Below are 57,671 nucleotides of genomic sequence, written 5' to 3'. Positions count from 1 at the left end.
CGAAGGCGTCAAAAGACGTAATGGAAACGATGCAGCATCTTAATGAAAACGACAATGCCACGATATTGATGGTCACGCATGACCCCGTTGCCGCAAGTTATTGCCGGCGCGTCATTTTTATTAAAGACGGAACATTATTCAACGAAATCCACCGCGGCGCCAACCGCCAAATATTTTATGAAGAGATACTGAATGTGCTGTCCATGCTGGGAGGAAACGCCAATGACCTTTCTTCAGTTCGCTTATAAAAACGTCGTCCGGAATAAAAGAGCCTATCTTGCCTTCTTTTTAAGCAGCGCGTTTTCAGTGATGGTTTTTTTCACATTTGCGATGCTTTTGTTCCACCCCGCTTTAGAGAAAGGCTACTTAAACACCATTGCAAAGCGGGGATTATCGGTGGCTGAATGGATGATTTTCGCCTTTTCCATTCTGTTTGTGCTTTATTCCGTCAACGCCTTTCTCAAGTCGAGAAGCAGGGAATTCGGGATCCTCACCATCCAGGGAATCGCTCCGGGTCAATTGAGGAAGCTGATTACCGCAGAAAACATCATCATCGGCGTGCTCTCGATCGTTACAGGGATCATCGGCGGTCTGGTTTTTGCAAAAACATTTTTTACGATCGGCGCTTATATTCTGGAAATGGACGCTTTGCCATTGTATCTGCCTTGGAAAGCGCTGGCTCTCACAGCCGCCTGCTTTCTCATGCTGTTTATTTTGCTGTCGCAATTTACGGTTTTGTTTATTAAATCAAAAACCGTTACCAAGCTGATCAAAGGCACAGGGAAAATAAAACCTGAGCCAAAACCGTCTGTTATCTTTTCGGTCATCGGCATCGGCTGCCTCGGCTCAGGCTACTGGCTCGTATTGTTCGCCGACATCCATTTTCCCCAAGCCGTCACGATCTTAATTCTGACGATCATCGGGACTTATTTCTTCTTTCGCCAAAGCAGCATTTGGCTGTTGCGGCTCTTAAAAAAACGGAAGTCATTTTATTTGCGCGGAAAAAACGTGCTTTGGGTATCCGATCTTGTCTATCGGCTGAACGATAATGCCCGTCTGTTCTTTCTCGTTTGCATCATTTCAGCCGTCGCCTTTACCGCCACTGGCACATTGGTGATTTCCAAGACTTCTATCGGGAAATTGGATTCTCGATATGAGATAGAGTACTTATTATACAGCGGGAACCAAAAGGAACAGACACACGTTAAGCTGATCGAACAAAAGTTGAAGGACGGACATTTTTCATATGAAAAGGAAGTGACAAAAGGAATTTATATGAGCTATAGCCAGGGACCCTGGGTGCTCCTGACCTCTGAAGGCGAATTCCAAAAGCACTTTAAGTCAGATTCCGGCGAACTGAAAGACGGCGAGGCGATGTATTATCCGAACGCCATCGAGGCGAAAGAAAAGCCGGAAATTCCCAAGACCTTGAACATGTTAAACAAAGATTCGAAGCCGGCAAATGAACATCTAAAAGTGAAAGGTATTAAAAAACCGCTCATTTTGTTAAACAGCGTCGTTGTCGTAAACGGCAAAACCTTCGAAAAGCTGAAAAAACAAGGCGAATTCGTCACATTGTATGGCTATAACTACAACCGCTGGAAAGAGAGCCTTGATATGATCCAATCACTGGAAAAAGATCTTAGAGAAAAAGCTCCCAATATCCGATTTCAATTTGACGCAAAGGCCAGTACTTATTTTGAAACTGTTCAGCTTCCAAGCCTGAGTCTGTTTATCGGCCTTTTTATTGCGGTTCTCTTTTTTACGGCATCCGGAAGTTTTCTCTACTTCCGCCTGTTTACCGATCTTGAAGAAGATCAGCAGCGCTATCGGTCGCTTGCAAAAATCGGCCTGAGCGAAAAGGAAATGTCGCAGAGCGTGACGATTCAATTGGCCATCCTGTTCTTCTTTCCGTTCGCTCTTGCAGCAGTTCATACGTATTTTGCGATGAAGACGCTCGAGGCGCAGATTCTTGGTCATTTTGCAGCTCCGGTGTTGATGACGATAGGCGGATTTCTGACCTTCCAACTATTATTCTTTATGATCATTCGAAAAAGCTATTTGAAAAAATTAAAAGGATTTTTAAGGTGATAAAACATGAAAAAAACAATTTCTCTGATTACAGCCGGTTTGGCTGTTGTATGCATTGGTGCATTTCTATTAATTCATCATGAGGTGACAGACAGGTTCAATCCACTTGTGAAGAAAGAAAGCGTGTATGTCCAAATCAACAAAGACGGAAAGCACTTGAGTCCGGGCCGCTATGAGTACACGCTGGAAGGATATAATGACACTGGGAAGGAAAAAGAAATTACATTCTCCTCCAGCGCCTCCCTTCGAAAAAACGCCTACCTAAAGGTACACGCGAAGGGAAAATACGTTGAGACATGGGAAGAAGTACAGCCCGGCGATATGCCGAGTGCAGTTCGGACCAAATTGATCAGGCAGTAAAAAAACGGCGTCTAGCCGTTTTTTGTGTTACTATAATTTTACAGATTTCCGAAACTTTTTGGCCCGTTGTTCGTAGTAAAACAGAAGTCATATTGGTTAGGAGGTTTTCATATGATTGTTGGAATGATCGGTTTTATCCTGGTGGGATTCTTCCTCTACGCCGCCATGGCGCCGTCCGACGGAAACAACAGCGGCAGCAGCTCTTCAACTTTCTTTGTCGGGGGTCCTGATTCATCCGGCGACAGCGGAAGTGATTTCGGTGGCGGCGGAGATTGTGGCGGCGGCGGTGATGGCGGCGGCTGTTAAGACCCGCGGGCTGCCTTTCCCTATCTTCTGCTCGGACCCTTAGGCTGTATGCAGTTCTTGCTGCAGTCAGCCGGGTATGTTCCAGCCATCTCACTTCATCATTCATTCACCATCTAACTCCAAATACGCCATCATCAATCCAGTTGTTTAACCAGACTTCCGATTGGGAATGATGTAAAGACAGCAGATTCCCGCTCTTCAAACGATTTAAAAGTCACAATTAATCGATTCTGTTACAAAATATATAAAACTTTGCACCTACTTGTTCGATATTAAAAGAAGACATTCACAATAAGGAGGGTTTTTTCCAGATGATTTTTTTACTGGTTTTATTGGCTCTGTTTATTTTGTATTCATTCTTTTTTGACAAGAGCAACAAAAGATCTTATACAAAAGCGGCACCGAAAAGCAGAATATTGATCCGCCAGGCAGCTGCGCCGACCGGATTTTTGAGGGTCATCGAAACCGCACCCGGGCAGCCGGTAAACCGCCGAACCTCTGAAGGTATGCGTCCAAATCTGCGGCTTGTCATGAGCCCGACGGACCAAAATGAAAAAAAATAAAGAAAGCGGCATCATGATAAATGCCGTCTTTCCTATTGTATGCTGTGTTCCACCATTCTTCCAAAGGCGTCCGGCGACATTCCCGGCGAGATGCGGACCCTGTGCAGCGCATACATCCCCTGATCCCTAGCAGCCGCCCCCGGCTCTGTCGTCACCGCCATTTGATACCCCGCCTTCTCAGCCTGTTTGAGCGTTTCGGCATTATAGCGTCCAACTGGATAACTCAGCATGGTTGTGTTCTGCTGAAGCATGCCGTCAAACAATGTTTTGGAACGAGTCATTTCACTCAGCTGCTGCTCTGGAGCAAGTCCGTTCAATTCGACATGATTGATCGTATGGCTTTCGATGGCAATACCGTGTTCGGCCATTTCTTTCATTTGGCTTTCGGTTAAATGATTTTTTCTGCCGACCGATTTACCGATCATGAAAATTGTCGCCTTCATCTCATAATCTTTCAAAATCGGGTACGCTTTTTCAAAGTTATCTGTATAACCATCATCAAACGTAATCAGCACGCATTTTTCACTCGGCATTTTGTCTTGCGTTAAGACAATATAGGCTTCTTCAGGTGTCAGTGTGTAATAGCCGTTATCCTTCAGCCATTTCATATGTCCGCGGAACTCCGCCTCCGGTACGCGCAGGCTGTTTCCTGTGGAAATGCTGTGATACATGAGAATCGGAATGCGGGCGGGGCCTTTCACTTTGATCCACTTGGAGGATGGATCATGCTCCGCCTGCTGTTTTGATTGTTTTGCCGCTTTTTGAGCCGTATTTGGTTCTGTTTTTTCCTCTCCTTTTGCTTCATGACTGGAACACCCGTACAGCATTCCCATCAACATAAGCAGCAAAATGAGCAGTTTCGTTTTTTTCACAAGTATTCCCGCTTTCTATCTATTGAATCCTTTTTAATATCGGTTTCGGAACGAGCATTTTTCACCGTTCCTGCTTTGATGATGAAAGCCAAGCTTTACGCAGTATGCTGATCCCTTCTTCAATTTCCGCTTCAGAAAGCCCCCCAAATCCCGCCATGACGATGGAAGAGCTGCTTTTATGTGGCTCAAGCCAGAAATCTGATACCGGATAAACTTTCACACCGAGTTTTTCCGCTTTATGTATGAAGTCTTGTGCATGTCGGTCTGTCTTCATCAAAATATGGAGCCCCGCTTTTTCGCCGATGATTTCCATGTCATTTCCGAAATGCGTTTTAATGGCCGATATTAATGTTTTGTGCTTTTCCTGATAAACTTTTTTCGAAATAACCTTCTTTCATAAATAAAAACATCGCTTTTTGAATGATGGGTGAAGCGGACTGGCTGTAGCGGCCAAGCTTTTCTTGAAATTCATCTGCCGGCAAACCGATGAGAATGAGGGCAATCATTGCGGCGCTTATGTGCTGATAAAAAACCTTTTACAGAGTTTCTCTAAAATATTCCTTTACTTCATTCTTTTGCACTCGAATATATTACCACCATTTGACTTCATTTTCTTTAAGAATGATAAAAAAATATATCTTTATTTCTGCTAAACGTAATAACCCTTCACATATATGCCACCTCAAGATTGAATCTTTTGTCGCAGACGTCCTCTGTCTCTTCGGAGACGGGAGCTGAATGTATCAACGGTTCACACAGGAAAAAAGGTCTCTGCTCCTAAATGTTTGATTTATTTTTGACGGATTGACAGCTTTTTTGTGTCGATTTTGATTCCAGTAAAAGGAGATTCGGGAATTACCGCATCAAAAAAAGCCTGCACAAGGCCATTAAACAGTGTCCAGACACGTCTTTAACCAAATGGACCCGCTCTAGATCATCATGTGAAAACAGCTAGGTCTTCCTGCACGGTTGTCTGAATTTTGATTTTTTTAGTATACTTAATTTAGTTAAATAACTCAGAGCAAAGGGATAACAAAAAGGATGGGGGAAAGAAAATGGAAGCAAAACCAAAGGTACAACATATACCGATTCAAACAACGAAAGAACCGGATGAAAATTTTTTTGCAAGAGCAATGAATGTTAAAATCGGCATCATTCCGCTGCCCGTATACTTGCTGCTCTTCGCTTTGATTGTGACGTTTGTCTATATGCACGATCTGAAAAGCGACATTTTAACTGCTATTGCGGTTACGGGCTTTTTCGGATTCACCTTCGCCCAAATCGGAAAGTCGCTGCCGCTTCTTCGTTCTGTCGGCGGTGCCGCTATACTTGCGACATTTATTCCTTCAGCTATCGTCTATTACCATCTCATTCCCGATGACATTATCAAATCAACAACTGAATTTACAGAAAACTCAAACTTTCTTTATTTGTTTATTTCAGCCATTGTAGTGGGAAGCATTTTAGGGATGAAAAGAGAAACGCTGGTCAGGGCGTTCATTAAAATTTTCATTCCGCTGATCGCAGGGACAATTGCCGCAGCGGCAGTCGGTCTGACAGTTGGTACAATGCTCGGCCTCGGATTTCAGCATACGCTGCTGTACATTGTGATTCCGATCATGGCCGGAGGGGTTGGCGAGGGAGCCATTCCGCTGTCCATCGGCTATTCGGAAATCATGCACATGTCACAAGGGGAAGCTTTTGCACTTGTCATTCCTTCCATTATGTTCGGAAGCTTAAGCGCTGTCATTTTGTCCGGGGTTTTAAATGTAATGGGGAAGAAAAAGCCTGAATGGACAGGCAACGGAAAAGTCGACCGTTTCGAAAGTGGGGACGCACTGCCGCTTGAAAGCCGCGACAAAGACAAAGAAAGCGTTTTTAACCTTTCCCACTTTGCATCGGGAGGCATTCTTGCCGTCTCATTATATTTGGTCGGTATGCTTTCACATGACTTGTTCGGATTTCCAGCACCCGTCATGATGCTTCTCTTGGCTGTTGCCGTGAAACTGTTTCGTTTGGCTCCGGCGAATTTGGAAAACGGCGCCTACGGCGTGTCACGTTTCTTTTCAACTGCTGTGACATATCCGCTGCTTTTTGCCATTGGCGTCTCCATGACACCGTGGGACAAGCTGATCGCTGCTTTTAATATTGCCAATATTATTACGATCGTATCTGTCGTGATCACGATGATAGCCGTCGGCTTTTTTACAGGAAAGTGGCTGAACATGTACCCGATCGAAACCGCGATTATCAATGCCTGCCATTCAGGTCAGGGCGGAACGGGGGACATCGCCATTCTCAGCGCCGCCGAGCGCCTCGAGCTCATGCCGTTTGCTCAGGTATCCACAAGAATCGGCGGAGCGATAACCGTTACACTGACATTGCTGCTGTTAGCCCAGTTTTATTGATGAATGAAAAAGCCTGCAGAGCAAACTGCAGGCTTCAGATTGTTGACAAAATCCCAAAACGGCTTTTTGTTTTGGGATTTTGTCATCTTTTCAGCGTGATTGAAAACCTTTGCAGTCTAGGAAGGCCGAGCATCGGAGCGGAGCGAATGTTGGAATTCGTGAGCACCGACGCGCAGGCCTGACAACGAATGCGAGGGTTTGTCGACACGCTGAAGCCTGCAGAGCAAACTGCAGGCTTTCTGTTTAGTATCTATCGTACTTTTTTCGGAACATAGTCGGGAAAGTCTGTCACAATCCCGTCCACGCCGGCCTTTAAAAGCGGAGGCACTTCATCGCGGGAGCGGACGGTCCATGGCGTAATTTTCATGCCGAACGCATGGATTCTCGGCACAAGTGTAGGATCAGCGGCAACATTTTTTAAGTTGGCGTTCACATATTTGGCATAGCCGGAAAATGCCTTGAGCTTTGCATCTGTTAAGTCCGCTGTTTTTGACGTTAAGACACCTGTCGGCATTGATGGGAGCAGCTGATGAATTTTGTATACAGAGTTGAAATCAAACGATTGTACAATGATTTTTCCGTTTTTAGGCTTATCCATTCTCCGCTCTTTCAGTGCCGCTGATACTTTTTCTTCGATTCCCGGATAGCGTGCAGGTTCTTTCAATTCGATCAGCATTCCGATCTTCCCTTTATACCGGTCAAGCACTTCTTCAAATGTCGGAATGCGTTCTCCGGCGAACTGCGGCCCGAAGTAGCTGCCAGCATCAAGCTTGCGCAGCTCGGCAAGCGTCAAGTCCTTTACGGCGACCGGCAGCACTGAGCCGATGTCTGTCGTACGGTTTACAGTTGTATCATGAATGACGACAAGCTCCCCGTCCTTGGACATTTGAACATCCAGCTCGATATAATCCGCTTTCATCTGATGCGCCTTTTCAAAGGCAGCCATCGTGTTTTCCGGCGCATATCCCGAAGCACCTCTGTGCGCAATGACAGCCACTTTTTTAGGCTTCGCCGCCGGCTCTTGCGCTCCCGCATCCGGTACAAACAGTGCTGACCCGATAGAAACCCCGATCAATGAAGATAACATCAATTTCTTTAATAAAGCTGACACATCATCCACTCCCCTTTTGCTCTTCTCTTGCCAAAGTATAGGTTCGCACTGTTAAGATTATGTTTCAGCAGTCTTTAATTTTCATAAATTTCCTGATAAACAAAAAAAGACCCCCTCAGCAAGAGATCTTTTTTTGGATATATCAGCGCTCACAGGCAATTTTGTCTTTATCGCGGTCCAGCTTTTTATTGGCGTCATAAAGCGCTTTTGAAACATACGGCTTGTACTTCGTTTTTCCGCCTTTGTTTTTAACCGACTTCGAACGTGCGACGCCGCCTTTATAGTCTTTGTTTAAAGCTTTGCAGTTTTTGTACGTTTTTACCTTCGTTTTTGCTTCTGCCACATCGCCGGCACCCCAGGAAAAACCGATGATAAGACCGGCAGACAAAAGACCCGCTGCTATTTTTTTCATCCCGTTTAACCCCTTTCGTCTATTTCTTATGTATCTTTTACCATGATAAAATATTTTTCTTATTCACTCAAGAAAAATATGACATTTTATTGAATAAAAAGTATGTATTGCACAAAGGACTTTTCACACAAAAAACCGGCCGCGTTATGCGCCGGCTTCATCAACATATTGATGTTCACAAGTCTTTTTCAAAACAGCGTGAATCTCATAGGCCAATTCCTTCGGATGGATGCACAGCATGTCTTCCAAAGGACTGTTCCAGTTCCCGTTCTTAATCAATTTCAGCGCATAATGGCCGGCCGGACTGCACTCGGGATACCACTCTATATCGAGGAGGAGGCATTCTTCCTCATGCCGCAGCTTCAAAAGATCCCGTTTGAAATCTGATCGCCAGGCCTTGCTGTCAGGCGCCAATTCATCGGGGTTTGTATCGGTCAATGAGTGATGCACAACCGTCCAGCCGGCCGGGATTCTAAGCCTCAGCAAATTGCGGGCGCCGCCAGAGGCGCGAATCCTATCTTCCAACCGTTCGACCAGCTGTTCATACGGCGTATCTGAATCTTCACTGACCAGCGTTTGATCAGCATTTAGCATCCTGATAACGTACTTCAGTTCTCCAGCATATTCAACTTGTACCATTTTACCGGAGGTTTCATTCTCCAAGGTGAAGAGCGTACGGCGGGGATCGCGAATCGGCTTTTGATATAAATGATTTTCTTTCACTGTCCAGCCGGCCGGCACCATTAAAGGATGCAATTTAAAAAAATACTGAGATTTGGTCAACGTTCTCACATCCTCTATCCTTGTTCTGTCCTCTTTCCTATCAATCTATGTGCCGGGCCGGCTTCTTAGAACAACGGCGGAACAGCCTCACAAAAAAACCGCCTGACGCTTCATAAAGCAGTCAGGCGGCTTTTCGTTTTTACTCGCCGGTTTTTTCTTTTCCGTAATGATACGTTGATGGATCAACAGGTTTGAAGTCTGAAATTTCGTGGAACCTTAACAGATCTTTATAGAGTACTTGGTCGGACAGATCCAGCTGTTCGGACACCTGTGATTTGAGGTTTTCCGTTTCCTGGTTGCCTTTGATCTCTTTTCCTGTCTTTGTATCGTATACGGTCGTATCAATCATCGTGTACTTCGGCGTTACATAGTTTCCATTTCTGAAAGCCACGGTTTCGTCGTGGTCTTTAGAAAAGAGGTCTGTACCAAAGTTGATGTATTTTTTGCTGTCAATACCTTGCAGGTGAAGAAGTGTCGGCATGACATCCATTTCACCGCCATACGTATGATTGACTCCGCCTTTTTTGCCCGGAACGCGGATCATAAGCGGTACGCGCTGATTCATCGCGTTTTGATACGGTGTAATCTCTTTTCCTAATACTTCTTTCATCGCACGGTTGTGGTTCTCTGAGATTCCGTTGTGGTCGCCATAGATGACGATGACGGAATCATCATATAATCCCGATTTTTTCAGCTCTTTAAAGAAATCTTCAAGCGCTTCGTCAAGATAACGCGCCGTCTGGAAATACCCGTCTACCGTTTTGTCTCCCGTCGTTCCCTTTTCAAGGGTGGCATCCTTTTCATCCAAAATGAACGGATAGTGGTTTGTCAGCGAGATTAAATGCGCATAGAACGGCTGTTTCAGCGATTTCAGCTTCGGAATTGATTCTTCAAAGAACGGCTTGTCTTTCAAGCCAAGGTTGACGAGATTCTCCTCTGACATGTCATATGTGCTGGCATCGAAGAATTTGTCATAGCCAATTTGTTTATACACCTGGTCGCGGTTCCAGAATGACTTGTAATCCCCGTGGAGCACGGCGCTTGTGTAGCCTTCTTTTTGGTTCAGAATCGCCGGCAGGGACTGGTACGTATTTTGCCCTTTTGTTACAAACGCGCTGCCTTCAGGCAGTCCGTAAAGGCTGTTGTCCATCATCAATTCGGCATCCGCGGTTTTACCTTGACCGGTCTGATGGAAAAAGTTATCGAAATACATCATGTCATTCTGGCCGTGCGCCAGCTTGTTCAAGAACGGCGTGACTTCTTTTCCGTTCAGCTTATAATCGATCAAAAACGTCTGGAAGCTTTCCAAATGAATCTTGATGATGTTCTTGCCTTTTGCTGCGCCGAAATACTCGTCATTCGGTTTTGCATAATGCGAATTTGTATAGTTGATGACGCTCGTCAGGTCGTCGCTGCTCGCATATGCCTTTTGGCTCGCGTTTTGGGCAGCCTGAACACCATCATAGATCATGTAATTGTAAGGCCCCAAATACTTGACGATATAATTTCGGTCAAATGTTCTTGTCAAAAGCTCCGGACGGTCTGTCTCAGCAACTGCAAGGTTGATGAAAAACAGCGCCACTCCGCCGATAACGACAGTTGCAGCCCATCTTTTTTTCAGTTGTGACGCCTTCAGTTCAGGCAGCTTCACACATAATGCAATCAGAATGATCAAATCGACGAAATAGATAACGTCATGAAATGCCATGATGTCAAAAACGCCATCCGACATGTTGCCGAGGTTTCCGGCTTGTTTTAAGTTTGCAAACGTCAAAAAGTCATCAAAGAAACGGTAAAACAGGATATTTGCATATAAAGCAAACGTCATCACAGCATCAATGATGATGATCCATATCGCCGACCGACGGCCTTTAGCAAACAAAGCCAAACCGAGTGCAGCAATCGTGAAGCTGAATGGGTTGATAAACAGCAGCATGTGCTGCGTAGACCCTTTCACACCCAAATTAAACTCTAAAAAGTAGGAAGCATAGGTTTTAGCCCATACAAAAACAACAGCTAACACAAAAAAGCTTAGCTTATGAGAGAATATTTTTTTCATGATAACCTCTACCTTTTTAAACTTTTTTCAGACCGCTTTCTGTTTCAGTCAATGAAGCGTGAGGAAACGATAATATATCATTCTACTAAAAGTCTCGGCGGTTATTCAAGCACGTCCACGATGAAAATCCCCCAGCTTCCCTCACTCAAACAGTCCACGTCTGCGTAAAAAAATTCCGCATTTAAGACTACGGCCTCTAATTAAGACGAATGAATTTCCCCAAAGGTTTCAGTTATTTTCATTCATCTCGAAAATTGCTCTTTCCCGGACGATTAAATATCTTTATGAAATTCATTTAAATAAGCTTTTCTTTGCGCTTCTGTGAACCGGCCGATCCAGTCCGCACGCGCTTCCTCCGTCATATAGGGCAGAATGTATAGCTCGACCGCTTGATAAAATGCCGGTTCAGGAAGAATGTTGTACGTCGGAATCCGCACCATGCCGTTCCCGCGCGTCTCTATCAGTATATCCATAAAGAAAATGCCTTTCGGGCTGAAGCGGTGCTGCGCCATTTTAATGCTTTTAATGTCCTTGAACAATACAGATTTCTTCCCTGAGAACAGCCGCCCGCCTTCTCCCTCGATCATGCTGAAGATGATGTTTCCTTTTTTCGTGAATGCCGGAAATATCATTAGAAAAGTAATCAAACCATAGATGATCCCGAAAAGTCCGACTCCCAGGTAAAGCAATGAATATTTCGATTCGAGTTTTATTGCTTCATAAAAGAGCCACAATCCGACCAATCCGAAACCTGCCGTCCCCGCAAAAGCCCATACTCTAAAGAACATTCGGCTTTTCACATCAATTGGTTTTTTTTCTTCCTGTTCCAAAAATAATAGACCTCCTTTACTTCAGCAAGCGGATTTCTATATTAATGAAATTCATGCCACAATCTACCTTACCACAGAAACCGGTTTCTGCATAAAACTTGCAGTGTGAATGATCACGTATTCGTCCAACCAGCAGACGATCTGTCCCTAATCACGACCCGATGAATACAAAAAGGCTCCCGGCCATCTGCCGGCAGCCTTCCCCTATTTTGAAATATCAACAAATCCCTCGCCGAATACATCCCTGACATCGTGGATGATGACAAATGCTTTTTTATCTGTGCTTCTTATAATTTTCTTGAGCATGGACAGCTCTTGTTTATTAATGACAATGTATAGAATTTCTTTGGAATCGCCCGTATAGTGTCCGCGTCCCGTTAATATCGTGACGCCGCGGTCCATCAAGGTATTGACCTGCGCGGCGATCTCGTTTTTATGCTCAGAAATGATCGTGATCGCTTTTTTCGTGTTGAGCCCTTCGATAATGAAATCCATGACCTTTGTGGCGATGTACAGCATGACAATCGTAAACATCAGCTTTTCAGCACCAATGATAAAGTAGGAACTGAACACGACAACTAAATCGATCATCAGCAAGGCATAGCTGATGTTCCAGTCGAAATATTTATTGGCGATTCTCGCGAGAATCGCAGACCCGGCAGTGGTTCCGCCGACACGGATGATCATGCCGATGCCGACGCCGGCAAATACCCCGGCAAAGATCGTGCTGATGATCACTTCATCAGCCGGTACCGTCCAATCTTCAGTAACATGCAGAAAAAATGAATTGGCCGCCACCGCAATGATGGTATAAATCGTCGTTTTTTTATCCAAAAAGCGATAGCCGATAATCAGAAGAATGCCGTTCAGCACAAAGTTTGTGATGCCCGGAGACCATTCAAAAACGTAGTATAAAATCAGCGTGATCCCCGTGACGCCGCCTTCTCCCAAGTCATTCGGGATGGCGAACAGATTCACGGCTAACGCAAAGAAAAATGCGCCTATAACAATCAGGATCATATCCATTGCTTTCTTTTTCATAAAACTGCATCCCCTTCCTTATTCGTAGTCGATTTCCTGTAAAAAGTAAAAAAGCCCCGGAGAGAAGCTCTTTGATTAAGAGCAAAAACTCCTGGGCTTTTATCCCACCGTGTCATAACGATATCTTCGCTATGTGTTTTCTCTCGGACCAGACCAGCGCGGAACCCACTGCGGAACCCTAGAAAACCACCTTTTCTCTGTTATCAATTTGTCATCTTCAAGCATTATAAGTGAAATTTTGGGGTCTATCAACCCCTTTAACAGACTGAAAGATTTGTTTTTTTGTAAAATAGCTTCCATCTGCCGACGATAAAACCGTCCTATAATAATAGATATACGTGTTTTGCCTGGGAGGCGCTCTTATGAACAAACAAAAACGGCAATGGCTCATCAAGCAAACCATTCTCGAACATCCGGTAGAAAATCAGGAACAGCTGGCATCCCTGCTGGAAAAACGGGGCATCGCCGTTTCGCAGTCTACCATTTCCCGCGATATTAAAGAAATGTATCTTGTGAAACAGCCCGGTGAAAACGGAAAGCTTGTCTACACGACAAATGCTTCCTTATCCATCAACCCTTCCAAAATATTAAAAGATAAAATCTCCGACGTTGTCCTGCATGTGCATCGGACGGACAACTTGATCATTATTAAAACAATGCCCGGCAACGCCCATGCCATCGGCGTCCTTCTTGATAAGCTGGGAAGCCCGGAAATGCTGGGCTGTATATGCGGGAACGATACATGCCTTGTGATTTCCCAATCGCCTGAGGCAGCCCAATCATTTTGTGATCACTTATGCTGATCCGGCCATCCGGATCAGCTTTTTTTCCCTCAAAAAAAATTTTTTCAAAAAATCCCCTTTAAAAATATACACGTTTTATACGTTCTATTCTCTGCTCCTGCAAGGACTCATTTTCGATTTATCATAATTATTCATTTTTGTTTTTGCTTCATCAAAAAACATGTGAAATATATCACGTTTTCGTTGTTATCGCTTTCACATCGCGCTTTTCCTTCCTGTTTTAAGCTGTACATGTAACAAAAAGAGCTTAGGAGGCGGGATGATCATGACAACACCGATACACGTTTACTCTGAAATCGGCCCTTTGAAAACCGTCATGCTGAAGCGGCCCGGTCGGGAACTGGAAAACCTCACACCCGAATATCTGGAAAGGCTTCTCTTTGACGATATTCCCTTTTTGCCAGCGGTGCAAAAAGAGCATGACCAATTTGCAGAAACGTTAAAGAAACAGGGAGTTGAAGTTCTTTATTTAGAAAAGCTGACGGCTGAAGCCCTGGATGACGCTTTCATCCGCGAGCGGTTTATCGATGAGCTGTTAACGGAAAGCAAAGCAGATATCAACGGCGCTTACGACAGACTGAAAGAGTTCTTGCTCACCTTTGACGCCGATTCGATGGTCGAACATGTGATGAGCGGCATTCGAAAAAATGAGCTGGAACGCGAAAAAAAATCGCATCTTCATGAGCTGATGGAAGACCATTATCCATTTTATCTCGATCCGATGCCAAACCTTTACTTCACAAGAGATCCGGCGGCCGCCATCGGCAGCGGACTGACCATCAACAAAATGAAAGAGCCTGCTCGCAGGAGAGAGTCGCTGTTTATGCGCTACATTATCAATCACCACCCGCGTTTTAAAGGGCATGAGATTCCGGTTTGGCTTGACCGTGATTTCAAATTCAATATCGAAGGCGGAGATGAGCTTGTCTTAAATGAAGATACCGTAGCGATCGGGGTATCAGAACGGACAACGGCTCAGGCGATCGAGCGTCTTGTCCGGAACTTATTTCAGCGGCAGAGCCGGATTCGCCGCGTACTGGCCGTCGAAATACCGAAGAGCAGAGCCTTTATGCATTTAGATACCGTCTTCACGATGGTTGACCGAGATCAATTCACGATCCATCCCGCCATCCAGGGGCCTGAAGGAGACATGCGGATCTTCGTTCTTGAGAGAGGGGAAACGGCAGACGACATTCGTACGACTGAAGAACACAATCTGCCGGAAGTGCTAAAAAGAACGCTCGGCCTTTCAGATGTCAACTTGATCTTCTGCGGCGGCGGAGACGAAATCGCTTCAGCCAGGGAGCAGTGGAATGACGGTTCCAATACACTCGCGATCGCTCCTGGTGTCGTCGTCACCTATGACCGGAATTACATTTCTAACGAATGTTTGAGAGAACAGGGCATTAAAGTTATCGAAATCCCGAGCGGGGAGCTTTCAAGAGGACGCGGCGGCCCGCGCTGCATGAGCATGCCGCTCTATCGCGAAGATGTGAAATAGCCAAACCTAAAGAAAAAGGAGAGAGATCCATGAACCAAACGATTGATTTAAAAGGCAGAAGCTACTTAGCTGAAAAAGATTTTTCCGAAGAAGAAATCCTCTATTTGCTCGATCTCGCCCAAAAATTAAAAGAAAAAAAAGCGCAAGGCATCAAGCATCGCTATTTGGAAGGTAAAAACATCGCTTTGCTGTTTGAAAAGCCTTCTACAAGAACGCGCTGCGCTTTCACGACAGCCTGTATCGACCTCGGTGCGCATCCCGAATATTTGGGCAAAGACGACATTCAGCTCGGCAAAAAAGAATCGATCGAAGACACAGCCAAAGTTCTCGGCCGCATGTTCGACGGAATTGAATTCCGCGGATTTGAACATGAAAAAGTGATTTCCCTGGCAGAGCACTCCGGTGTGCCGGTATGGAACGGGCTGACCGATTTATGGCATCCGACGCAGATGCTTGCGGACTTTATGACAGTGAAAGAACATACAGGACGCGTAAAAGGGATCAAACTCACCTATATCGGCGACGGCCGTAACAACGTCGCAAACAGCCTGCTCATCGGCGGCGCCAAAGTCGGCATGGACGTGAGAATCTGCTCGCCTCAAGAGCTGTTCCCTGATCAAGACATCGTTAAAATGGCGGAAGCGTTCGCCGAAGAATCCGGCGGAAAAATCACCGTCACAAGCGATACAGATGAAGCTGTGTCCGGAGCCGACGTTCTGTATACGGACGTCTGGGTATCCATGGGAGAAGAAGACAAGTTCGCTGAAAGGATCAAACTGCTCAAGCCTTATCAAGTGAATATGGATCTCGTCAAGAAAACAGGTAACGATAACGTCATCTTCCTGCACTGTCTGCCTGCCTTCCACGACCTTCATACAACTTACGGACAAAACGTTTACGATCAGCACGGCCTTAAAGAAATGGAAGTGACGGACGAAGTGTTCCGCAGCAAACACTCTAAAGTGTTCGATGAAGCTGAAAACCGCATGCACACAATTAAAGCTGTCATGGCAGCGACACTCGGCGATCTTGACTGACAGGAAAAGGGGCTCATTCCCTTTTCCATTCTAAACCGAATGAGGTGACAAAAATGGCGGAAGAAAAGAAACTTGGGCTGTTTGCACTTATCGCGCTTGTCATCGGATCGATGATCGGCGGGGGCGCCTTCAACCTTGCAAGCGACATGGCTTCAGGAGCGGGGGCGGGAGCCATTTTAATCGGCTGGATCATCACCGGAGTCGGCATGATTGCCTTGGCCTTCTCTTTCCAAAACTTGACCACGAAAAGGCCTGATTTAGACGGCGGTATTTTCACTTATGCGCGGGAAGGATTCGGCCATTTTATGGGATTTAACAGTGGCTGGGGGTACTGGTTCGCAGCCCTTCTCGGCAATGTCGCATACGGAACGCTGCTGTTCAGCGCAGTCGGATATTTCATCCCTGCGTTTGGAGACGGACAAAACGTCGCATCGATTATCGGTGCAAGCGTAATCCTCTGGTGCGTGCACTTTTTGATCCTGCGCGGCGTACAGTCCGCTGCCATGATCAACTTAATTACGACCATTTCAAAACTGGTACCGATTTTTGCTTTCATTATCGCCATTATCTTTGTGTTTCATCTTGATTTATTTACGAACGATTTCTGGGGAAAAGGGCTGTCGCTCGGTTCCATCGGGACACAGGTCAAGAGCACGATGCTGGTGACCGTCTGGGTGTTTACCGGAATTGAAGGGGCCGTCTTATTCTCAAGCCGTGCCAAAAAATCAAGCGATGTCGGCAAAGCGACTGTCATCGGCTTGATCAGTGTACTTGTGATTTACGTCATGATTACGATGCTGTCGCTCGGCGTCATGAATCAGCAAAACTTGGCCGGGCTTCCGAATCCTTCAATGGCCGCGATCATGGAGCATATCGTCGGCAAATGGGGAGCTGTGCTCATCAACTTGGGATTAATCATTTCCGTATTGGGCGCCTGGCTGGCCTGGACATTATTCGCGGGCGAACTCCCGCTGATCGCGGCGCGCGAAGGGGTCTTCCCGAAATGGTTCGGCAAAGAAAATAAAAACGGCGCGCCGACAAATGCGCTGACTTTGACAAACGCCATTATCCAGCTGTTTTTGCTGACGTTTCTCATTTCGGATGCGGCCTATCAATTTGCATTCTCCTTGGCTTCCTCGGCCATCTTGATCCCGTATCTGTTTTCCGGGCTTTATCAGCTTAAATACAGCTGGCTGCACAAAGAACCTAACCGGGGAAAGAACCTCATCATCGGGATCATCGCAAGCATTTACGGCGTCTGGCTCGTATATGCCGCAGGACTTGATTACCTGCTTTTGACCATGATTTTATACGCTCCCGGCATTCTCGTATTCCGGGCTGTCCGCAAAGGAAAAGAAGGCCCCGTCTTCAATAAGGCCGAGCTTTTGATTGCCGCCGCGATTCTTGTATTGGCTGTCATCGCCGTGATCAGGCTGGCTGCGGGAAGCATTTCAATTTAACAAAACAGAGGTGATGATCAAATGAAAAAAAGAAAAATTGTCGTCGCACTTGGCGGTAATGCCATCCAAACCGGAGATGCCAGTGCAGAAGCGCAAAAGCGCGCGCTTGAAGAAACCGCCATGTATTTGGCGGATATGATCGACAGCGGCGCCGAATTAATCGTCACGCACGGAAACGGCCCGCAGGTCGGAAACCTGATGATTCAGCAAAAAGAGGCGGATTCCCCGAAAACACCGGCCATGCCGCTTGAAACTTGTGTTTCCATGACCCAGGGAATGATCGGCTATTGGCTGCAAAATGCTCTTGACCGGGCGCTGCATGCGAAAGGGAAAGGCGGACATGCGGCAACCGTCATCACCCGCGTCGCCGTCCGAGGCGATGATGAAGCATTCCGCAACCCGACAAAACCGATCGGTCCGTTTTACAGCGAAGAAGAAGCGAAAGAACTGATGAACAGCCGCAACGGCGGCCTCGTTTTTAAAGAAGACGCCGGAAGAGGCTGGCGCCGGGTCGTACCGTCTCCGGCTCCGGTATCGATCCTTGAACACGATGTTATCAATGATCTTGTCGAACACGGACATATCGTCATTGCGGCCGGCGGCGGAGGCGTTCCCGTCATTGAAAACGGCGATGCCGTCTCCGGTATTGACGCCGTCATCGACAAAGACTTTGCCGCCTGCAAACTGGCGGAACTTGTGCAGGCTGACGAACTGGTCATTCTAACAGGTGTCGACTATGTTGCCGTCGATTATTTAAAGCCGACAGAACGCGCGCTGAAACGCGTCACCACCGAAGAACTGAAAGGTTATATAAAAGAAAAGCAATTTGCAGAAGGAAGCATGCTGCCAAAAGTCAAAGCAGCCATCCAATTTGCCGAAGCCAAAAAAGGCAATAAAACGGTCATCACATCCCTGAAATTAGCCAAAGACGCTCTCCAAGGAAATGCCGGCACGATTGTCGAACAAGCCTAAAAGCAAAAGGAAGGGCTCGGGGAGGGTTCTTCCTTTTGCCAATCGTCAAAAACAAGTAAAATTTAAACTATATAGCCGCAACATAAGAAAATCGATAAGGGTGGTCCATATGAAGAACAAAGACATCGTACATCAACTGAAAAAGTTTCCTCTTCTCGCTTCCCTGAATAAAAGAGATCTGGAAGATATGAAACAGTTTATCTATTGGCGCACTTACCATAAAGGCCAGATATTATTTATGGAAGACGACCCCCGGGAACGAATGTACCTTCTTCTCGACGGCTTTATCAAACTCGAAAAATCAAACGAAGCTGGATCCATGTTTTATACCGACTATGTACGTCCTCATACCCTCTTTCCATTTGGAGGCTTGTTTCGGGATGAGCATTATCACTATGCCGCCGAAGCCTTAACAGATATTGAACTCTACTATATACCCATGAACATCTTCGAAGATCTCGTCCGGGACAACAAAAACCTGCTTTACGATATTCTCAATCATTTATCAGACATTCTTGCCCTCCACGAGGAAAGGCTGAAGCGCATTACACTCTCCCATGCACACGACAGGGTCACACAAGCCATTTACTATTTAACCGAAAGCCTCGGTCAAAAAGAAAGCAATTCAACCGTCATCAACTGTCCGATCACCGCTGCTGAAATTGCCAAAATCTCAGGGACATCCCGCGAAACCGTCAGCGCCGTCCTGAAAAAGCTCCGCTGCGAAGGCGTGATCAGTCAAATGAACAAGCAGATTATGATCAACCGGCCGGAGTATTTTATGTAGATCATATATGAGAAATCATCCCGGCGACAAGCGGGATGATTCCCCCCGCCGCCTTTATTTATACCGGAATTCCTCTGTTTCAAACTGTCTGTTTTTGATGATATCCCGATAAAAGTAAGCCGATTTTTTCAGCGCCCTGCTGCGGTTGTCCTCCAATCGGATCTCAACAAGGCCGTAGCGGTTTTTAAAGGCGTTCATCGGAGAGACGTTGTCCGTGAACGCCCAAAGCATATAGCCTTTGCAGTTTGCACCGTCTGCGATCCCTTTCATTGCCTCTCGCAAATGGGCCGAAATAAAATCGATTCTGTAGTCATCCTGAATAACACCTTCTTCATTTTTAAAACGCTCCTCATGTTCGACGCCCATCCCGTTTTCCGCAATCAGCCATTCGATATTTCCGTACTCATGTTTGAGTCTCATCGCCATATCATAGACAATTTGGGGATAGATCTCCCATCCTCTGAATGGGTTCATTTTTCTGCCGGGCAGCTCAAAGTATTCATAGTAATAAGCGGGATGAAATGGCGTTGAGTCATTCCACTGTCTTGACGGAGCTTTTACACGGCGGGGGTAATAAAGGTTAATGCCGGCAAAATCTACCGTATGCTGTTTGATGATGTCAAGCTCCGCCTCATCATGGTCAAACAGAATATCGTGTTTAACCAAGAGCTCTATCAATTCATCGGGATAGGCGCCTTTGATGCTCGGATCCAAAAAAACCCTGTTAAAAAACAAATCATAGATGCGGGCCGCTTTTTGGTCATGAGGCGCGCTTGATCTCGCATAAGTAACCTCCGGATTCAAAATAACGCCGATTTTGGCGCCTTCCAAGCAATCGGACTTGCGGGCGTGAAAAAGCCTGACGCATTTCGCCGTCGCCAATGCCTTATTAAAATTCCATTGCATCCATTTTTTCGTGTTCTGCTCATATGGATATCGAATTGCATCAAGGAAAATCCGGGTTTGCGGGACAATCGGTTCATTAAAAGTAAACCAATATTTCACCCTGTCTCCATACCGTTCAAACACTTTTTCCGCGTATGCCGTAAATAAATCTATGACATGTTTAGACCCCCACCCTCCGTATTTCTCCATCAAAACTGCGGGAATCTCATAATGCTCAAGGCAAATCATCGGTTCCACACCTGATGCAATCAGCTCATTGATGACATCGTCGATATAGCCTGCGTACACTTCATCAACTTCTGCTGTTTCATAATCAATCAGAAAGCGGGACCAGTTAATCGATGTCCGGTAATGTGTCAAGCCGATCTCTTTCATATGATGAATATCCTCTTTATAGCGGTTATAAAAATCGGTTGCCACAGCCGGTCCGTATCCGTTATGCCATACATGCGGGTCATTCTTGTACCACATATCCAAATAAGAATCCTGTGTCGGCCGCTTCCCGGCCCACCCCTCTGTCTGCCACGCCGACGCTGCTGCGCCGAGAATAAAATCGGCGGGAATCTTCCACGTTTGTCTCGCCATTTCGTTCGCCCCTTTCAACGCCTTTACATGGAAACATTTTTTTCAGAATTGACCGTAAGGCTTCGATTCATCAACATCACAAACGGAAGATAAATAAGGGCAGAGACGATGATGCATACGATTTGTGTGACGACGGCGCCGAGGCTTCCTCCTGTCGACAGCCACGCGTTGATAATCGGCGGTGTCGTCCACGGCACCATGACAACGGCTTTTCCGGCAAAGCCCGCCGCTGTCGCGATGTAACCGATCGCCCCCGTCACAAGCGGCGTCACAATAAAAGGAATCGCCATTAACGGATTCAGCATGACGGGAACCCCGAAGATCACCGGTTCATTGATATTGAAGATGCCGGGACCAAACGAAATTTTTGTAATGCTGCGCAAATCCTCCCGTTTCCCCGCGATAAAAATCGCGATCAACAGGCCGATCGTGACGCCGGATCCGCCGATGCTCATGTACACATCCCAAAACGGCATCGTAATGATATTCGGAATCGATTCGCCGGCAGCGTATGCATTCATATTGACGGTAATCGAAGCGAGCAGCAAAGGCTCCCTGATCGGCTTCACCATCTGGTTTCCGTGTATGCCGATGACCCAGAAAAACTGTGCGACAAACACTAGCAGCAAAATCCCGGGAAGGCCTTGAATCGCACCCTCAAGCGGTTTTTGCACGACATTGTACACAGCTTCATGAAGGTATACGCCCGTCAGCCGATGAAAAGCAAATCCGAAGCTGGCGATGATCGTGACCGTAATAATCGAAGGAAATAAAGTGCCGAACGAGACAGAGACATTGGCCGGCACGCTGTCCGGCATTTTAATTTTGAGCCGGTCCATGCTCGAAAGCTTGCTGAAGATTTCAACAGACACAATCGAAATAAACATCCCCAAAAACAGCGACTTCGGATCCGTAAATTCCTTGGCCAGCACATTAACCACTTCCTGCATCGAACCGTTCACTTCCAACAGCACCGTCGATGGAATGACAGAGATATAGGACATCAGCGCCATCAAGCCGGGAAAAAATGATTCATGCCCATTCAGCTTCCCGAGCTCAATCCCGATCAAAAACACTGCGCCGATCGTAATAAAGTTCAGCGTCGCATAATTGATCGAGGCCATAATCGGCTCAAGCGCAGACAAGAACCGAAAAGGCTCGAAAACCGCAAGTCCCGTCTCGGGGCTCATCACCATATTCTGCATCAGAACCGCAAACGCCCCGGCAATGATGACCGGCATCAGCGTAACAAACGCCGACTTAATGACCATGATATATTTGAAGCTTGTAATTTTAAAAGCGACCCGCTCAAACATCTCGGTCACCTTCGCCATCCTGCTCATTTACTCTCCCCCTTTTTTTGGTGGTTTGCTTTTACTTTACAATGAAAACGCTTTCTTTTCGGTGCATATTTTTTCCTTTGGGAGAGGAAATTTTCAGGTTGGGAGGCCATCAAAGCAGACAACCCGCCGTTTCACTGAAACAGCGGGTCATATATTTTACTGTGGCAATTGCACTTTGATCGGCTTAAACGGTGTAGAATAAAATGCACTTAAATAACCAAACTCGACATCAAGCGAATATTGGTCAAGACTGAAGTTTTTCGCTCCAAATTCACCATCTAACGTAAAGTCTGAACGGAATCGAAGTTTTTCAGGATCTAGCACTTTTGTAAAATTACCTTTGACGCTGTGTCCCTCCGGCGCCTCGTCAAAGCCTTTATAAGCCGAATCAACCAGCGACATCGTTTCTAAAAAATTTTGCATGCTGTCCATATCGATCTTAGATTGATCGACATGTTTCAAATGATAGTCGACAGACAGTTTGCTGCCGTTTTGTTTCACCTGATCAACGGCAATCTGGAAATCATGACGGTCAGCGCTCAGCACGGCGGGCGTTTTTGTGAGTGGCAGCGTTTTTTCGGAATCGCCCATACTGCTGCTCGCCTCAATCTTGAGGTATTTTGTTCCTTTATTCACTTTTTCAAGGATCAGCCTTTCTTCGTGACGAACCTTGTTTCCTTTCTTTGTACTGTCTGTCGTCCGCTGCCCTCCGCTTATATGAGGGATTTCGTTTCCTTTATCATCTGTCACTTTTATAATTGATGTACGATCGTTTGGATGTTCCTCTGAATTGGATACTTCATAGTCGATGACAGTGGATTCTTTTCCGAGAATTACCGTTTTTACGGCGAGCTTATGGCCATCAGCCGATTGTGTATTGTTTTTGGTTACGTGGAGCGTTTTATACGGCAGTTTATCAACCGGAATGTCGAACTTCCATTTCCCTCTGATTCCGTTAATATCTGTGATCGTAACCGGGAGTGTCAGTTTATCGGGAATATGTTTGTCTGGATAGCCCATTTGAATGTAGCCAGTATAGCCATCCTCTGTTTTCTTTATGTCTCCTTGAGAAGCGATCGCCCATTTGCGCTCGCCATTAAATAATGTGAAATGAATCATTCGCGCTCCATCATCCAAATCTTTTCTTGTATCACTTTTCACCTTAAACGTCATACCGATGATTCCGCCGTCAAAATAAACGCTTGTCGCCGTCACGTCTATGTTGTTGCTGGACGCTTTCTCGTTCAGTTCAGTGACAAGCTGGCCCGCCACCAAGTTTTGACCGACATAGTCATGGAATTGTTGATACGCTTTCCCAAACAGCGGGACGTCAGCCAACACGCTTTGCATCGCTGGGGAAACGAAGCCGCTGCCGAGAAGGAGCACAGCGGCCGCGCCTGAAACAAAAACGGTTCGTTTCACGGCGTGCTTCGGCCGAAACCTTTTTTCCCGCTTGGCCCGATTGATGCCTTTATCGATTGATTCGCGGATTTCTTTTGTAGGAACATTGATCTTGTTTACTTCGTTTTTGAACCATTGTTTGTCCATGCGTCTTCTCCCCCAGTCAGTAGTTGTTTTAATTCAAACTTCGCTCTTTTCAAATAGGTCTTAACGGTTCCTTCAGGAGCATTCATCACCTCGGCGATATCATGTATCGGCAGGTCGTGATAATAAAATAGAATGATGGCGGTTTGATATTCTTTTCGCAACCGCTGAACGGCTTCAAGCATCTCCATTCTGTCGTCCGCATCCATCTCCTGCTCCTGGCTCTCATCCTGCAGCGGCCTGTCCATTAAAACCACTTTCTTTTTCTTGTCCAATAAGGCATATGCATGATGAATGAGGATTTTCGTCAGCCATGTCAAAAAGTATTCGGGATTCCTCAGCTGGGCAATCGATAAAAATGCCTTGTACGCCGTCTCCTGTACGATATCTAACGCGTCCTCCTTATTTCGCACATATATGTAAGCTGTTCTGTAAAGCTGATCGCTGTGCTTTTGAAACAGCATTTCAAAAGCTTTGGCATTGCCTGCGACAGCTTTCTTAACTAATCTGATTTGCTTCACTGTTGCGCCTCCTTCAAACATTAGAGAAGAGAATGGATGAGAAAAGTTTCAAAAGGACGGAATTTTTTCTCTGCATTAAAAAAATCCGCTATTTCATCGAAAATAGCGGATTCTATTTACTTCTTTGTCAGCGTCACTTTAGAAGTTCCGGTTTGGCCGTGCGGTTCCTGTTCATATTTAAGCTCTTCCCTCAGTTCATTCATACTTGATCGTTTGATTCGATAGACGGCTTCAAGCCGAACCAAATATTCGGCCCTTGTTTTGAAAGCATGAATGATTGAGATGATCCAAACGATAAGCAAGGCTTTCATAGCCAAATCGAAAAGGAACGTTCTGGCTGTAAAAGCAGCGAATAAAACAGCCGCTGCATATCCGATCCCGGCAAATAACCATTTTCTTTGTTTCGTTCGCGCTGCGATATAAATAAATGCAAACCAGCTTAAAAATCCAAAAGGAACCCATGTGAACACAAGCCAGAAAGAATGTGCAAACTCCCATTTTGTTCCTTCATTTGTATAACCTTTAGCCATTGTGATACTCCCTTACAATTGTGATGATCCTTTAGAACTATATTATACTAAATTTTCCTATACAGGAATAAAAGTTTTCGATTCGCCCGCCATGAATGATAAGATAAACATAAAACCAACAATTGGAGATGAAGGAAACATGAAGAACAAACTGATTGAACGTCTCATTTCTTATGCGAAAGTGGATACGCAGTCAAACGAAAACAGTCAGACGACGCCTTCCACTCCCGGGCAGCTGACGCTCGCCAATATGCTTGTTGAAGAGCTGAAAGAGATCGGCATGAAGGACGTCACAATCGATGAAAACGGCTATGTGATGGCGACGCTTCCTTCGAATACGGAAAAAGAGGTGCCGACGATCGGCTTCCTGGCTCATGTGGATACAGCAACAGATTTTACCGGAAAGAACGTCAATCCGCAGATTATCGAACAATACGACGGAAAGGACATTGTGCTGAATGAATCTCTCAATGTCGTCTTATCGCCCAAGGAATTTCCAGAGCTTGCAGATTATGCGGGACATACATTGATCACTACCGACGGAACGACTTTGCTCGGCGCCGATAATAAAGCGGGAATCTCTGAAATCATGACGGCAATCGAATATTTAATTGCGCACCCCGAAATCAAACACGGGAAGATCAGAGTCGCTTTTACGCCTGATGAAGAGATCGGCAGAGGGCCCCACAAGTTTGACGTAGAGGCGTTCAACGCCACATTCGCGTATACGGTTGACGGCGGACCGCTCGGCGAACTGCAGTACGAAAGCTTCAATGCTGCAGCCGCGAAAATCACTTGTAAAGGAACGAACGTCCACCCCGGCACAGCAAAAGGAAAAATGGTCAATGCCGCCAAAATCGCGATGCAGTTTCACGCCGGACTTCCGGAAAACGAAGCTCCTGAATTTACTGAAGGTTATGAAGGCTTCTACCATCTGCTTTCGATCAAGGGCGATGTCTCTGAAACCACTCTCTCCTATATCATCAGGGATTTTGACAGAGACCGATTTAACGAGAGAAAAGAAACCGTCCAAAAAATTGCAAACGACCTTAAAGCCAAATACGGCGAAAACAGCATCACAATGGACATGAATGATCAATATTACAACATGAGGGAAAAAATCGAACCGGTCAAAGAGATTGTCGACATTGCCTATGAAGCGATGAAAAATCTGGACATCGAGCCGGTTGTGAAACCGATCCGCGGCGGTACAGACGGCTCCCAGCTCTCATACATGGGGCTTCCTTGTCCGAACATTTTTACAGGCGGGGAAAACTTTCACGGAAAATACGAGTATATTTCCGCCGACAATATGGTAAAAGCCGCGAATGTCATCGTGGAAATTGTGAAGCTGTTTGAAGAAAGAGCGTAATATGAAAAAAAGCGGAAAGCGGCTGCAAGACACGACAGCCGCTTTTTTGTCAGATCAATCTTTATCTGCGCTTTGCCGATATAAGAACATGTTTCGGGTTAAAGCCGATTAACGTCTCACCGATGCAAAAAATTCTGCTCATTCGGCTTCATCGCCTTTCCAAATATCTTTCAACGTCCAGTAAGTGAACTCTTCGACCCGTACATTGCCTTTCTCAGAAAACAGCTCAATCCCGGCTCTTCCTTCTTTGGGATATATGCGGCTGGTCATTGTCGCTTCACCATGGTTTGCAAATACTTCAATAGACGATCTGTCAAGAAACAGATGCAAGGTGAGCTTCTCCTCCGCTTCAAGCCGTACATTTCTCACACCGTCCCGCGCTTTGCCGGACTTTGAACAGTCGAGCGTCAGCTTTTGATCAACCAAGCTGTACTGGATGATTGTCTCTTCCTGTTCAATCCCCCGAATCTTTAAGCCAACCGTTTCGGCACTGCAAATTGTCAAATCAAAAACGGCCACCACTTCAAGAAGCTTTTCGGCTGTCTTTATTAAATAGCTGCCGGAAATCGATTGATTGGCACATTCATGATGTTCCGATTCACGAAGTAATTGAGTCTCCTCAACCGGATTCATTAAAATTTTGTGATCATCCTTCAACGTCAATTCACGCGGCAAAGTTAAAGCCCCGCACCATCCGTCCGCTTTCGTCGGCATCTCTGACTCCCACATATCCATCCAGCCAATCGCAATTCTGCGCCCTTTGTCATCCAACAAAGTTTGCACGGCATAAAAGTCATGGCCATGGTCCAATTCCTTAAAGGAGCCATGTACAAACTCATTCGTGTCTTCATCATAATCTCCAATCAAATAGCCTGTTTGATACAGATTCTGATATGAATCACCATCCGCCTCTATACCCTGAGGGGAAATCAGCAAAATGTGTTTGCCGTCTAATTCAAAGAAATCCGGACATTCCCACATAAAGCCGAGATTCCCGTCGCTTTGGGCGAGGACGCCTGCATATTCCCAATCTACAAAGTTAGGCGAGCGATATAAAATGACCCGACCGACATTTTCTTTTGAGGCGTTTCCGATCACCATATACCAGGTCTCACCATGCCTCCATACTTTCGGATCGCGAAAGTGGCGGGAGCTGTCTTCCGGCGGCTCTGCGATGACAGGGTTTTCTTTCAGTTTTTCAAAGGTGATACCATCTTTGCTGACTGCTATATTCTGATTTTGATAGAAATCGTCTTTCTCTTCATCTATCATATTATGCCCTGTATAGATTAAAGCAAGGTCGCCGTTATATTCGACTGCGCTTCCTGAGAAGCAGCCGCTCTCATCAAATGCATCGCCAGGGGCTAAAGCGATCGGCAAGTGTTCCCAGTGAATAAGATCCCTGCTCTTCAAATGGCCCCAATGCATCGGCCCCCAATTCTCATCATACGGATGATGTTGATAAAAGACATGATACTCCCCTTTATATTGAATCAGTCCGTTTGGATCATTTATCCAGTTTGCCCGGGGCATCATGTGATAGCCCATTCGGTATCGGTGATTCACTTTTTTTCCGGCTTTCTTCAATGCTTCTTCTGCCTGGTGAATTCTATTCATCTGTGACACCCTTTCTATATATGCTTTCTTTGTAGACTTTGAGCAAATTCAACGTCTTTCTTTGAGTCTAGCAAGGTAAAAATCGAAATAATGGTGAAACAAAGGACCATTGCTCCCATGATGAGATAAGTTTGGCGAAATCCGATGCTGTCGTATAAGCCTCCCGCAAGCGGCGAAAAAATCGACGTGCCTACCTGGGATGCGAATTGAAAGCCGACAAGATAAAGTACGGATGAAAGACGATTATCAAAATTAGTCGCCAAATATTTAAACACCGCAATCAGCATAATCGGCAATTCTACAGCATGAATGAGTTTCATCGATGAAATTCCGACCGGTCCGCTGACAAGTCCGGAGCCGATAATGCGGAAAGCCATTAACAGCCCCGCTAAAATCAAACTTTTTTTAGGACCAAGCTTATTGACGATGAAAGGCGCAAGAAACATCATGCCCGCTTCAATGAATACTTGGAATGAGTTAAGGTATCCAAATATTTGGTTCCCCAGAGCCGGAGTCGGAAATAAGGAAGCGTAGTAAAGCGGGAACTGCTGGTCATAGACGCCGTATACGCAAGTTACGCCGATCACGTACAACATCAAAAACCAGAAATCTTTTAAGAGAAAAAGCCCTCCCACGTCTTTTAATCCGACCGAGTCTGCCCTTTCCTTTTCATCATCTGTCATCTCAATTTTTACGGAAACAATAATGGCTACCAATATGACTGCTGAAACGGAAGCAACCCAGAAGTTGATATTCGGGTCGATATTGAACAGCTGACCTGCAAAAAATGTCGCCGCAGCCCAGCCGAGGGATCCCCACATCCTTGTTCTTCCATATTCAAAGTGATATTTGCGGCTGACCTTTTCAATAAAGGTTTCAATCGCGCCGATTCCGGCGAGAAAAGCAGTTCCCAAATAAATTCCGCCGACGATAGCCCCGAGAAAGACATTGTATTGCAAAAGCGGTCCGTAGACGAAAATATAAAAGGGACCCGTAAATACGAGAAGCAAGCTGATCATAAATAATATGTTTTTCTTCAGACCGAGCTTATCAGAGATAAAACCGTACAAAGGCTGCATGCACAAAGTAAAGATAGCGTTTACAGAAAAGATAATGCCTGTCGCGGACCCGTTCAAATTGATTTCTTGCCCTAACCAAATCGCAAATAAAGAATAGCTGGAAGACCAAGTAAAAAAGAAAAAGAAAAAATAAGCGCTTAGTTTCCAATACAGACTGTTTGAGCTTTTCATTTTCATTTGCTCCTTTAACCCGATTTGGATACATCTATTTGATGCCTGTCCCTGAACCGCCGAGGCCATCTAAAATGTAGCGTTGGGCTACAATGTAGATCAGAATCAGCGGAATCGTGGAAATCGTCAGGACTGCCATTACCTGGTTCGTATAAACCGGCTCGGTGCTGTTGATGGCTGTAATCGCCACCTGGATCGGAAATTTCGACTTATCCGTCAAAACCATCAGCGGCCAAATATAGTCATTCCAGCTGCCGATAAAAGCCAATGTCCCCACAGTAGCAACAGCCGGTTTCGACATCGGCAGCATCACCCGCCAGAAAATCTGCCATGTATTGGCTCCGTCCAGCTTGGCCGACTCAATCATCTCCCCCGGGATCGCCATGAAAAAGTTTCGGAACAAATAAATATTGAAAGCCCCGGCAAGCGCCGGCAAAATCACGGCAAGGCGCGTATCAACAAGTCCGAGCTTATGAACAATTGTAAACTGCGAGATTAAAATCGTTTCCATCGGCACGATTAAAAGCGCCAGCAATATGGTAAACAGCACTTTTTTACCTGTGAATTGCAGCTTGGCGAATGCGAAGCCCGCCATTCCGTTGATAATGACCGCTCCCACCGCCACACACAAACCGTAAAACAGACTGTTACCGATATACATTAGTAAATCAAACCGTGACAGCACCTCCCTGTAGGATTGAAACCATTCCGACGGATGAAAAGACGGGAGAAACGCTTGAATGCTGCTGATATTGTTGTAAATATCGGCTTCCGGTTTCATCGATGAAGCAACCATCCAAATCAGCGGAAATATAAACAGAACCGCCAGCAAAACAAGGCATATATATTCCAGAATCGTCAAAGGCCCGAATTTCCTTCTCATCCGCCTTCATCCTCCTTCACCAGCTTGCGCTGCGCAAGCGTCACCAATCCAATTATCGTGCCAAACAAGAGCGCAATTGAACTTGCATAGCCGACCATCCGATCGGTAAATCCCGTTTGATAAATATAATAGACAACTGTCATCGTTGAATTGACCGGTCCCCCCTGGGTCATGACCATTGGCTGCACGAGGAGCTTAAACGCACTGATCAGCGTTGTAATAAAGATAAAAATCGACGTCGGTTTCAACAAAGGCAATGTAATATAAATAAACCGCTGCCATTTATTCATACCATCCAATTGCGCCGCCTCGTAGACATCTCCGGGAATGTTTTGCAGGCCCGCTAAAAAAATCAGCATCTGAAATCCCGCTCCCTGCCAGACTGAAACGAAAACAATTGTAAAGATCGCCTGTTCAGGACTTGTCAAAAACGGCTGTGGCGGTAAACCGACATGCGTCAGTACGTTATTGATCATTCCTTCATTCGGATTCAGCAAGTACAGCCACAAAACGGAGATGACAACAAGCGACATGACGACGGGGCTAAAGTATGCGACTTTGAAAAACGTATTGGCCTTGCGCTTTTTATTCAACAGAAGGGCCAACCCGAGAGCGGCCCCGATCTGCAACGGAATCACAAGGACAACAAATTTCAATGTGTTGCTCAAACTTTTCAAGAAAATAGGGTCTTTGAACAATTTGATAAAGTTGTCAAAACCGACAAACTTGCGCATGTCAGGTGTTAACAAATAATAATCTGTAAATGCGTAGTAAACCGCCATAATCGAAGGAATCACGAGAAACACTGACAAAATCAGCAAGGACGGACCTAAAAATGTATAGGCCAGCACATTGTCCCGCCACCCTATTTTATTGGCCGGGATTTTTTTCAGCGGAAAGGCCGTCCCTGCTTCTTTCAACGGAATTTTATTCATGGTTCCACCTTCTAGTTAGCCTTATCGATGGCTGATTGCATTTCTTTTGCACGCGTATCCAGCACCGATTGAATATCCTGATGCTGATCAAAGAAGCTGATGTCATCGATCGCTTGCTGAAATGCGCGTGTCACCTGCGGATATGCCGGTGTCACCGGTCGGGCGTGCCCCGTTTCTTTCAGCTGCTGCAAGAAGACATTCATTTCATCTGAGAATTCTTTTGCCAGCACTTTCTCTGATGAATAGCGCACAGGCAGCGCGGCGATCGAACGGCTCAATTCCAGGTTGGATTCCTTGTTTGTCATCCAATCGACCAATTTTGCCGACCATTCCTTGTTTTCAGACGTCTGTGTCATGGCATACTGCCAGCTTCCTGAAGGGGACACAAGCTTTTTTGTTTTTGGCGAAACAGGATACGGCATCACCCCATAATCGACATTAGGGAAATTTGTTTCCATGTCGGTTACCGTCCAGACACCGCTCATTTTCATCGGATATTTTTCCGTTTCAAACGCATGCTTAACCGGAGTCCGGGTCGTGTAACCCTCCTTCAGCATTGTTTGAATAAATGTCATCGCTGCAGCGGTCGGTTTGTCGTTAAAAACACCCTCCGACTTCTTGCCGTCTTTTGAAAGGACATCACCGCCAGCCGACCAAACAAATGGCAATAGCGCATAGGTCAGCATTTCGTCTTTTGACTGCAACTGCATATCGATGGCCGGTTTGTCATATTTATTTTTCAGCTTTTTGCAAAGCTCAAGGAATTCGTCCCACGTCCATGGATTCTCAACCGTTGGCAGCGTTTTCAAATCAACGCCGGCGTCCTTCAGCATTTTTTTGTTATAGTAAATACCGACCGACGATTCGCTGACGCCGATCGCATACAGTTTCCCTTGGTAGGTTCCCTGTTGCTTAATGCTCGGCAATAAATCGTCCTGGTCTTTGATATACTCATCCAATGGCGCAATTACGCCTGATTTCGCATAAGCCGCCGTATTCGGTCCGTCCAAAGTGATCACATCCGGCAGGGTGTTCGTTGTCAGCGCCGCGTTCACTTTGTCTTCATATCCGCCACCGTTTCCGCTTCTGGGAATGAAATCAACTTTGGCCTTGACATTTTCAGAGGCATACTTTTTATTAAAAGCGTCCACCCGCTTTTGATAGACCTTTCCTTCTTCACTATCATCAGATACGTGCACCCACATCGTAAGCGTTTTCCCATCTTGGCTATTTGCACTTTTGCTATTGCTGCAGCCCCACATCGCAAACATCAGTAACAATGAAAAAATTCCGAAGAGCCACCTTTTCATCTTTGTCACTTCCCCCCATTTTTCATAAATCAACAGATAAAAGCGCTTTCAAGTGAATTGTATGTCAACCGGTTTTACATGTCAACCGGTTGACATATTTTTTCCCCAATTATTCATCCCGGTACATTTCTCAGAATCATGGCATTTTCTTGCACATATCAGTCCGATTCTCTAAAATAAGTGCGTGACGAGAATTGTAAGCCATTTCAGTAAACTAGCAGGGGGAAAAGGGAATGAAGCCTAGCATTCACGACGTTGCAAAAAAAGCGGGAGTTTCACCAACAACCGTATCACGGGTATTAAATAACCGCGGCTATATTAGTGAAAAAACAAAAGAAAAAGTCTATAAAGCGATGGAAGAAATCAATTACTTTCCAAACGATTTGGCCCGCTCTTTATTTCGTAAACGAACTCATTTAATAGGGCTCATCATCCCTAACTCCAGCAACCCGTTTTTCGGCGAACTGGCCTTTCATATTGAGAGCATCTGCGCTGCCATGGGCTACAAACTGCTGCTTTGCAACAGCTTGAACCGCAAAGACAAAGAAGAAAAATACTTGGAAATGCTGATGCGAAATCAAGTGGACGGCGTCATCGCCGTGACCTACAACAGGGGAATCTTAAACTATCATCGGCAAAACCTGCCGATTGTCGCCATCGATCATTACTTATCGGAAACGATTCCCGTCATCGGCTCCAATAACTATGACGGAGGAAGAAAAGCGACAGAACTGTTAATTGCAAAAGGCTGCCGGCACATCATCCATCTCAACGGACCAATTGAGCTGAAAACACCGGCAAATCTTAGACGAAAAGCATATGAAGATGTGATGCGACAACACGGAAGGCAGCCGATTACATATGAGGTTCCCTTTCATCAAAATTACCGGGAAATCATCTCAAAACTGTTTGATGAACAGCCTGCGGCTGACGGCATTTTTGCCAGCGATGACCTCATGGCCGCTACAGTCATCACCGAAGCAAAAAAACGCGGAAAAGACATTCCCGGGCAATTAAAGGTGATCGGCTACGACGGAACGGAAGCCGTTCAGTCCATCCTCCCGGAATTGACAACCATCCAGCAGCCGATTGAACTCATTTCCAAGACGGCCATCGAGATTTTGTCCAAAGCCATCGAAGGCGAATTCGATGATTTACCGCTGGAAACCTATTTGCCCGTACAGCTTTTAGAAGGAGAGACGACTTAAATGAATCGCACAAAAAAAGGAGACATTGACGTCTCCTTTTTCCATACATATCCTGATCTATCCAATTGTTAAAAATATAAAATTTACATTACTAACCTAAAATTTAACTTATTTTTCTAGACAAACGCATCTCCACATGATAAATTTAAAGACAAGTTTTCAAAAAATTCTAATTTTGGTACGGGGGTGCCTTTCATTGAGCGTAAGCCACTTTTTTCCTGAAACTCTAGTTGCTATTGTAAAAGACATGTTAACCAAAACCGATGGTTCAACAACCAAAGCGATTGAAACGCTGATCGGTGGCAAAGCCGAAATCGAAGTTTTTCAGCAAAATAATATTGATTATGACAAGCTGTCACCTGAAGAAGCGAGGCTGTTTCAACGCGATGATGACATCTTGTTTAGAACTTCCTCTTTGAAAACAGGCGATGATTATTTATCTTATAATTATGTCTATGTTAAAACAAACTTACTGCCGCCCGCCATCAAACAAGATTTGCAGGCAGAAAGGCTTCCCATCGGGAAAATCATTGCAGAACTGGAGTCAAGGCGTGAAATTTTCAGTACGGGCGACTGCCTGGGAAAACATTTCACACAACATGTACCTGTTTCAGCAGACCGGACATATGCTTTTAAAAAATATCAGATTATCAGCGGCCGGCAGTGCATGTTCTATGTCTGCGAGCTATTCGATTTAGAAAAAATCTGCGAACGGACTGCGGGCTGAATCATGCCCGTCAGCTGCCACTTCATGAAAAGGCTTCCATAACCTCCCCATTCCTTCTTCCCTCAAAACAAAAACCCCTGCGAAACAGGGGCTGTTATTTATTGATACACCGTTTTCGGCACGGCAACGACCGGATTTCCGGCAGCATAAGGAGCGACATCGTATTGCTGGAAGACGATCGCAATGCCGTCTTTTGTGTAATAAAAAGCCGTGTTTTTACCAAGGACGATGTCTTTCTTCTTCACATCCGGGAAGAAAATGTCGCTGTGTTTTTGAATATAGTCGTAAATGTATGTTTTTGTCTTATCCATTTTCGATTTTGTATTTAAGATATCTGATAAATACACCCGCTTTTTAGAGGCAAGGTCATAGTTGAAAGAGCGGACTGCCGTATTTCCGTGCGCTCCGCCGGAGTAGACGTAATTACTTGTCAGAATGCTCAGCTTTTGGCCGGTCCAGTATTTCACTTCAAAGGACGTTTGATAATCTGTTTGGTATCCGTGCTGTTGGCCGTCTTTCTTGTTTTTTACATAATCTTTGTAGGACTGCTCAATATAACGTTTAAAATCTTTGTTGATCCTATTTTGGAGAGATTTGCTGCTTACATTTGCAACCTGCGGGTATTTCAAAGCCTTAATGTTTTTGTAAGTATGGCTCGTGACCGTCGGCTTTTTTTCATTTGCCGCGTGTGCAGAAGGAAGTGCGGCCGCACCGTACAGCGCAAAAAACAATACCCCTGTTATCAGCATACCTAACGCTTTAAACACTGTTTTTTTGTTCATAAGAACCCTCCTTAATCTGTCATTGTTTATCATACCCATTTTGAAATCAGGTACACATGATAGACCGGTAAACTCGCGAGAAAGTTTCTATTTTCGGAGATAAAAATTGAAAAATATTCTAATTCACCCTGTTCGTTCAGCACCTTGTTGACCATTTGAAAGACTGTCTTGACAAAAAATTCTTACGCTGATTCGATACGCCCTCCGGTTTAACCGCAGAAGAAGAAAATGAAAAACCAAATAGTTTTTTTAAACCCATTGACATTTTTATAAAAAGTATTAATATTAAAATTATTAAAAAATTGCATAAAAAGGTTTTCCTTATCAAGAGTGGTGGAGGGACTGGCCCTGTGAAACCCGGCAACCGCTGTCTATGACAGAATGGTGCTAAATCCTTAAGAGCATGTTCGTGCTCTTGAAGATAAGGAGGAGATTGAATATATCAAGCTCTTCCTTATCGGGAAGAGCTTTTTTATGTCTATAAAGAAAGAGGGATGAAGCATGACACAATCAACCGATGTACTGAAGCAAACGCCTGGGAAAAAAATCGGACCGTACAGAGCTGATCAGGTGGGGAGTCTTTTAAGGTCTGCGCCCGTAAAAAAAGCGCGTATTCAAAAAGCGAACGGTGAAATTAGCGCTGAACAACTGCGCGAAGTCGAAAACGAAGAGATCAAGCGCATTGTCGAAAAGCAAAAAGAAATTGGCCTTAAAGCCGTTACTGACGGGGAATTCCGCAGGTCATGGTGGCATTTCGATTTTCTTGAAGGGCTTGACGGCGTAGAAGGATATACAGCGGACAAGGGCATTCAATTTCATAATGTTGAAACGAAGCCGCGCGGAATCAAAGTAACAAGCAAAGTCGATTTTACAAACCATCCGATGCTGGAAGATTATAAATTTCTTCATGATATTGCGGGCACACATACGCCGAAAATGACGATTCCGAGCCCGAATATGCTGTTTTTCAGAGGAAAACTTGGAGAAAGCCCGTACGAGGATCTGGATGAGTTCCATCACGATGTCGCGCAGGCTTACAAAAAAGCGATCCGCGCATTTTACGATGCCGGCTGCCGCTATTTGCAACTGGATGACACGGCCTGGTCGGTATTTTTCTCAGACAAAGGACATGAGCAGATCAAAGCCTTCGGCCGCCAGCCTGATGAACTGCGCCAGTCCTTCGCCAACACGATTAATGAAGCAGTTGAAGGACGCCCGGACGATTTGACGGTCACCATGCACATCTGCCGCGGCAACTTCCAGTCAACATGGGTGGCGGAAGGCGGCTACGATGCGGCTGCAGAAACGATTTTCGACGGACTCAATTTAGACGGACTTTTCCTTGAATTTGATGACGAGCGCTCCGGCGGCTTCGAACCGCTTCGCTATGTCAAACGGAAAGACTTGCAGATCGTCCTCGGCCTGATCACATCAAAATTCGGAGAGCTTGAAAACCCGGATGATATTAAGCGGCGCATCGACGAAGCAGCTCGCTTCGTCGACCTGAACCAATTGTGCCTAAGCCCGCAGTGCGGCTTTGCCTCCACAGAAGAAGGCAATCTCCTGACAGAAGAGCAGCAATGGGAAAAACTGCGTCATGTCGTCGAGATCGCAGAAGACGTATGGAAATAACACCTCATATTTGAGACATGCCTCCTGACGGCATGTCTCTTTTTTTTGCCCCTCTATACAATTTAAAATTCCTTCTTGATTTGTTCATAGTTTGATCATATTTGGCTTCTATAATGCTCTTTAGTGAGGTGATCGAACAATGATTAAGAAAAGGAAAATCGATATATTCCTGGTCTTCATTCTTGTATTATCTGCAGCTTTAAACTTGTACGGCATCTGGAATAGTGACACAGACAACGCCTACTATACGGCGGCCGTTGAAAGTATGACCCAAAGTTTTCATAACTTTTTTTACGCATCATTTGATCCAGCAGGCTTTGTAACAGTTGATAAACCGCCGGTTGCACTCTGGATTCAGACACTTTTTGCACTTGTGTTCGGCGTGCACGGCTGGAGCGTCGTTCTTCCTGAAGCGATTGCCGAAGTGATTTCCGTAGCACTGTTGTACTTTATTGTAAAACCTACTTTTGGCAAAACGGCGGCCAGAATTTCAGCTCTTATTATGGCGTGTACGCCGATTGCCGTTGCGGTCAGCCATACAAACAACGTCGACAGCATTCTCACCCTTTGTTTGATGATTGCAACCTGGATGTTGTTTAAAGCAGTCCGGAAAGGAAAAATCGGCTGGCTGCTCGGCGCATTCTGTATGGTCGGCGTCGGCTTTAACGTCAAAATGCTGCAAGCATACATGGTATTACCGGCATTCCTGCTGTTTTACATGATTGCAGCAAAAACGACGATTCGCAAAAAAATTGTGTCTCTTATCACAGCCTTGATCGTTCTGGCAGGCGTTTCCGTTTCCTGGGCGGTAGTCGTCGATAGTCAGCCGGAGAGTTCGCGCCCTTATATTGGAAGCAGCCAGACCAACTCTGTCCTTGAGCTGGCGTTTGGCTACAACGGCATCCAGCGTCTCACAGGCCAAAACGGTGCTGGCGGGGGCGGAACCTCCTCATCTGATCAAAATCAAAAGAACCAGCAGCAGAAAATGCCGCAGCAGCAAAGCGGCGATACCGAAAACAACTCAGACTCGACAAATGGACAAATGGCTCCGCCGAGCGGGGGCGAGATGCCTTCAGGCGGACCGGACGGCCAGCAGGGTGATGTTCAAAGCGGCGGCGGAGGTCCCGGCGGCGGCACGAGCGGCATGTTTGGCACAGGAAACCCCGGCCCTCTCAGACTATTCCAATCCGAGCTTTCCGGACAGGCAAGCTGGCTCATCCCGTTTGTACTCTTCGGCATCATCGGTTTGCTGATCACGGGCCTTCGCGGTCAACCCAAATTCAATGAAATAACGACTGAAACGATTTTCTGGATGATGTGGCTTCTGCCAGTCGCTGCATTCTTCAGCGTCGCAGGATTCTTCCACCATTACTATCTGATCATGCTGGCAGCACCGATTGCCGCTTTATCAGGTGCAGGCTGGATAGCGCTCGTTCGCCTCTATCAGGAGGAAAGCGGCTGGAAAAAACAGCTTCTGCCGATCGGAATTTTGCTGACAACCGCATTTGAATTGTATATTTTGAGTCCTTATCTCAGCGAAATCGGCATCGTCTGGAGCATATTGATCGGCGCTTTTGGCATTGTCACAAGCTGCCTTCTCATCTTTTTCAAAAAAGGAAAGTCATTCAGCTACTATGTATCACTTGCAGCGCTGCTCGGCATGCTGATCGGACCTTTCTATTGGACAACAGCAACGCTCGCTGACGGTGTAAACGGCATGATTCCGCAGGCCGGACCTAAATCCGCACAATCATTTGGCGGCGGTGGCGGAGGGAAGATGCAGAATAACAACGGCAGCGGACCTCCCAGATTCGGCAGCCAAGACGGTCAAACAGACAGTGATCAAAACAACAATAACGGACCTGGCTTCGGTCCTGGTTCAAACAGCAATGATTCTTCAACTGATACCGGTTCCGGCCAAAACAGCCAAAATCAGAACGGCGAAGGCGCAAGCGGCCGTCAACAAGGCGGACCAAGCGGCGGCAGCCCTGGAAGCGGCGAATCAGTCGATGAAGAACTGTTGAGCTACCTTGAAAAGAACAACACGGGTGAAAAATATTTATTTGCGGTCTCCAGCGCAACGTCTGCTCAATCTTACATCATCAAAACAGGTAAAGCTGTCATGGCGATGGGCGGATTCTCTGGAAGCGACCCGATTTTGACGGTTGAAAAACTTGAGAAGCTCGTCAAAAACGGCGAAGTCAAGTACTTCATGATCGGCGACGGTCGAGGCCAAGACAACTCAGAAATCACTAACTGGATTAAAGAAAACGGAAAAGAAATTTCAAAAAACGAATACAGCAGCTCTTCTTCAGATAACGATTCCCAGTCAGGCGGACCTGGCGGAAATCAGACGCTTTATAAAGTGGAGCTTGATTGATGAAAGGAAAGGTGATGAATATGCAGAGACAAGTCACATTTTCAATCGTAGTCCCTGTCTACAACGAAGCGGAAGTGCTTCAAAGCACCTATGACCGATTAAAAACCGTCATGGACTCGACAGGCGACCCTTATGAACTGATTTTTGTAAACGACGGTTCAAGCGATGACAGCATTCACATGCTGAAGTCGCTTGCTCAGTCAGACCCGGCAGTAAAATGCATCAATTTCTCAAGAAATTTCGGTCATCAGATCGCCATTACGGCCGGTACCGACTATGCTGCCGGCGAAGCGATCGTGGTGATCGATGCCGATTTGCAGGATCCTCCCGAATTGATTTTGGAAATGGCGGAAAAGTGGCGCCAAGGCTTTGACGTTGTATACGCCGTCCGCACAAAGCGGGAAGGAGAAACATTTTTCAAAAAGCAAACGGCCGCCATGTTCTACCGTATTTTAAGAAAACTCACAGACGTTGATATCCCGGTGGATACGGGAGACTTCCGGCTCATGGACCGGAAGGTGGTCAATGAAATGAACAAGCTGAAAGAAAAAAATCCGTTCGTCCGCGGCCTTGTCAGCTGGCTCGGGTTCAAGCAGACCGCCGTCTATTACGAGCGCCACGAACGGCTTGCAGGGGAAACAAAGTACCCTCTCAAAAAAATGCTGAAGCTCTCGCTCGACGGCATCACTTCATTTTCCTTTCAGCCGCTGAAACTGGCAAGCTACTCAGGAATCGCGCTGTCAGCGGTCGGTTTTATATATGCCTTCATCGTCATCTGCATGAAGCTGTTTACGACAAGCACCATTACCGGGTGGTCTTCGATGATCATTCTGCAATGCTTGTTCAGCGGCTTTATCCTGATCATCCTCGGAGCGATCGGCGAATACATCGGCCGCATTTATGACGAAGTGAAAGACAGGCCGCTATATATCATTGACGGCAAATACGGATTTGAAGAACAGCGGCGGGCGGCAGCTCCGCAGCGCCATATCATGTAGAAGATAAGAGATCCAAAAGGAGGGATTCCGATGAGCATACTAGTTGTCGGGGGAGCCGGTTATATCGGTTCCCACGCCGTTTACACGTTAATTGAGAAAAAAGAAAAAGTCGTCGTTGTGGATTCCCTGGCAACGGGACACGCAGAAGCCGTTCACCCCGAAGCTGCGTTTTATGAAGGGAATATTCGCGACCGGCATTTTCTCAAGCAAGTATTTGAAAATGAGGACATTGAAGCCGTCATGCATTTCGCAGCATCACCTATTCCATTACAGTCGAATCGCGTTTTTTCTTCTTTCAACGAAAACATGACAGGCATGGAAACACTGCTTGACGTGATGAAAGAATACGATGTCGGCCGGATCGTTTTTGCATCAAGCACTGCGGTCTACGGCTGTCCGCAGAACCTCCCTGTCACAGAAAAAACCGAACCAGAACCCGTTCACCCGCACGGGAAGGTCAAATGGATGATGGAGAAAATGCTGATGGAAGCGGAAAAAGCGTACGGCCTGAAATATGTGATCCTCCGCTCCTTCAATGCGTGCGGCGCCCACCCATCCGCCATCATCGGCGAAGACCGGGGGAGCGAAACACATCTCATTTCAAATGTTCTGCGAACCGCTCTCGGACACCTTCCTTTTGTTCACATAGATCACCCTGAAAACGGAACAGGCTTCCGCGATTATGTTCACGTTCAGGATTTGGCAGAAGCACACGTGCTCGCCATCAGCCACTTGCGGAAAGGCAAGGATAGCCGAATCTACAATCTCAGCTATGGCGAAAGCTACTCCGCTGAACAAATCATTCTTGCCGCCCAATATGTCACAGGCATTCCTCTCATCACCGCAAAGCTGACAGAAACGGGCATCGATTCACAAGCAACATTTGCCGCTTCTTCTTCCAAGGCCAGAAAAGAACTAGGCTGGACCCCGAAGCACAACAGCCTGATCGCAATCATCCGCGACGCCTGGAACTGGCACTCTGCGAATCCGAATGGATATGCGGCGGAGAAGGTGAAGCAAGGGTGAAAAATGAACTGCACCTCCTATCGTTAGATAGTGTCTAACTATGGAGGTGCGGTTTTTTCTAATGATAAATGGATACTGTAAATCTAATCGACTACCCAATCATCCTAATAATCTATCAAGTAAGCAGTCGGGTGTTTTTTGTCCTGCAGATCAATCAGCATATCAATATATCCCGAGCCATACCAGATGAAATCATATGAAAATTGGATGGCCACATAATTTTTATTAAAAAATTGTGAATGCGTCATCGTCTTTTTCGCAGTGGGTGATCACCAGCAAGCATATTATGAAAATGCCTAAGTATATAAACCATCTTTTTTTCATTGAGTGTTTCTATCGTTTATGTTCCTTTTTATTTGAGTTCCAAAAAAGACAGAAGGCTTATCCCACTTTTGTGGCCTACCTTTGTCAAATAAGAAAAGGACTGAATAAAAACTCTTCAGTCCCTCTATGATTCGATTCCTAAATCAACTAAATAAGCCGTTGGCTGTTGTTTGTTTTTTTGTAAATCAATTAGTACATTAACAGAACCTGCTGTCCCAATTGGCTTCCCATGATAGGAAATATACAAAACTACATAATCTTTATTAAAATAATGAATATTAGCTATCCTTGCATCGCCCGCGTTAAAATCCATCTCTTTCGCAATTTGTTTGAAGTCAATCTTAAACTGAGCTTCATATTTTTCATTTCCTTTTAGATAATTATCCACTGTTTGTATCTGTTGAATACCATCAGCCATTACATTTGTTTCTTTTTCTTTTGCTCCGTTAATATAAACATATTTACCGTCTTTGCTTAGAATATCAGTGTCTTTGATTTTCCTAACTTTGTTCGTCTTTTTTTCGAATATATATTTGTCGAATAACTTAAGATATGATCCATCTTCTGTAACTTTTGGAAATACTGATAGATAATTATTTAACTTTCCAGACTCAAGTGTTGCATGTAATTTATCTTCTTTCACAATCAGATGTTGCGAAAGATCTTGTTTTAAAAATAAGTAATATGTTCTTGGAGTCTCTTCACCTGTATGATCGGATACTCCTATAAGCATATTTTCTTTATCAACCGCGTAAAGGCTGAGATAAACTTCTTTAGCACTTGATGGTATCGGTAATTTTATTTTCTTCTCACCAAATGTTGTTTTTACTTTTATAACATTTTTATTGACTATCTTCATCTCAGGAAGACCTTGCCCTATTTTATCATGGACTGTTTCTCCCTCATCTATTAATGAATCTTTCTGCTTTAAGTCAGACAACTTGGCTGAGACATTTTCTTTGGTAGAAAAAATAGGTTTATAACTATTCTTAAGCTGTTTATCCGTATATGTATAATAACGAATTCCATTTTTTTGACTACTCATCATAGTATAAATTGAATCTTGAACTCTCAAAGTAATATCATCAGGAAATCCAAATTCATTTCTCATAAATTCTTTAAATGCCGGGCTGTCTTCTTTCGGCAAGCCTTTTTCATAGTTGACTGCCTGAATATCATCTTTGCCGCAGCCGGTGATCATCAGCAAGAGTATTATTACGCTAAAGCTTATAAACCTTTTTTTTGTCATTGAACTGCTCCTATTCTGCTTCTTTTTTGTTAACTTCTCGAATCAAGTCAACAAATTCAGAGTCTTCAACTTCATAAATATGTCCAGGTTTGGTGACACCGGAACCTTTTACTTCAATTTCTGGTTTTTCATCAATGAGATCGCCTAATATGTCCCCATGTTGACTTTCAACTGAAACGATATCATCACTGTTTATTTTATGTTTTCCACTTGCAGTATAGTAAGGGGAAAAACTCACAGTATCCTCTGTTCTGTATCCCGCCGCAGCGGTAATGTCCATTTTTTGAAGCTTTTGATACACCTCAGGATTGGCAGATTTCAAATGATTAATGTCTTCAGTCATAGCTTCACTGTCCATATCAGTATAGGCATTACTGTAGTCTTTTCCATTATCATTGTTTTTGTTTTCTTTATTAAAATCTAAATAATCACTCGTATTCATAGTATCTCTTCCAGCAGCATTGTCTGCGAGCCAGCGTGCTCTATTAGCCCCGGTAGCTAAGAGATTTTTATCATATGGCGTTCCGATTGTTGTGATGCTTCGCACATGGTCAGGGTAATCCATCGCAAATTGCAGTGATCTTCTTCCACCATAGCTGTGGCCGAACATATCGATCTTTATCTCCTCATTCATCAACCCCATCTCATTTAACTTTTCTGCTAAATCGTCACTTGTTGCTTGCCGATGCTCATTTGGTTCATTTGTGTCATAAACAATATGGAGACGACCGTCTGTGTTGAATCCATCAATCCTAAACAACTTTTTATATTCATCTACTGTTTTTCTATTACCACGCTTGTCAATATAAGTATATTCATAATCATATTTATCACCCTTTTTTTTGATACGAACGATCACATCACCTTTCTGCGCTGCTTTTTCTACACTATTGTTAAATCCATTCCCACTATCCTCAATCCCATGCACATAAACCGAAACATTCTTATAATCCGAAAAATCGCCTTTCACATGGTTAACTGAATTATACAAGATTGAGATATCTGTCAAAGCTTCGCGCATTGGGGCGCGGTGGGTGCGGGCGACATTGCTGAAATCTTGTTCCACCTGATCAAGGCCATTTTTTAGATTCTCGTATTGGCTAATTAAAAGAACGACGTCACTCGTAATATTGTTGCGTTTCTGTATGTCTTCCGGTGAGGGGTCTTCCATAGACTCAAACTTGCGTCTGGCATTCTCCTGACAATCTTTTAAATCCTTTATCCAATCGTTGATTTCCGATTTGATATCCGCCACATTAAAATTCATGACGTTTTTTGATACAAAGTTCGGAAGTTCTTTATTTTCTATCGAAACCCATATTTTATTAAAAGCTTCAAGCAAACGGCTGGATTGAGCATGCTGCAGCATTCGATTTGCTCTTCTTTCATGGCTTTTGATCATGTTTGTGATTTCTGGCTCTCTATTATAATATGCCATAACTCTAGTTCCCTTCCATCATTTCACTCTTTGCAGTTGTTGTGAGATTACGTTATCGACGCGCTTTAATTCCTTAATGATGTTTTTGGCATTTGCTGAAAGTTCTTTGACTCTTTTTTTAAGCTCCGTCATGATCGATTTGATGTGCGACTTTGCATCAGACCAGACGTCATCGAATTTTTCCCACGGAAACTCTGTTTCATACATCATTTCTCTGAGCATTGTGTCAAAATGGTGCAAAACTTCGTCTAATGTAGATAGATTTGATTCAAACTTTCCGGTTGCCTGGTGTAACGATTCGCCGTTTACTTTTATTTCACTTTGGACTCTTTCAGCCGAAAATGTATGGTTTCTTTCCGATCTTGACTGCGGCTGAACATTGGCCGGTTTGTCGGATTCGTCCGTTAGTTCGACCGCTTTTGCAAAACACCGCACACTGTCTGCAAAATATAATAAACAGCTGCTCGCTTTACTGAAAAAGTTGATGTTGTCACTCATTTTTTTCTGCAGCGCTGCGGCGGCTTTTCCGCTGTGCCGGTCTAATTCTTCACGAAAAAACACCATGTTCTCAAATACATGGCTAAAGGCGTTTTCCAGCTGACTAATGGTCCCCGCTGCCTTATGTGAAAGTTCTTTGTTGAAGCGAAAATGTCCCATCGTCATTGCTCCTTATTTTCGTTTTTTCCTGCTTCAGCTTCTGTTAGCAACTCATCAAGCTGCAATTCTTTTTGATCTACATATCCGTAATGGTACACAACTTCTATATCTTGTTTATTAAATAAAACTAGCTGCTCTTTCGGATCGGTAAAACCGTTTGGATAGTCGACAGCTGCATAATCTCTGATGACATGGTTTGTCTCAGAAAACATTTGCCGCCCGATGATAAGCAGACGTCTTGAATCATTATGTAAGCCGACAACACTGCCGACAGGAAGATAGTTCTTTTTTAATAGCATAATTGATTATCCCTCTTTTTCTCTGAAATTGGACATATATACAAGTTGTAAAAACATAGGAAAATCATAGCAAAAAGGTATCATTTCATTCAACGAACTAAAGTACCGTGAAATTTTACCTATTCAAATCAAAGACTTTTGATTTAAGGTTCGCTCTTTATGTAAGGTTTGTCGGTGTCATTAGTATGTTACAGTGAGCACTTAGCACTGAAACGATTCATCATACTTACGGAACCTTTCAGATAAAGTTTCACAAAAAAACCGCCATAGTAGGCGGCGGCATCATGAAATATAAAGCGCAATCGCTTACGCTTCTCCTCTAATAAAAAGAATCTTATCACCTTCCATTTTTCGTCTGTTGTTCTGTGCATGGTGACTTCCCGCTTGAAAAGCCGGCTTTCTCTCAGATGATTTGCTGTGCATCTCTCAATATGCAACCTTCTTTAGACGTGACTTTATTTAAAAAATTATTGTGAAAATATATTTTTTAGCTTGAATTTTACACAATCTCGAGATAAAATACAGTCAAAATAATAGAAGCTCACTTCTTGTATATAATCAGTAATAGGGTCTGATTGTTTCTACCTGGCAACCGTAAATCGCCAGACTACAAGGAAGTTTGAATAGATTTGATCATGTAAAAAGTGTATTGCGCAAACAATATATCTATTTTTTATTTGCTCTTATTTTTCATGCTTTCTTTATCGGAACCCATGAAAAGTAAGAGCTTTTTTATTTTCAAAAAACATTCGGGAGTTGGCATCATGTATTTTCTCATTAACATTTTAGGCATTTTCATTGTCATGTCCGTGATTTATTTTTGTTCCCCGCGAAAGAAAAGCGTAAAATGGAGGCCGATTCTCTCCCTTTTCATCGTTGAGCTTTTGGTGACTTGGTTTATGCTTGGGACAAAAATCGGCGGATGGGCCATCAACCTGATCGCCTCTTTCTTTTCGTGGCTGATCGCTTGTGCAAGCGACGGTATTGCGTTTGCCTTTCCGTCAGTGATGGGCAATGAAACCGTTGACTTTTTCTTCAGCGCCTTGCTGCCGATTATCTTTGTGGTGACATTTTTTGATATACTGGCTTATTTCGGAATTTTAACATGGATGATTGATAAGATCGGCTGGGTGATTTCGAAAGTCTCGCGCCTTCCTAAATTAGAAAGTTTCTTTTCGATTCAAATGATGTTTCTGGGGAATACTGAAGCGCTCGCCGTGATTCGCGGGCAATTGGCCGTATTAAAGGACAACCGCCTGCTGACGTTCGGCATTATGAGCATGAGCAGTATCAGCGGATCGATTCTCGGTTCTTATTTAACGATGGTTCCTGCAACATACGTATTTACAGCGATTCCATTGAATTGCTTAAATGCGTTGATCTTGGCCAGCATTTTAAACCCGGTAGAAGTCACTAAGGATGAAGACATCATTTACGTACCGCCAAAAGAAGAGAAAAAGGACTTTTTCTCAACGATTTCAAACAGCATGATGGTCGGAATGAACATGGTCATCGTCATTCTCGCCATGGTCATCGGATATGTCGCTTTAACCTCATGTTTGAACGGAATGTTGGGGTTGATCATGGACGGTTTGACGATTCAAAAAATCTTTTCTTACATCTTCAGTCCGTTCGCATTCCTGCTTGGACTGGCGCCGGGTGACGCGATGTATGTCGCACAGCTGATGGGGATGAAACTCGCAACAAACGAATTCGTCGCGATGATGGATTTAAAAACGCAGCTAGATACGATTTCGCCCCATACAGCCGCCGTGGCCACAACATTTTTGACGTCGTTTGCCAACTTCAGTACGATCGGAATGATCTATGGAACATACAATTCCTTATTTAACGGAGAAAAATCAGCGATTATCGGAAGAAATGTGTGGAAGCTCCTTGTCAGTGGAATAGCGGTGTCGCTGTTGAGCGCGGGGATTGTCGGGCTGTTTGTTTGGTAACCTGATTATTAATCCATCATGTATTAGCTTGCCATTCACGTGGCAAGTTTTTTTGTTCTTTTTGTAAAGCTGACTTTACGTAAAGCTCACTTTACTATATAATTAGGTAAATGGTAAAATCACACACTGGTCATTTAAAAAGAAAGTTTCTAATACTTTAGTAAGGAGGAGATATCATGGCTTTGCGAAAAACCTATTACATCATTGGAGGATTGTTTGTCTTTATATTTCTTGCAAAACTGGCCTTCGGTATAGCTGCTGGTTCAATATCTTTAATCGAACTTTTAATGTTTGGCACATTAGCTTTTTTAAGTTTTGCCGGAGGATACCTTTATCCGCAATTCAAACAAAAGGATGAAAGATCTCAACACATCAGACAAAAAGGAATGCAGTTTTCCATGATCGCTTTATCTGTGTACCTTTTGGTGCTCATCATCGGAATGCAAATGGGCTTTATCACATTAGCGGGAATTGATGTGATTCGGATACTGGTTTCATTACAGATTATCACGGTATTTTCATCATGGATTATTTTATCCAGGAAGTTTTAAACTGTTTTTATTCATTATTTGAAAAAGCACCCTTGAAACAGGGTGCTTAGAAATCTCTTCACTATGAAACTTGTCTATCCCAATGGCGGTGCCCGCCGATCGCTTCGACCAGCTTTTTGCCGAAGTCGTCTTTGCTCTTATCATCGCGAGAGGTGATAATGCCCGGCTGTGCTGCCGCGTGGGACCCGGCGGCGGACAGCAGGAGATCGATCCCTTTGCCTGCGGCTCCGATCGCTTTATAATGTCCGAATGCTTCATTGATAAAATCCGATGCGGCTTTATGCAATTGCAGGCGTTCAATGCTTTCTTGGCCGCCCGGAATATAAACGGCATCGTACAGCACGGAATCGACCGTCTGCAAAGTGTTACCGACTTCTATTTCTGTACCGCCGGTCCCTTTGATCACGCCGAGTGCCGAGCTGACAATGTCCGGAATGATGTCGGCTTTTTTGAACTCTTTCAACACCCGGCTGAGGTCCTCATCATCAAAACCTTGCTCTGCTAAAATGGCGACGGTCCTCGTCTGCGGCAGTTTGACCGTGTTTTCCTGGCTGAGCGCAGGGGATTTGAACGTCACATTGGAGCCTTCGTCTTTTTCAGGGGGCTCTACACCTACACCCGCAGCGATTTGCTTGGCAAGCTCCCTGTCAACCCTGTTAAACATATGAACGACTTGGCGGCGGACATCCTTGCTTTTGACCTTTCCGACTTCAAAGCGGAACGCCGAAATGATATGTTCTTTTTCAACGGGAGACATGCTGTTCCAAAACAGCTTCGCTTGCGAATAGTGATCGTTAAAGCTTTCGCTGCGCCGGCGGATTTTTTTGCCCTCGACTTTTTCCTCGTAATGCACATATCCGCCTTCTTCTTCTGAAGCAGGCGCCGGATCGTTGTTTTGCAGCGAATTTTTATGATAAGCGACAGGCCCTTTGTTAATCGTCATTCTGTGATAGCCGTCATACTGGTTGTTATGGAACGGACAGACCGGCCGGTTGATCGGAATTTCATGAAAGTTCGGACCTCCCAATCGGATCAGCTGTGTGTCCGTATAGGAAAAGAGCCGGCCCTGCAAAAGCGGATCGTTTGTAAAATCGATTCCCGGAACAACGTGGCCCGGATGGAAAGCGGCCTGTTCCGTTTCGGCAAAAACGTTATCCTGGTTTCGATTCAGCGTCATTTTACCGATGATCTTAACAGGAACCATTTCTTCCGGCCAAAGCTTTGTCGGATCAAGGATATCAAAGTCAAACTTGAACTCGTCTTCTTCGTCAATCATTTGCACGCCGAGCTCATACTCCACTTCATCGCCTCTTTCGATCGCTTCCCAAAGATCGCGGCGGTGATAGTCGGGATCTTTCCCGGCGATTGTCTGCGCTTCGTCCCAGACGAGCGAATGGACGCCAAGGACGGGCTTCCAGTGAAATTTAACAAAGCGCGCCTTGCCTTCTTCATTTACAAACCTGAACGTATGAACGCCGAAGCCTTCCATCATCCTGTAGCTTCGCGGAATCGCCCTGTCAGACATCGCCCACATGATCATGTGAGCCGTTTCTTCATTGTTGGCGACAAAGTCCCAAAACGTATCGTGCGCCGTAGAAGCCTGCGGCATTTCGTTATTCGGTTCCGGCTTAAAGGAATGCACCAGGTCAGGGAACTTGATGGCATCCTGAATGAAGAAAACAGGGATGTTGTTGCCGACGAGATCATAGTTCCCTTCTTCTGTATAAAACTTTGTCGCGAATCCTCTGACATCACGGACGGTATCACCCGAGCCCCTGGAACCGGCTACAGTCGAGAACCTGACAAACACCGGTGTTTTCACTGACGGATCTTGAAGAAACTTTGCTTTCGTATACTCCGTCATCGGCTCGTAAACCTGGAAATAGCCATGCGCGCCAAAACCCCTCGCATGGACGACCCGCTCCGGAATCCGTTCATGGTCGAAATGGGTCATTTTTTCACGGAAATGAAAGTCCTCCATCAGCGTCGGACCGCGCACGCCTGCTTTTAAGGAGTGCTCGTCTTCAGATACGCGTAAACCCTGGTTCGTCGTCATTTTTTTGCCCCGGTTGTCAGACCGGTACTGTTCAAGTTGTTGATCCTTGCTGTGCTCATTGACGTTGCGGCGGCCATCATTGTTATTCACTTGTCATCCCTCCCCATTCTTATTCCCTATGTAGTTGATCTGGATTGCTATTTTATGATTTACCCTGTCTATCAGCGAGTTAAACGCAACGCTCGTTAAAGGGAAATGTAATTTTAATAAATTCAAAGTTTGGACAAGAAAATGAATTAAACCGATTTTAAAGGTACACATATTTCACAATACCGGTTGCTCACCATATCACCCGTGTATTTTTCCATTATTGGTCTATTGTCCAGTTGAAATTCATTGTTTTGCAGAGATGAAAAAATATCAGAATATGCTTTTTGAATATCTTCTGCTGTATGTTTAACATCATAAATCAGGTATTTTCCGCCGGAAATTTCCCCTTCAAAAACTGAATCATCGACTTGATAATCATGCGGTATCACAATACAAGCATCAAATCTACACTGATCAGGAGAGGTTGTTTCCGGGTTATCCTGTGGAATCGCAAACAGAATGGCAGACTCAAGAAGACCTTTTTCCTTAGCCCATTTTTTTAATGCCTCCATTACCTCAATATTGGCAGGACCGTACGGACCAACTCGTCGCATATAAGCAATACGATAGTTTGGAAGTGTTTCAACTTTGAATGTCATAGATTTTTTCTTCCTTTCCTGATTGTTGTTCGTTACGTTTCGAATGTAACATGCTTTAAAACTAATTACATTTACATTTTCACAACAAAAAAGAGGATATTCAGAGATCATCTGAACATCCTCTTTCTTTGTTTAATCTAGTGTTTCGCCGTTTGAAGCAATCAAGTCTTTATACCAGTAAAAGCTTTTTTTGCGAATGCGGCGCAAGTCTTTCAAATCAAATTCGTCGCGGTTCACATAAATAAATCCGTAGCGTTTTGAACAGCCTTGATGGGTTGAAATCAAGTCGATGGCAGACCATGGGGAGTAGCCGAAAACATCGACTCCATCCGTGATCGCCAGCTGAATTTGCTTGATATGTTCCTTTAAATAATCGATGCGGTAGTCGTCATTTACGACATCTCCGTCTCCAAGCTGATCAAACGCGCCGAGGCCGTTCTCAGTGATGATCAGCGGCAGCTGATAGCGGTCATAGATCTCGCGCAGCGTCGAACGGAAACCGACAGGGTCGATCTCCCAGCCAAATGCGTTTTTCTTTAAATGCGGATTGCTGCTTCCCCTGTATACGCCTTCTTCTCCCGTCTGCAAATGCTGGTCGCCGCCTCGGGCAGCCGTGTCGCTGCCGTCATCCCTGCTCGCTTCAGCCGTTTGCGACGTATAGTAGTTAAACGCGATAAAGTCCGGCTTGGCTGACCGCAGAATAACCATATCTCCTTCGGCGATGACCGGTGTGCAGTCTTTTTCTTTCATATATGCCCATGCCGTTGTATTGTACCGTCCGAATACGGCCATATCCAAGTAAAGCCAGTTACGGATCGCATTATAGTTAAAAGCCGCCAGCACGTCCTCCGGTTTCGAAGAAGCAGGATAGATGAGCGCGATATTCGGCGCAGGGCCGATTTTCGCTTCCGGCAGCATCTCATGGCAAAGCTTGATCGCTTTTGCCTGTGCGACAAGCATGTGATGGTTTTGCTGATAAAGCTCTTTTTTCGGGTTTTCCAAGTTAGGATCAAGTGTGCCGAGTGCAGATCCGTGGAGAATCATCATATTTTGCTCGTTGATGGTCAGCCAGTATTTGACGCGGTCTCCGAAGCTTTCAAAAAGGATTCTCGCATACTTTTCAAAGGCGTCAATCGTGGCCCTGTCCGACCAGCCGCCTTTTTTCTGCAAAGCATTCGGCAGATCAAAGTGGTACATCGTAACAATCGGTTCGATTCCATATTTCAGGAGTTCATCGATCAAACGGCTGTAAAATTCGATGCCCTTCGGATTAATATCGCCGTCCCCGTCCGGAATGATGCGCGTCCAGGCAATCGAAAAACGGTACGCTTTGAAGCCCATTTCCGCAAACAAAGCGATATCTTCTTTATAGCGGTGGTAATGGTCGCTTGCGACTTTAAAATCGGTTGTCCCTTCCGGGTAGCTTTCGCGCGCATCGATGACAGAAGGCCCTTTTCCATCTTCATCCCAAGCGCCCTCCACTTGATAAGCGGAAGTAGACGCACCCCACAAAAATTCTTCCGGAAATTGAGCTAATGTTTTATATTTCATGATTATTTTCCTCCTATGGTGATGAAATTAAAGTGATGATCGGTTCTTCAGTCTTCACCTGTTTTTGATCCGTTGGAATGATATCCGTGTATTGACCGGAATTTGTAACGATGATTGGTGTTTTCACGTCAAACCCTTCTTCTTTCAAAGCGTCCAGATCGAATTCTGCGAGTATATCACCCCGTTTCACTTTTTGCCCCTGCTCGACCTTGGAATTGAAGTGCCTTCCATCGAGTCTGACCGTGTCCATTCCGATATGAATCAAAATCTCGGCTCCGCTATCCGACGTTATGCCGTATGCGTGACCCGTCGGAAATGCCGTTGTCACAGTGCCGTCCGCAGGAGCGGTGACAACGCCTTTTGACGGAAGCACCGCGATTCCTTCTCCAAGCGCCCCCGATGCGAACACCTTATCTGATACTTCTGTTAACGGCAGGACTTCTCCTTGCAAAGGGCTGCAAATTGGTTCACCGGCGCTTTTTTCAACGGGCTGCTCTTTCGTCTCCTCCACAGGGTCGTCAAAGCCGACAATGTAAGTGAGCAAAATTGATAAAACAAACGAAACTGTAATTCCGATGATAAAGCCGAGAAAGCCCGGTCCGTAAAAAATCGGAATCGTCAACAAGCCCGGAGCGCCGGAAGCGAGGGCGACACTGCCGGAGTATCCGATAATGGCTCCGCCTGCCGCCGCACTGATGACACCGCATACAAACGGCTTTTTCAGCCTGAGTGTCACCCCGTAGACGGCCGGCTCTGTAATCCCGAATATCCCGGTAACGGCAGCAGATCCTGCCAATGCCTTCAACTTCTTGTTTTTCGTCTTCAGCATGACACCAAACGCAGCTCCTGTTTGGGCAAAGACGGCGGCTGCCGTCGCCGGTTTGATGTAGTCCTTGCCGTGGACGGCAATGTTGTTCAAAATGACAGGGACGATCCCCCAGTGAATGCCGAAGATGACAAGGATTTGCCATAAGGCCGCGATAATCGCTCCTGCCAGAATCGGGCTGAAATCAAAAACGGACAGAATCGCCGCCGCAATCCCGTTTCCTGTGTAAACACCGAGCGGTCCGAATACGATCAAAGTTAACGGCACCATCACCGTCAGGCATAATAAAGGGGTGATAAAGTTCTTCACGCTTTCATGAATAAAGCGCATACATAATCTTTCAAGATAGCTCATTACAAATACGGCAAGGATAATCGGGATAACGGTCGACGTATAATTCATCAAGACGACCGGAATGCCGAAAAACTCCGTCTGGGCGCCGCTGTTTTTCAGTTCGAGTATCGTTGGATAGATCAGCGCCCCGGCAATCGTCAGCGCTATGAACGGGTTCGCTCCAAATTTTTTGGCGGCCGTAACGGCGAGCAGCAAAGGCAGGAAATAAAACAGGCTGTCGGCTGCCGCGTATAGAATCGTATATGTCGTCTCTTCCGGCGAGAGCCAGCCGGCGTTTGTGCAAATCAAAAGCAGGCCTTTTAAAATCCCCGCTCCTGCCATGACGCCGAGCAGCGGAGTGAAAATGCTAGATACGATATCTACCAATCTACCGGTGAGGCTTCCTTTCTCTTTTTGACTGTGATCGGCCGCAGAACCTTCCAACAGTTGAGAGATCCGGCCGATTTCTTTATAGACTTCAGGAACGTTATTGCCGATAACGATTTGAAATTGTCCGCCGCTCTCCACTACGGTTACCACGCCATCCGTATTTTCAAGCGCTTCCCTGTCTGCTTTGGAACGGTCTTTCAGTTTGAAGCGAAGCCTTGTCGCGCAATGGACAAGCGATACAACGTTCTTCTCCCCGCCGACTCGCTCCAGAATTTCTTTTGCCATTGATTGAACATCCATCGTTGATCATCTCCTGTCTCTCCTAAAGCCCTATCAAGCTGTTATAAAATAAAAAACCTAAACTAAAGCCTGTACAAAGAAGGCTTAGTTTAGGTTTTGCCTGCCGAACAGTAACAATCCCGTTTTAAGACATGATGAAAATAAAAAAACCTAAATCACTGTGAAAAACAAGGGCATAAGAATCCCGCTCACAGTCATTTAGGTTTTGCCTGCATGATCAGTAACAATCCTAACAACCTGTATAAGTTGATGTAAGTAAAAAGTAGCATACATTTATCCAATTGTCAACGCTTTCATTTTAGCATCATCCTCTATTTTTGATGAACGACCCGCTCGATATGAATCGTCAAATACAGAAGCTCTTCGTTTGTCAGCTGATGACCGTATTCTTTTTCGATGTACTGTCTGATTTTATTAGTGCAGACATACGCGTCGCGGTACTTATTTTTGACGGTTTCAAATAAAAAGTCGTCCCGGCTTTCCATATAGGTTCCGCTGAACAGCCGCTGCGCGAAAAATTTCAAATGGGTAATGAAGCGGTAATAGTGAAGCGATTCTTCATCAAAATCGATATGAAAGTGATATTTGACGATGCTTAAAATCTCCTGCATGACTTTCGTAATATTGACGATGTTCGGCATTTCTTCATTCAGCTCGGCGTTTACGATATGGAGCGCGATAAAAGCGGCTTCATCCTCCGGAAGAGCTGTCCCCGTCTTCTTTTCAATGATGGCCAGCGCCTCTTTGCCGATGGCGAACTCATCTTTATACAGCCGTTTTGTCTCCCAAAGCAGGGCGTTTTTAATATCCAGACCCTTTTTATGCCGTTCGACGGCGAAATGAATATGGTCGGTCAGCGAGACATAAATACTGTCATTCAGCTTCTTGCCGAGCTTTAATTTCGCATAGGAGATAATTTCTTCAGACATTTCCATAAATTCGATCGGAATTTCGTCCAACAGCGTCTTAAATCTTTCTGATACATCTTTATTATCAAGCCTGAAAATCTTCTCGATTCTCGATTCATCCACCGCTTCCCCAGGCTTTTTTTGAAAAGCGATTCCCCTGCCCATGACCACTAATTCCTGACCCTGTTCATTTAAAACACTGATCACATTGTTGTTGATCACTTTGGCAATTTTCACATCGCGCCACTCCCATCTTGTAAGGGGATTTTTTATATTTCTTTTTTCATATGGTACACATTGATTGTACAATCTTTTTGGCCTAGGTCAATATGTTTCAGTCAACGTCCGAAATATTTACATTTTACAGAATGCCCGATTTATAAAAAAAAAGCCGCAGTGCGGCCCTGTAAAAAACCCTCTTAAAAAATGAGCAAAATTCCCGCTGTGACTGACGCCAGACCCGCAAAATAAACGAAGTCTTTTCCGGAAAGCCGCGCTGTTTGATAGTAGGTGCGGTCTTTTGCACCGGTAAACCCTCTCGCTTCCATGGCAACGGCGATTCTTTCCGACTTGCGGATGCCTTGCGAAAACAAAGGCAGCGCATAGCGAATAAACGCCTTCCAGCTGTTTTTTTGCTTATAGCCCCTGATTTTGTGCGCCGCCTTCATTTGCGAAAGCTCAGACTGAAAAAGCGGGACAAAACGGAAGCCGGCCAGCAAGCCATAAGCCCATTTAGGCGACAGCCTGCATTGATGAATCAGGCTCATAATAAACTGCGTCAAATCGGTTGTTGATGTAAACAAAAGACCGTATGTGACAAAGCCGAGCATCCGGAGCGCGATTGTCAGCCCATTGCCGACGCTTTCCTCGGTGACACGGAACCAGGCCCATTCCCAAATCGTTTCCTCGCCTTTTCCAAAAGCGGCCATCATCCAAAAGACGAGAATAAAAAAGACGAGATAAGGCAACAGCCGCTTACTTAAATAAGACAAAGTCCATCCCCCGAAAAAAATTCCGACGGCAACCGCAAACAGCCAAATGAATAGAGTCGGTTTCGGATTTGAAACAAACATGAGCAAGCACATGACCAGGAGGTGGGAAAAGAGCTTGGCGCTCGGGTTCAATGCCGAAAGAAGTGAACCATTGCTTTTCATACGGGAACCCTCTCCTTTCTTTCATGCATGAACCGGTAATGAAGCGGCGGTATCAATGAAAAGCGGCGGACGAGGCCTTGATCAGAAAATAATCGATACGGCGTTCCTTGAAATGCCGCTTTCCCTTGATGAAACACGATGACACGGCCGGAATGCTCATCTACGATGTCCATGTCGTGCGTCACCATCACAATCGTCGTTCCCCGTTCCTGCCGTTCCTTTAACCGCTTGATTAATTCTTGCGCCGTCCTTTCGTCCTGACCGAATGTCGGCTCGTCAAGCAGCAGCAGATCCTGGTCAAACAAAAGCATTGTCGCAACGCTTAAACGCCGTTTCTGCCCGAGGCTTAATGTAAAGGGGTGCGCTTTTTGATGAGCGTCAAGTCCGAATTCCCGCAGCAATTCAGCCGTTTTCTTTTCGACACGGTCCTCCGGCCCTCCCCGCTGCCTCGCCCCGAACGCGATCTCGTCAAACACCGTGTCCCGAATAAATTGAAGCTCGGGATTTTGAAAAACAAAGCCGGCCTTCTCATAGAGCGTACGGTCGGACCATTTCTTCAGCTCCCGATCCTCAAGATAAAGGCGCCCTTTTTTGACGGCTTCAAGCCTGATCAGACTTTTTAAAAACGTACTCTTTCCGCTCCCGTTCTCGCCGATGACCGAAATCCATTCTCCCCTTGGAATCTCAAAGGTGATGCCGTCGGCAACGATCTTTTTCCGATAGCCGATCGCCGCGTCGTCTGCGCGGATCAATATGTCTCTGTCAGCTGCAGGCCTGTTTTTCGCCTCCTCCTCTTTCATTTTCAATGTAGAAGAGAGCTTGACGGCGAGCGGATGATCATCTTGTGTGATAACATCTTCCCATACCGCAGGGTACAGTTTCGGCTGCCAGATGCCCGCCGCTTTCATCTCCGGCTGAAAATGTTTCACGATTTCTTCCGGCTTTCCGTCAGCGATGATCTGTCCCTTTCCATTGAAAAGAATGACGCGGTCCATCCACTCGATACAGCCGTCCAGCACGTGTTCGACGAACACCATCGTCTGTCCGCTTTTTCGTGAAACGTTACGAAGCAAGGCAAAGATGTCTTTCCGGCTGGCCGGGTCCAGCTGCGCCGTCGGCTCGTCAAAAAACAGCACTTCAGGCTCCAGAGCGAGCAGGCACGCTAATGCCAGTCTCTGCTTCATACCGCCTGACAAGGTTTCGATCGGCGTTTTCTTATCTATCTTTAATCCGACTTGCTCCATCAGCTCCGAGATGATGCCGTCCATATCTTTTGGGGAGACAGACCGGTTTTCTAGGCTAAAAGCGATTTCCTCATCAACATGAAGCATGCAGAACTGCGAATCCGGATCCTGAAACATAACGCCGGCGCTCTTTCTGCGATTGACCTCTCCGCTGACCTCAGCTTCGACATGTTCAGGAATGATGCCGGAAAGCACGGACAACAGTGTCGATTTGCCGCTTCCGCTCGGACCGAGTATCAGCACTTTTTCTCCCTGCCCAATCGACAGCGAGACCCGGTCTAGGACTGTTTCAGGACGATGATAAAAACGGACGGAAAGGTTACTGCATCCGAGAAATGAACGCATCGGCATCATCCTTCTTCCGCTGTTCCTTCATGATCTCATACTGATTCAGGACTCCCGTTTTCGCAAGCGCTTCGACAACGGCTTTTGCCAGCCAGCCGCCGAGTACAATGCCGCTGATGATTTGGATGATAAGCGTCATGATCAGCGTTTGCGTCGTATAGTAGGCAAAACCGTTCGCCATCAGGCTGTATGTCATGCTTCCGACCGCGGCAAGCGCACCGGAAAGCATAAGGGTAAACAAGTTATAACGCTTATAGCGAAAGATCGCAAACGCGATTTCCGCACCGGCTCCCTGGAACACACCGATTAATAATGCTGACAGTCCAAAGTGGCTTCCGGTCAGCAGTTCGACCGCCGCAGCTGCCGTCTCGGCAATCAGCGCCGCACCCGGTTTACGGATGATATAAGCGACAATCGGGCTGGCGATCACCCAAATGCCGAACATAAAGTTCG

Annotated in this window: 53 protein-coding genes and 3 riboswitches (2 of these 56 only partly in view); of the genes, 21 read left to right on the top strand and 32 right to left on the bottom strand. The window is 45.4% G+C overall.

The features are described from left to right. The 5 genes from M1D90_RS01090 to M1D90_RS01070 all read left to right on the top strand — a co-directional run. Nucleotides 1-248, top strand: the final stretch of a protein-coding gene (locus tag M1D90_RS01090; RefSeq protein WP_020453447.1) for an ABC transporter ATP-binding protein. It extends 526 nt beyond the left edge of the window; the window shows 248 of its 774 coding nt (coding positions 527-774); its start codon lies beyond the left edge, outside the window; it ends in the stop codon at nt 246-248. Then, nucleotides 223-2,091, top strand: a complete 1,869-nt coding sequence (locus M1D90_RS01085) for an FtsX-like permease family protein (protein WP_456283081.1) — start codon at nt 223-225, stop codon at nt 2,089-2,091. Before M1D90_RS01090 ends, M1D90_RS01085 begins: the two co-directional genes overlap by 26 nt. Nucleotides 2,092-2,097: 6 nt before the next feature. Beyond that, entirely contained in the window at nt 2,098-2,451 is a 354-nt protein-coding gene (locus M1D90_RS01080; RefSeq protein ID WP_023856937.1) for a YxeA family protein, read from the top strand. A gap of 111 nt (nt 2,452-2,562) precedes the next feature. Next, a complete protein-coding gene (locus tag M1D90_RS01075; RefSeq protein ID WP_020453450.1) occupies nt 2,563-2,757 on the top strand; it encodes a hypothetical protein in 195 nt (64 codons plus the stop codon). 311 nt (nt 2,758-3,068) lie between these two features. Further along, the gene (locus M1D90_RS01070) at nt 3,069-3,320 is read left to right on the top strand and encodes a hypothetical protein (protein ID WP_020453451.1); all 252 of its coding nucleotides are present in this window, start codon (nt 3,069-3,071) and stop codon (nt 3,318-3,320) included. Nucleotides 3,321-3,352: 32 nt separating this feature from the next. On the opposite strand, the gene M1D90_RS01065 is transcribed toward M1D90_RS01070, so the two are convergent. The 3 genes from M1D90_RS01065 to M1D90_RS01055 form a co-directional block, all read right to left on the bottom strand. Next, on the bottom strand, nt 3,353-4,159 hold the full coding sequence (locus tag M1D90_RS01065) for a polysaccharide deacetylase family protein (RefSeq protein ID WP_173636669.1): 807 nt from the start codon (nt 4,157-4,159) through the stop codon (nt 3,353-3,355). A 94-nt stretch (nt 4,160-4,253) separates the two neighbouring features. Then, nucleotides 4,254-4,505 (bottom strand): hypothetical protein, encoded by a 252-nt coding sequence (locus M1D90_RS01060; protein WP_456283080.1) that lies wholly within the window; start codon nt 4,503-4,505, stop codon nt 4,254-4,256. Nucleotides 4,506-4,524: 19 nt separating this feature from the next. Next, nucleotides 4,525-4,698 carry a hypothetical protein gene (locus tag M1D90_RS01055; protein ID WP_261379673.1) on the bottom strand — a complete coding sequence of 58 codons (174 nt, stop codon included), beginning with the start codon at nt 4,696-4,698 and terminating at the stop codon, nt 4,525-4,527. Between the two features lie 549 nt (nt 4,699-5,247). Here M1D90_RS01055 and M1D90_RS01050 point away from each other — a divergent pair. Then, nucleotides 5,248-6,600, top strand: coding sequence for a 2-hydroxycarboxylate transporter family protein (locus M1D90_RS01050; protein ID WP_020453456.1), 1,353 nt, complete (start codon nt 5,248-5,250; stop codon nt 6,598-6,600). Between the two features lie 250 nt (nt 6,601-6,850). Here the strand turns inward: M1D90_RS01050 and M1D90_RS01045 are convergent, their stop codons facing one another. The 6 genes from M1D90_RS01045 to M1D90_RS01020 all read right to left on the bottom strand — a co-directional run bounded on the left by M1D90_RS01045 (nt 6,851) and on the right by M1D90_RS01020 (nt 12,836). Further along, on the bottom strand, nt 6,851-7,711 hold the full coding sequence (locus M1D90_RS01045) for a glycerophosphodiester phosphodiesterase (protein WP_145625378.1): 861 nt from the start codon (nt 7,709-7,711) through the stop codon (nt 6,851-6,853). A 142-nt stretch (nt 7,712-7,853) separates the two neighbouring features. Next, nucleotides 7,854-8,123 carry an excalibur calcium-binding domain-containing protein gene (locus tag M1D90_RS01040; protein WP_020453458.1) on the bottom strand — a complete coding sequence of 90 codons (270 nt, stop codon included), beginning with the start codon at nt 8,121-8,123 and terminating at the stop codon, nt 7,854-7,856. 144 nt (nt 8,124-8,267) lie between these two features. Then, nucleotides 8,268-8,915, bottom strand: coding sequence for a hypothetical protein (locus M1D90_RS01035; RefSeq protein WP_020453459.1), 648 nt, complete (start codon nt 8,913-8,915; stop codon nt 8,268-8,270). Nucleotides 8,916-9,045: 130 nt separating this feature from the next. Beyond that, nucleotides 9,046-10,965 (bottom strand): LTA synthase family protein, encoded by a 1,920-nt coding sequence (locus M1D90_RS01030; RefSeq protein WP_020453460.1) that lies wholly within the window; start codon nt 10,963-10,965, stop codon nt 9,046-9,048. Between the two features lie 272 nt (nt 10,966-11,237). Continuing rightward, a complete protein-coding gene (locus M1D90_RS01025; RefSeq protein ID WP_145625380.1) occupies nt 11,238-11,795 on the bottom strand; it encodes a YfjD family protein in 558 nt (185 codons plus the stop codon). A gap of 204 nt (nt 11,796-11,999) precedes the next feature. Further along, nucleotides 12,000-12,836 (bottom strand): YitT family protein, encoded by an 837-nt coding sequence (locus tag M1D90_RS01020; RefSeq protein ID WP_020453462.1) that lies wholly within the window; start codon nt 12,834-12,836, stop codon nt 12,000-12,002. Nucleotides 12,837-12,922: 86 nt separating this feature from the next. Next, nucleotides 12,923-13,029: riboswitch (guanidine-I (ykkC/yxkD leader) on the bottom strand. Between the two features lie 169 nt (nt 13,030-13,198). On the opposite strand from M1D90_RS01020, the gene argR reads away from it, so the two are divergent. From argR to M1D90_RS00990, 6 genes are all read left to right on the top strand, one after another. Then, nucleotides 13,199-13,639 (top strand): arginine repressor, encoded by a 441-nt coding sequence (argR, locus tag M1D90_RS01015; protein WP_020453463.1) that lies wholly within the window; start codon nt 13,199-13,201, stop codon nt 13,637-13,639. Between the two features lie 265 nt (nt 13,640-13,904). Further along, a complete protein-coding gene (gene arcA / locus M1D90_RS01010; protein WP_023856930.1) occupies nt 13,905-15,140 on the top strand; it encodes an arginine deiminase in 1,236 nt (411 codons plus the stop codon). Nucleotides 15,141-15,169: 29 nt separating this feature from the next. Continuing rightward, the gene (argF, locus tag M1D90_RS01005) at nt 15,170-16,177 is read left to right on the top strand and encodes an ornithine carbamoyltransferase (RefSeq protein WP_020453465.1); all 1,008 of its coding nucleotides are present in this window, start codon (nt 15,170-15,172) and stop codon (nt 16,175-16,177) included. Between the two features lie 53 nt (nt 16,178-16,230). Then, a complete protein-coding gene (gene arcD, locus M1D90_RS01000; RefSeq protein WP_020453466.1) occupies nt 16,231-17,637 on the top strand; it encodes an arginine-ornithine antiporter in 1,407 nt (468 codons plus the stop codon). 21 nt (nt 17,638-17,658) lie between these two features. Next, on the top strand, nt 17,659-18,609 hold the full coding sequence (gene arcC / locus M1D90_RS00995) for a carbamate kinase (protein WP_020453467.1): 951 nt from the start codon (nt 17,659-17,661) through the stop codon (nt 18,607-18,609). Between the two features lie 109 nt (nt 18,610-18,718). Next, nucleotides 18,719-19,396 (top strand): Crp/Fnr family transcriptional regulator, encoded by a 678-nt coding sequence (locus M1D90_RS00990; RefSeq protein ID WP_020453468.1) that lies wholly within the window; start codon nt 18,719-18,721, stop codon nt 19,394-19,396. 54 nt (nt 19,397-19,450) lie between these two features. Here the strand turns inward: M1D90_RS00990 and M1D90_RS00985 are convergent, their stop codons facing one another. The 5 genes from M1D90_RS00985 to M1D90_RS00965 form a co-directional block, all read right to left on the bottom strand. Next, the gene (locus tag M1D90_RS00985; RefSeq protein ID WP_456283079.1) at nt 19,451-20,887 is read right to left on the bottom strand and encodes a glycoside hydrolase family 1 protein; all 1,437 of its coding nucleotides are present in this window, start codon (nt 20,885-20,887) and stop codon (nt 19,451-19,453) included. A 23-nt stretch (nt 20,888-20,910) separates the two neighbouring features. Continuing rightward, nucleotides 20,911-22,230, bottom strand: coding sequence for a PTS sugar transporter subunit IIC (locus M1D90_RS00980; RefSeq protein ID WP_020453470.1), 1,320 nt, complete (start codon nt 22,228-22,230; stop codon nt 20,911-20,913). Nucleotides 22,231-22,386: 156 nt separating this feature from the next. Beyond that, complete coding sequence (locus M1D90_RS00975) at nt 22,387-23,778, bottom strand: DUF4179 domain-containing protein (protein ID WP_456283078.1); 1,392 nt, start codon at nt 23,776-23,778, stop codon at nt 22,387-22,389. After that, nucleotides 23,748-24,317 carry a sigma-70 family RNA polymerase sigma factor gene (locus tag M1D90_RS00970; protein ID WP_075212865.1) on the bottom strand — a complete coding sequence of 190 codons (570 nt, stop codon included), beginning with the start codon at nt 24,315-24,317 and terminating at the stop codon, nt 23,748-23,750. The genes M1D90_RS00975 and M1D90_RS00970 overlap by 31 nt, the downstream gene beginning before the upstream one ends. Before the next feature lie 95 nt (nt 24,318-24,412). Further along, nucleotides 24,413-24,826: a hypothetical protein gene (locus M1D90_RS00965; RefSeq protein ID WP_020453473.1), complete on the bottom strand. Its 414-nt coding sequence runs from the start codon at nt 24,824-24,826 to the stop codon at nt 24,413-24,415. 139 nt (nt 24,827-24,965) lie between these two features. Between M1D90_RS00965 and pepT the strand changes: the two genes are divergently transcribed. Continuing rightward, nucleotides 24,966-26,198, top strand: a complete 1,233-nt coding sequence (pepT, locus tag M1D90_RS00960; protein ID WP_456283077.1) for a peptidase T — start codon at nt 24,966-24,968, stop codon at nt 26,196-26,198. 138 nt (nt 26,199-26,336) lie between these two features. Here the strand turns inward: pepT and M1D90_RS00955 are convergent, their stop codons facing one another. The 5 genes from M1D90_RS00955 to M1D90_RS00935 are packed head-to-tail and all read right to left on the bottom strand — an operon-like array spanning nt 26,337 to nt 32,193. Then, nucleotides 26,337-27,815 (bottom strand): glycoside hydrolase family 32 protein, encoded by a 1,479-nt coding sequence (locus M1D90_RS00955; RefSeq protein WP_106070938.1) that lies wholly within the window; start codon nt 27,813-27,815, stop codon nt 26,337-26,339. A 14-nt stretch (nt 27,816-27,829) separates the two neighbouring features. Continuing rightward, nucleotides 27,830-29,065, bottom strand: a complete 1,236-nt coding sequence (locus M1D90_RS00950) for an MFS transporter (protein WP_025810566.1) — start codon at nt 29,063-29,065, stop codon at nt 27,830-27,832. A gap of 34 nt (nt 29,066-29,099) precedes the next feature. Continuing rightward, nucleotides 29,100-29,948 (bottom strand): carbohydrate ABC transporter permease, encoded by an 849-nt coding sequence (locus tag M1D90_RS00945; RefSeq protein WP_025810565.1) that lies wholly within the window; start codon nt 29,946-29,948, stop codon nt 29,100-29,102. Continuing rightward, nucleotides 29,945-30,883, bottom strand: coding sequence for a carbohydrate ABC transporter permease (locus M1D90_RS00940; protein WP_456283076.1), 939 nt, complete (start codon nt 30,881-30,883; stop codon nt 29,945-29,947). The genes M1D90_RS00945 and M1D90_RS00940 overlap by 4 nt, the downstream gene beginning before the upstream one ends. 11 nt (nt 30,884-30,894) lie before the next feature. Continuing rightward, nucleotides 30,895-32,193 carry an ABC transporter substrate-binding protein gene (locus M1D90_RS00935; protein ID WP_145625387.1) on the bottom strand — a complete coding sequence of 433 codons (1,299 nt, stop codon included), beginning with the start codon at nt 32,191-32,193 and terminating at the stop codon, nt 30,895-30,897. Nucleotides 32,194-32,426: 233 nt separating this feature from the next. On the opposite strand from M1D90_RS00935, the gene M1D90_RS00930 reads away from it, so the two are divergent. Both M1D90_RS00930 and M1D90_RS00925 read left to right on the top strand, forming a co-directional pair. Continuing rightward, nucleotides 32,427-33,401, top strand: coding sequence for a LacI family DNA-binding transcriptional regulator (locus M1D90_RS00930; protein ID WP_020453480.1), 975 nt, complete (start codon nt 32,427-32,429; stop codon nt 33,399-33,401). 196 nt (nt 33,402-33,597) lie between these two features. Continuing rightward, entirely contained in the window at nt 33,598-34,128 is a 531-nt protein-coding gene (locus M1D90_RS00925) for a chorismate--pyruvate lyase family protein (protein ID WP_145625389.1), read from the top strand. Between the two features lie 98 nt (nt 34,129-34,226). On the opposite strand, the gene M1D90_RS00920 is transcribed toward M1D90_RS00925, so the two are convergent. Next, complete coding sequence (locus M1D90_RS00920) at nt 34,227-34,910, bottom strand: DUF3298 and DUF4163 domain-containing protein (protein WP_145625390.1); 684 nt, start codon at nt 34,908-34,910, stop codon at nt 34,227-34,229. Nucleotides 34,911-35,228: 318 nt separating this feature from the next. Next, a riboswitch (SAM riboswitch) is annotated at nt 35,229-35,338 on the top strand. Between the two features lie 73 nt (nt 35,339-35,411). On the opposite strand from M1D90_RS00920, the gene M1D90_RS00915 reads away from it, so the two are divergent. The 4 genes from M1D90_RS00915 to galE all read left to right on the top strand — a co-directional run bounded on the left by M1D90_RS00915 (nt 35,412) and on the right by galE (nt 40,946). Then, the gene (locus M1D90_RS00915; RefSeq protein ID WP_023856917.1) at nt 35,412-36,542 is read left to right on the top strand and encodes a 5-methyltetrahydropteroyltriglutamate--homocysteine S-methyltransferase; all 1,131 of its coding nucleotides are present in this window, start codon (nt 35,412-35,414) and stop codon (nt 36,540-36,542) included. A 139-nt stretch (nt 36,543-36,681) separates the two neighbouring features. Next, nucleotides 36,682-38,922: a glycosyltransferase family 39 protein gene (locus M1D90_RS00910; RefSeq protein ID WP_145625392.1), complete on the top strand. Its 2,241-nt coding sequence runs from the start codon at nt 36,682-36,684 to the stop codon at nt 38,920-38,922. After that, the gene (locus tag M1D90_RS00905; protein ID WP_145625394.1) at nt 38,922-39,920 is read left to right on the top strand and encodes a glycosyltransferase family 2 protein; all 999 of its coding nucleotides are present in this window, start codon (nt 38,922-38,924) and stop codon (nt 39,918-39,920) included. Before M1D90_RS00910 ends, M1D90_RS00905 begins: the two co-directional genes overlap by 1 nt. 30 nt (nt 39,921-39,950) lie before the next feature. Further along, nucleotides 39,951-40,946 (top strand): UDP-glucose 4-epimerase GalE, encoded by a 996-nt coding sequence (gene galE / locus M1D90_RS00900; protein WP_145625395.1) that lies wholly within the window; start codon nt 39,951-39,953, stop codon nt 40,944-40,946. 448 nt (nt 40,947-41,394) lie between these two features. Here galE and M1D90_RS00895 read toward each other — a convergent pair whose 3' ends face one another. From M1D90_RS00895 to M1D90_RS00880, 4 genes are read right to left on the bottom strand one after another with little or no spacing between them, the layout of a single operon-like run. Continuing rightward, nucleotides 41,395-42,519, bottom strand: a complete 1,125-nt coding sequence (locus M1D90_RS00895; protein WP_020453488.1) for a hypothetical protein — start codon at nt 42,517-42,519, stop codon at nt 41,395-41,397. A 10-nt stretch (nt 42,520-42,529) separates the two neighbouring features. Beyond that, on the bottom strand, nt 42,530-43,957 hold the full coding sequence (locus tag M1D90_RS00890) for an alpha/beta fold hydrolase (RefSeq protein ID WP_035338033.1): 1,428 nt from the start codon (nt 43,955-43,957) through the stop codon (nt 42,530-42,532). An 18-nt stretch (nt 43,958-43,975) separates the two neighbouring features. Next, a complete protein-coding gene (locus M1D90_RS00885; RefSeq protein ID WP_020453490.1) occupies nt 43,976-44,614 on the bottom strand; it encodes a hypothetical protein in 639 nt (212 codons plus the stop codon). 2 nt (nt 44,615-44,616) lie between these two features. Next, nucleotides 44,617-44,913: a DUF4176 domain-containing protein gene (locus tag M1D90_RS00880; RefSeq protein WP_020453491.1), complete on the bottom strand. Its 297-nt coding sequence runs from the start codon at nt 44,911-44,913 to the stop codon at nt 44,617-44,619. Between the two features lie 528 nt (nt 44,914-45,441). Then, nucleotides 45,442-45,543, top strand: a riboswitch (purine riboswitch). Nucleotides 45,544-45,677: 134 nt separating this feature from the next. Here M1D90_RS00880 and M1D90_RS00875 point away from each other — a divergent pair. Both M1D90_RS00875 and M1D90_RS00870 read left to right on the top strand, forming a co-directional pair. Further along, nucleotides 45,678-46,871 carry a nucleoside transporter C-terminal domain-containing protein gene (locus M1D90_RS00875; protein ID WP_020453492.1) on the top strand — a complete coding sequence of 398 codons (1,194 nt, stop codon included), beginning with the start codon at nt 45,678-45,680 and terminating at the stop codon, nt 46,869-46,871. Nucleotides 46,872-47,047: 176 nt separating this feature from the next. After that, nucleotides 47,048-47,422, top strand: coding sequence for a hypothetical protein (locus M1D90_RS00870; protein ID WP_020453493.1), 375 nt, complete (start codon nt 47,048-47,050; stop codon nt 47,420-47,422). Between the two features lie 61 nt (nt 47,423-47,483). On the opposite strand, the gene M1D90_RS00865 is transcribed toward M1D90_RS00870, so the two are convergent. The 8 genes from M1D90_RS00865 to M1D90_RS00830 form a co-directional block, all read right to left on the bottom strand. Continuing rightward, complete coding sequence (locus M1D90_RS00865; protein WP_326250630.1) at nt 47,484-49,568, bottom strand: catalase; 2,085 nt, start codon at nt 49,566-49,568, stop codon at nt 47,484-47,486. A gap of 146 nt (nt 49,569-49,714) precedes the next feature. Then, complete coding sequence (locus M1D90_RS00860) at nt 49,715-50,167, bottom strand: AraC family transcriptional regulator (protein ID WP_023856909.1); 453 nt, start codon at nt 50,165-50,167, stop codon at nt 49,715-49,717. A gap of 132 nt (nt 50,168-50,299) precedes the next feature. Then, nucleotides 50,300-51,718 (bottom strand): glycoside hydrolase family 1 protein, encoded by a 1,419-nt coding sequence (locus M1D90_RS00855; protein WP_456283075.1) that lies wholly within the window; start codon nt 51,716-51,718, stop codon nt 50,300-50,302. Between the two features lie 13 nt (nt 51,719-51,731). After that, a complete protein-coding gene (locus M1D90_RS00850) occupies nt 51,732-53,567 on the bottom strand; it encodes a PTS beta-glucoside transporter subunit IIBCA (protein ID WP_410553420.1) in 1,836 nt (611 codons plus the stop codon). 311 nt (nt 53,568-53,878) lie between these two features. Then, entirely contained in the window at nt 53,879-54,712 is an 834-nt protein-coding gene (licT, locus tag M1D90_RS00845; protein WP_023856907.1) for a BglG family transcription antiterminator LicT, read from the bottom strand. A 182-nt stretch (nt 54,713-54,894) separates the two neighbouring features. Next, nucleotides 54,895-55,629 (bottom strand): energy-coupling factor transporter transmembrane component T family protein, encoded by a 735-nt coding sequence (locus M1D90_RS00840; protein ID WP_023856906.1) that lies wholly within the window; start codon nt 55,627-55,629, stop codon nt 54,895-54,897. After that, nucleotides 55,626-57,218, bottom strand: coding sequence for an ABC transporter ATP-binding protein (locus M1D90_RS00835; RefSeq protein WP_456283465.1), 1,593 nt, complete (start codon nt 57,216-57,218; stop codon nt 55,626-55,628). The genes M1D90_RS00840 and M1D90_RS00835 overlap by 4 nt, the downstream gene beginning before the upstream one ends. Next, on the bottom strand, nt 57,193-57,671 hold the 3' portion of the coding sequence (locus M1D90_RS00830; protein ID WP_020453501.1) for an ECF transporter S component. 121 nt of this gene lie beyond the right edge of the window; only the last 479 of its 600 coding nucleotides appear in the window; the start codon falls outside the window, past its right edge; its stop codon occupies nt 57,193-57,195. The genes M1D90_RS00835 and M1D90_RS00830 overlap by 26 nt, the downstream gene beginning before the upstream one ends.

The sequence above is a fragment of the Bacillus sp. JZ34 genome (assembly GCF_053903205.1).
Note: the sequence above shows the minus strand (reverse complement) of the source record. Positions and strands in the feature narration are given on the sequence as shown.

What these genes read in the sequence shown, in the direction of transcription:
- M1D90_RS01085 (WP_456283081.1), top strand. Translation starts at nt 223, where the DNA reads ATGACCTTTCTTCAGTTCGCTTATAAAAACGTCGTCCGGAATAAAAGA.
- M1D90_RS01080 (WP_023856937.1), top strand. Translation starts at nt 2,098, where the DNA reads ATGAAAAAAACAATTTCTCTGATTACAGCCGGTTTGGCTGTTGTATGC.
- M1D90_RS01075 (WP_020453450.1), top strand. Translation starts at nt 2,563, where the DNA reads ATGATTGTTGGAATGATCGGTTTTATCCTGGTGGGATTCTTCCTCTAC.
- M1D90_RS01070 (WP_020453451.1), top strand. Translation starts at nt 3,069, where the DNA reads ATGATTTTTTTACTGGTTTTATTGGCTCTGTTTATTTTGTATTCATTC.
- M1D90_RS01065 (WP_173636669.1), bottom strand. Translation starts at nt 4,159, where the DNA reads ATGTTGATGGGAATGCTGTACGGGTGTTCCAGTCATGAAGCAAAAGGA.
- M1D90_RS01060 (WP_456283080.1), bottom strand. Translation starts at nt 4,505, where the DNA reads ATGGAAATCATCGGCGAAAAAGCGGGGCTCCATATTTTGATGAAGACA.
- M1D90_RS01055 (WP_261379673.1), bottom strand. Translation starts at nt 4,698, where the DNA reads ATGATTGCCCTCATTCTCATCGGTTTGCCGGCAGATGAATTTCAAGAA.
- M1D90_RS01050 (WP_020453456.1), top strand. Translation starts at nt 5,248, where the DNA reads ATGGAAGCAAAACCAAAGGTACAACATATACCGATTCAAACAACGAAA.
- M1D90_RS01040 (WP_020453458.1), bottom strand. Translation starts at nt 8,123, where the DNA reads ATGAAAAAAATAGCAGCGGGTCTTTTGTCTGCCGGTCTTATCATCGGT.
- M1D90_RS01030 (WP_020453460.1), bottom strand. Translation starts at nt 10,965, where the DNA reads ATGAAAAAAATATTCTCTCATAAGCTAAGCTTTTTTGTGTTAGCTGTT.
- M1D90_RS01020 (WP_020453462.1), bottom strand. Translation starts at nt 12,836, where the DNA reads ATGAAAAAGAAAGCAATGGATATGATCCTGATTGTTATAGGCGCATTT.
- argR (WP_020453463.1), top strand. Translation starts at nt 13,199, where the DNA reads ATGAACAAACAAAAACGGCAATGGCTCATCAAGCAAACCATTCTCGAA.
- arcA (WP_023856930.1), top strand. Translation starts at nt 13,905, where the DNA reads ATGACAACACCGATACACGTTTACTCTGAAATCGGCCCTTTGAAAACC.
- argF (WP_020453465.1), top strand. Translation starts at nt 15,170, where the DNA reads ATGAACCAAACGATTGATTTAAAAGGCAGAAGCTACTTAGCTGAAAAA.
- arcD (WP_020453466.1), top strand. Translation starts at nt 16,231, where the DNA reads ATGGCGGAAGAAAAGAAACTTGGGCTGTTTGCACTTATCGCGCTTGTC.
- arcC (WP_020453467.1), top strand. Translation starts at nt 17,659, where the DNA reads ATGAAAAAAAGAAAAATTGTCGTCGCACTTGGCGGTAATGCCATCCAA.
- M1D90_RS00990 (WP_020453468.1), top strand. Translation starts at nt 18,719, where the DNA reads ATGAAGAACAAAGACATCGTACATCAACTGAAAAAGTTTCCTCTTCTC.
- M1D90_RS00985 (WP_456283079.1), bottom strand. Translation starts at nt 20,887, where the DNA reads ATGGCGAGACAAACGTGGAAGATTCCCGCCGATTTTATTCTCGGCGCA.
- M1D90_RS00980 (WP_020453470.1), bottom strand. Translation starts at nt 22,230, where the DNA reads ATGAGCAGGATGGCGAAGGTGACCGAGATGTTTGAGCGGGTCGCTTTT.
- M1D90_RS00975 (WP_456283078.1), bottom strand. Translation starts at nt 23,778, where the DNA reads ATGGACAAACAATGGTTCAAAAACGAAGTAAACAAGATCAATGTTCCT.
- M1D90_RS00970 (WP_075212865.1), bottom strand. Translation starts at nt 24,317, where the DNA reads ATGTTTGAAGGAGGCGCAACAGTGAAGCAAATCAGATTAGTTAAGAAA.
- M1D90_RS00965 (WP_020453473.1), bottom strand. Translation starts at nt 24,826, where the DNA reads ATGGCTAAAGGTTATACAAATGAAGGAACAAAATGGGAGTTTGCACAT.
- pepT (WP_456283077.1), top strand. Translation starts at nt 24,966, where the DNA reads ATGAAGAACAAACTGATTGAACGTCTCATTTCTTATGCGAAAGTGGAT.
- M1D90_RS00955 (WP_106070938.1), bottom strand. Translation starts at nt 27,815, where the DNA reads ATGAATAGAATTCACCAGGCAGAAGAAGCATTGAAGAAAGCCGGAAAA.
- M1D90_RS00950 (WP_025810566.1), bottom strand. Translation starts at nt 29,065, where the DNA reads ATGAAAAGCTCAAACAGTCTGTATTGGAAACTAAGCGCTTATTTTTTC.
- M1D90_RS00945 (WP_025810565.1), bottom strand. Translation starts at nt 29,948, where the DNA reads ATGAGAAGGAAATTCGGGCCTTTGACGATTCTGGAATATATATGCCTT.
- M1D90_RS00940 (WP_456283076.1), bottom strand. Translation starts at nt 30,883, where the DNA reads ATGAATAAAATTCCGTTGAAAGAAGCAGGGACGGCCTTTCCGCTGAAA.
- M1D90_RS00935 (WP_145625387.1), bottom strand. Translation starts at nt 32,193, where the DNA reads ATGAAAAGGTGGCTCTTCGGAATTTTTTCATTGTTACTGATGTTTGCG.
- M1D90_RS00930 (WP_020453480.1), top strand. Translation starts at nt 32,427, where the DNA reads ATGAAGCCTAGCATTCACGACGTTGCAAAAAAAGCGGGAGTTTCACCA.
- M1D90_RS00920 (WP_145625390.1), bottom strand. Translation starts at nt 34,910, where the DNA reads ATGAACAAAAAAACAGTGTTTAAAGCGTTAGGTATGCTGATAACAGGG.
- M1D90_RS00915 (WP_023856917.1), top strand. Translation starts at nt 35,412, where the DNA reads ATGACACAATCAACCGATGTACTGAAGCAAACGCCTGGGAAAAAAATC.
- M1D90_RS00910 (WP_145625392.1), top strand. Translation starts at nt 36,682, where the DNA reads ATGATTAAGAAAAGGAAAATCGATATATTCCTGGTCTTCATTCTTGTA.
- M1D90_RS00905 (WP_145625394.1), top strand. Translation starts at nt 38,922, where the DNA reads ATGAAAGGAAAGGTGATGAATATGCAGAGACAAGTCACATTTTCAATC.
- galE (WP_145625395.1), top strand. Translation starts at nt 39,951, where the DNA reads ATGAGCATACTAGTTGTCGGGGGAGCCGGTTATATCGGTTCCCACGCC.
- M1D90_RS00895 (WP_020453488.1), bottom strand. Translation starts at nt 42,519, where the DNA reads ATGACAAAAAAAAGGTTTATAAGCTTTAGCGTAATAATACTCTTGCTG.
- M1D90_RS00890 (WP_035338033.1), bottom strand. Translation starts at nt 43,957, where the DNA reads ATGGCATATTATAATAGAGAGCCAGAAATCACAAACATGATCAAAAGC.
- M1D90_RS00885 (WP_020453490.1), bottom strand. Translation starts at nt 44,614, where the DNA reads ATGGGACATTTTCGCTTCAACAAAGAACTTTCACATAAGGCAGCGGGG.
- M1D90_RS00880 (WP_020453491.1), bottom strand. Translation starts at nt 44,913, where the DNA reads ATGCTATTAAAAAAGAACTATCTTCCTGTCGGCAGTGTTGTCGGCTTA.
- M1D90_RS00875 (WP_020453492.1), top strand. Translation starts at nt 45,678, where the DNA reads ATGTATTTTCTCATTAACATTTTAGGCATTTTCATTGTCATGTCCGTG.
- M1D90_RS00870 (WP_020453493.1), top strand. Translation starts at nt 47,048, where the DNA reads ATGGCTTTGCGAAAAACCTATTACATCATTGGAGGATTGTTTGTCTTT.
- M1D90_RS00860 (WP_023856909.1), bottom strand. Translation starts at nt 50,167, where the DNA reads ATGACATTCAAAGTTGAAACACTTCCAAACTATCGTATTGCTTATATG.
- M1D90_RS00855 (WP_456283075.1), bottom strand. Translation starts at nt 51,718, where the DNA reads ATGAAATATAAAACATTAGCTCAATTTCCGGAAGAATTTTTGTGGGGT.
- M1D90_RS00850 (WP_410553420.1), bottom strand. Translation starts at nt 53,567, where the DNA reads ATGGATGTTCAATCAATGGCAAAAGAAATTCTGGAGCGAGTCGGCGGG.
- M1D90_RS00840 (WP_023856906.1), bottom strand. Translation starts at nt 55,629, where the DNA reads ATGAAAAGCAATGGTTCACTTCTTTCGGCATTGAACCCGAGCGCCAAG.
- M1D90_RS00835 (WP_456283465.1), bottom strand. Translation starts at nt 57,218, where the DNA reads ATGCGTTCATTTCTCGGATGCAGTAACCTTTCCGTCCGTTTTTATCAT.